General features: G+C 59.1%; 46 protein-coding genes and 4 tRNA genes (1 of these 50 cut by a window edge). 28 read left to right on the forward strand and 22 right to left on the reverse strand.

Features of this window, described 5'->3' with window-relative positions; all coding sequences use genetic code 11:
• The 5 genes from C7534_RS27630 to C7534_RS27650 all read left to right on the forward strand — a co-directional run.
• On the forward strand, positions 1 to 196 hold the final stretch of the coding sequence (locus tag C7534_RS27630; RefSeq protein ID WP_008146154.1) for an ureidoglycolate lyase. The gene continues 308 nt to the left of window position 1, outside the view; 196 of the gene's 504 nt are visible here — the last part of the coding sequence; its start codon lies beyond the left edge, outside the window; the stop codon is at positions 194 to 196.
• A 50-nt stretch (positions 197 to 246) separates the two neighbouring features.
• Positions 247 to 1,572, forward strand: coding sequence for a urate hydroxylase PuuD (locus C7534_RS27635; RefSeq protein WP_046027114.1), 1,326 nt, complete (start codon positions 247 to 249; stop codon positions 1,570 to 1,572).
• A gap of 138 nt (positions 1,573 to 1,710) precedes the next feature.
• Complete coding sequence (locus C7534_RS27640; protein ID WP_109787708.1) at positions 1,711 to 3,069, forward strand: nucleobase:cation symporter-2 family protein; 1,359 nt, start codon at positions 1,711 to 1,713, stop codon at positions 3,067 to 3,069.
• Between the two features lie 88 nt (positions 3,070 to 3,157).
• The gene (locus C7534_RS27645; RefSeq protein WP_109787709.1) at positions 3,158 to 3,943 is read left to right on the forward strand and encodes an outer membrane protein OmpK; all 786 of its coding nucleotides are present in this window, start codon (positions 3,158 to 3,160) and stop codon (positions 3,941 to 3,943) included.
• A gap of 376 nt (positions 3,944 to 4,319) precedes the next feature.
• Positions 4,320 to 5,105: an outer membrane protein OmpK gene (locus C7534_RS27650; RefSeq protein ID WP_046027117.1), complete on the forward strand. Its 786-nt coding sequence runs from the start codon at positions 4,320 to 4,322 to the stop codon at positions 5,103 to 5,105.
• A gap of 140 nt (positions 5,106 to 5,245) precedes the next feature.
• Here the strand turns inward: C7534_RS27650 and C7534_RS27655 are convergent, their stop codons facing one another.
• Complete coding sequence (locus tag C7534_RS27655) at positions 5,246 to 6,418, reverse strand: patatin-like phospholipase family protein (RefSeq protein WP_109787710.1); 1,173 nt, start codon at positions 6,416 to 6,418, stop codon at positions 5,246 to 5,248.
• Between the two features lie 35 nt (positions 6,419 to 6,453).
• The gene (locus C7534_RS27660; RefSeq protein WP_046027119.1) at positions 6,454 to 7,386 is read right to left on the reverse strand and encodes a lipid A biosynthesis lauroyl acyltransferase; all 933 of its coding nucleotides are present in this window, start codon (positions 7,384 to 7,386) and stop codon (positions 6,454 to 6,456) included.
• A gap of 118 nt (positions 7,387 to 7,504) precedes the next feature.
• On the opposite strand from C7534_RS27660, the gene minC reads away from it, so the two are divergent.
• The 7 genes from minC to C7534_RS27690 all read left to right on the forward strand — a co-directional run bounded on the left by minC (position 7,505) and on the right by C7534_RS27690 (position 14,402).
• Positions 7,505 to 8,242 (forward strand): septum site-determining protein MinC, encoded by a 738-nt coding sequence (gene minC, locus C7534_RS27665; RefSeq protein ID WP_046027154.1) that lies wholly within the window; start codon positions 7,505 to 7,507, stop codon positions 8,240 to 8,242.
• Positions 8,243 to 8,443: 201 nt separating this feature from the next.
• Entirely contained in the window at positions 8,444 to 9,256 is an 813-nt protein-coding gene (gene minD, locus C7534_RS27670) for a septum site-determining protein MinD (protein WP_046027120.1), read from the forward strand.
• The gene (gene minE / locus C7534_RS27675; RefSeq protein ID WP_007944431.1) at positions 9,256 to 9,510 is read left to right on the forward strand and encodes a cell division topological specificity factor MinE; all 255 of its coding nucleotides are present in this window, start codon (positions 9,256 to 9,258) and stop codon (positions 9,508 to 9,510) included. Before minD ends, minE begins: the two co-directional genes overlap by 1 nt.
• A 181-nt stretch (positions 9,511 to 9,691) precedes the next feature.
• Positions 9,692 to 10,327 (forward strand): RluA family pseudouridine synthase, encoded by a 636-nt coding sequence (locus C7534_RS27680; protein ID WP_046027121.1) that lies wholly within the window; start codon positions 9,692 to 9,694, stop codon positions 10,325 to 10,327.
• A gap of 189 nt (positions 10,328 to 10,516) precedes the next feature.
• Complete coding sequence (locus C7534_RS27685) at positions 10,517 to 11,806, forward strand: M18 family aminopeptidase (protein ID WP_109787711.1); 1,290 nt, start codon at positions 10,517 to 10,519, stop codon at positions 11,804 to 11,806.
• Between the two features lie 159 nt (positions 11,807 to 11,965).
• The gene (locus C7534_RS32655; protein WP_175648953.1) at positions 11,966 to 12,142 is read left to right on the forward strand and encodes a hypothetical protein; all 177 of its coding nucleotides are present in this window, start codon (positions 11,966 to 11,968) and stop codon (positions 12,140 to 12,142) included.
• A gap of 76 nt (positions 12,143 to 12,218) precedes the next feature.
• Positions 12,219 to 14,402, forward strand: a complete 2,184-nt coding sequence (locus tag C7534_RS27690; protein ID WP_109787712.1) for a mechanosensitive ion channel family protein — start codon at positions 12,219 to 12,221, stop codon at positions 14,400 to 14,402.
• On the opposite strand, the gene C7534_RS27695 is transcribed toward C7534_RS27690, so the two are convergent.
• Positions 14,378 to 15,091: a UTRA domain-containing protein gene (locus tag C7534_RS27695; protein WP_046027124.1), complete on the reverse strand. Its 714-nt coding sequence runs from the start codon at positions 15,089 to 15,091 to the stop codon at positions 14,378 to 14,380. The two genes, C7534_RS27690 and C7534_RS27695, sit on opposite strands and share 25 nt — an antisense overlap.
• Positions 15,092 to 15,452: 361 nt before the next feature.
• Here C7534_RS27695 and C7534_RS27700 point away from each other — a divergent pair, with 361 nt between their 5' ends.
• From C7534_RS27700 to C7534_RS27725, 6 genes are all read left to right on the forward strand, one after another.
• A complete protein-coding gene (locus C7534_RS27700; protein ID WP_109787713.1) occupies positions 15,453 to 16,517 on the forward strand; it encodes an ABC transporter substrate-binding protein in 1,065 nt (354 codons plus the stop codon).
• 138 nt (positions 16,518 to 16,655) lie between these two features.
• On the forward strand, positions 16,656 to 17,462 hold the full coding sequence (locus C7534_RS27705) for an alkaline phosphatase family protein (protein ID WP_109787714.1): 807 nt from the start codon (positions 16,656 to 16,658) through the stop codon (positions 17,460 to 17,462).
• Positions 17,459 to 18,304 (forward strand): ABC transporter permease, encoded by an 846-nt coding sequence (locus C7534_RS27710; RefSeq protein ID WP_109787715.1) that lies wholly within the window; start codon positions 17,459 to 17,461, stop codon positions 18,302 to 18,304. Before C7534_RS27705 ends, C7534_RS27710 begins: the two co-directional genes overlap by 4 nt.
• On the forward strand, positions 18,291 to 19,091 hold the full coding sequence (locus tag C7534_RS27715; protein WP_046027128.1) for an ABC transporter permease: 801 nt from the start codon (positions 18,291 to 18,293) through the stop codon (positions 19,089 to 19,091). Before C7534_RS27710 ends, C7534_RS27715 begins: the two co-directional genes overlap by 14 nt.
• A complete protein-coding gene (locus C7534_RS27720; RefSeq protein ID WP_109787716.1) occupies positions 19,088 to 20,092 on the forward strand; it encodes an ABC transporter ATP-binding protein in 1,005 nt (334 codons plus the stop codon). Before C7534_RS27715 ends, C7534_RS27720 begins: the two co-directional genes overlap by 4 nt.
• Before the next feature lie 34 nt (positions 20,093 to 20,126).
• A complete protein-coding gene (locus tag C7534_RS27725) occupies positions 20,127 to 20,780 on the forward strand; it encodes an HAD family hydrolase (RefSeq protein ID WP_109787717.1) in 654 nt (217 codons plus the stop codon).
• 109 nt (positions 20,781 to 20,889) lie between these two features.
• Here C7534_RS27725 and C7534_RS27730 read toward each other — a convergent pair whose 3' ends face one another.
• On the reverse strand, positions 20,890 to 21,852 hold the full coding sequence (locus C7534_RS27730) for a zinc-binding dehydrogenase (protein ID WP_046027131.1): 963 nt from the start codon (positions 21,850 to 21,852) through the stop codon (positions 20,890 to 20,892).
• Positions 21,853 to 21,991: 139 nt separating this feature from the next.
• On the opposite strand from C7534_RS27730, the gene C7534_RS27735 reads away from it, so the two are divergent.
• The gene (locus C7534_RS27735; protein ID WP_175649011.1) at positions 21,992 to 24,073 is read left to right on the forward strand and encodes a carboxy terminal-processing peptidase; all 2,082 of its coding nucleotides are present in this window, start codon (positions 21,992 to 21,994) and stop codon (positions 24,071 to 24,073) included.
• A 146-nt stretch (positions 24,074 to 24,219) separates the two neighbouring features.
• A complete protein-coding gene (locus C7534_RS27740; RefSeq protein ID WP_109787718.1) occupies positions 24,220 to 26,010 on the forward strand; it encodes a bifunctional diguanylate cyclase/phosphodiesterase in 1,791 nt (596 codons plus the stop codon).
• Between the two features lie 165 nt (positions 26,011 to 26,175).
• Here C7534_RS27740 and C7534_RS27745 read toward each other — a convergent pair whose 3' ends face one another.
• The 8 genes from C7534_RS27745 to C7534_RS27780 form a co-directional block, all read right to left on the reverse strand.
• Positions 26,176 to 26,493 carry a hypothetical protein gene (locus C7534_RS27745; RefSeq protein ID WP_109787719.1) on the reverse strand — a complete coding sequence of 106 codons (318 nt, stop codon included), beginning with the start codon at positions 26,491 to 26,493 and terminating at the stop codon, positions 26,176 to 26,178.
• A gap of 357 nt (positions 26,494 to 26,850) precedes the next feature.
• Complete coding sequence (locus C7534_RS27750; protein WP_109787720.1) at positions 26,851 to 27,267, reverse strand: hypothetical protein; 417 nt, start codon at positions 27,265 to 27,267, stop codon at positions 26,851 to 26,853.
• A gap of 9 nt (positions 27,268 to 27,276) precedes the next feature.
• Positions 27,277 to 32,085, reverse strand: a complete 4,809-nt coding sequence (locus C7534_RS27755; RefSeq protein WP_109787721.1) for an RHS repeat-associated core domain-containing protein — start codon at positions 32,083 to 32,085, stop codon at positions 27,277 to 27,279.
• Between the two features lie 194 nt (positions 32,086 to 32,279).
• Positions 32,280 to 32,687: a sel1 repeat family protein gene (locus tag C7534_RS27760; protein ID WP_109787722.1), complete on the reverse strand. Its 408-nt coding sequence runs from the start codon at positions 32,685 to 32,687 to the stop codon at positions 32,280 to 32,282.
• Positions 32,688 to 33,059, reverse strand: coding sequence for a hypothetical protein (locus C7534_RS27765; protein ID WP_007898892.1), 372 nt, complete (start codon positions 33,057 to 33,059; stop codon positions 32,688 to 32,690). It abuts the gene before it with no gap.
• Positions 33,056 to 33,397, reverse strand: coding sequence for a helix-turn-helix domain-containing protein (locus tag C7534_RS27770; RefSeq protein WP_109787736.1), 342 nt, complete (start codon positions 33,395 to 33,397; stop codon positions 33,056 to 33,058). Before C7534_RS27770 ends, C7534_RS27765 begins: the two co-directional genes overlap by 4 nt.
• Positions 33,398 to 33,511: 114 nt before the next feature.
• Positions 33,512 to 33,967, reverse strand: a complete 456-nt coding sequence (locus C7534_RS27775; protein ID WP_046032937.1) for a YkvA family protein — start codon at positions 33,965 to 33,967, stop codon at positions 33,512 to 33,514.
• 294 nt (positions 33,968 to 34,261) lie between these two features.
• The gene (locus tag C7534_RS27780; RefSeq protein ID WP_008060887.1) at positions 34,262 to 34,975 is read right to left on the reverse strand and encodes an FKBP-type peptidyl-prolyl cis-trans isomerase; all 714 of its coding nucleotides are present in this window, start codon (positions 34,973 to 34,975) and stop codon (positions 34,262 to 34,264) included.
• A gap of 267 nt (positions 34,976 to 35,242) precedes the next feature.
• Here C7534_RS27780 and C7534_RS27785 point away from each other — a divergent pair, with 267 nt between their 5' ends.
• Together C7534_RS27785 and C7534_RS27790 are read left to right on the forward strand one after the other, a co-directional pair.
• A complete protein-coding gene (locus tag C7534_RS27785; protein WP_109787723.1) occupies positions 35,243 to 37,051 on the forward strand; it encodes a di-heme-cytochrome C peroxidase in 1,809 nt (602 codons plus the stop codon).
• Entirely contained in the window at positions 37,048 to 38,181 is a 1,134-nt protein-coding gene (locus tag C7534_RS27790; RefSeq protein WP_109787724.1) for a catalase family protein, read from the forward strand. Before C7534_RS27785 ends, C7534_RS27790 begins: the two co-directional genes overlap by 4 nt.
• A gap of 144 nt (positions 38,182 to 38,325) precedes the next feature.
• On the opposite strand, the gene C7534_RS27795 is transcribed toward C7534_RS27790, so the two are convergent.
• The 4 genes from C7534_RS27795 to C7534_RS27810 form a co-directional block, all read right to left on the reverse strand.
• Positions 38,326 to 38,402 (reverse strand) — tRNA-Asp (locus C7534_RS27795).
• A gap of 15 nt (positions 38,403 to 38,417) precedes the next feature.
• A tRNA-Val gene (locus tag C7534_RS27800) sits at positions 38,418 to 38,493 on the reverse strand.
• A gap of 199 nt (positions 38,494 to 38,692) precedes the next feature.
• A tRNA-Asp gene (locus C7534_RS27805) sits at positions 38,693 to 38,769 on the reverse strand.
• A gap of 19 nt (positions 38,770 to 38,788) precedes the next feature.
• A tRNA-Val gene (locus C7534_RS27810) sits at positions 38,789 to 38,864 on the reverse strand.
• Between the two features lie 161 nt (positions 38,865 to 39,025).
• On the opposite strand from C7534_RS27810, the gene rdgC reads away from it, so the two are divergent.
• From rdgC to sugE, 3 genes are all read left to right on the forward strand, one after another.
• Positions 39,026 to 39,946, forward strand: coding sequence for a recombination-associated protein RdgC (gene rdgC / locus C7534_RS27815; RefSeq protein WP_109787725.1), 921 nt, complete (start codon positions 39,026 to 39,028; stop codon positions 39,944 to 39,946).
• A gap of 175 nt (positions 39,947 to 40,121) precedes the next feature.
• Positions 40,122 to 41,087 carry a bile acid:sodium symporter family protein gene (locus tag C7534_RS27820; RefSeq protein WP_109787726.1) on the forward strand — a complete coding sequence of 322 codons (966 nt, stop codon included), beginning with the start codon at positions 40,122 to 40,124 and terminating at the stop codon, positions 41,085 to 41,087.
• A gap of 118 nt (positions 41,088 to 41,205) precedes the next feature.
• A complete protein-coding gene (gene sugE, locus C7534_RS27825) occupies positions 41,206 to 41,520 on the forward strand; it encodes a quaternary ammonium compound efflux SMR transporter SugE (protein WP_010456757.1) in 315 nt (104 codons plus the stop codon).
• 122 nt (positions 41,521 to 41,642) lie between these two features.
• Here sugE and C7534_RS27830 read toward each other — a convergent pair whose 3' ends face one another.
• From C7534_RS27830 to C7534_RS27845, 4 genes are all read right to left on the reverse strand, one after another.
• Positions 41,643 to 43,517, reverse strand: coding sequence for an MFS transporter (locus C7534_RS27830; RefSeq protein WP_109787727.1), 1,875 nt, complete (start codon positions 43,515 to 43,517; stop codon positions 41,643 to 41,645).
• A 98-nt stretch (positions 43,518 to 43,615) separates the two neighbouring features.
• On the reverse strand, positions 43,616 to 44,767 hold the full coding sequence (locus tag C7534_RS27835) for a TDT family transporter (RefSeq protein WP_109787728.1): 1,152 nt from the start codon (positions 44,765 to 44,767) through the stop codon (positions 43,616 to 43,618).
• 105 nt (positions 44,768 to 44,872) lie between these two features.
• Positions 44,873 to 45,184 (reverse strand): cupin, encoded by a 312-nt coding sequence (locus tag C7534_RS27840; protein ID WP_109787729.1) that lies wholly within the window; start codon positions 45,182 to 45,184, stop codon positions 44,873 to 44,875.
• A gap of 42 nt (positions 45,185 to 45,226) precedes the next feature.
• Complete coding sequence (locus C7534_RS27845) at positions 45,227 to 46,420, reverse strand: MFS transporter (protein WP_046032929.1); 1,194 nt, start codon at positions 46,418 to 46,420, stop codon at positions 45,227 to 45,229.
• A 152-nt stretch (positions 46,421 to 46,572) separates the two neighbouring features.
• On the opposite strand from C7534_RS27845, the gene C7534_RS27850 reads away from it, so the two are divergent.
• Both C7534_RS27850 and C7534_RS27855 read left to right on the forward strand, forming a co-directional pair.
• Complete coding sequence (locus C7534_RS27850) at positions 46,573 to 47,109, forward strand: TetR/AcrR family transcriptional regulator (protein WP_046032928.1); 537 nt, start codon at positions 46,573 to 46,575, stop codon at positions 47,107 to 47,109.
• Between the two features lie 153 nt (positions 47,110 to 47,262).
• A complete protein-coding gene (locus C7534_RS27855) occupies positions 47,263 to 50,733 on the forward strand; it encodes a hybrid sensor histidine kinase/response regulator (protein ID WP_109787730.1) in 3,471 nt (1,156 codons plus the stop codon).
• Between the two features lie 28 nt (positions 50,734 to 50,761).
• Here the strand turns inward: C7534_RS27855 and rmuC are convergent, their stop codons facing one another.
• Entirely contained in the window at positions 50,762 to 52,126 is a 1,365-nt protein-coding gene (gene rmuC, locus C7534_RS27860) for a DNA recombination protein RmuC (protein WP_177412296.1), read from the reverse strand.
• Positions 52,127 to 52,301: 175 nt separating this feature from the next.
• Complete coding sequence (locus C7534_RS27865; protein WP_077432170.1) at positions 52,302 to 52,625, reverse strand: sel1 repeat family protein; 324 nt, start codon at positions 52,623 to 52,625, stop codon at positions 52,302 to 52,304.
• 952 nt (positions 52,626 to 53,577) lie between these two features.
• On the opposite strand from C7534_RS27865, the gene C7534_RS27875 reads away from it, so the two are divergent.
• Positions 53,578 to 53,802 (forward strand): hypothetical protein, encoded by a 225-nt coding sequence (locus tag C7534_RS27875; RefSeq protein ID WP_019407963.1) that lies wholly within the window; start codon positions 53,578 to 53,580, stop codon positions 53,800 to 53,802.
• Positions 53,803 to 53,940 lie beyond the last annotated feature (138 nt).

Here is a 53,940-nt window from a genome sequence, read left to right on the forward strand (position 1 = left end):
ATCAGGCTTGGTCCGCGCCTTCGTCACCAACGGCAGGCAGGGCATTAATTACCATCGCGGCGTCTGGCACCACCCGGTGCTGACGATCGAAAAGCGGGATGACTTCCTGGTGGTTGATCGCAGTGGCACAGGCAATAACTGCGATGAGCATTTTTTCAAAGAGGATGAGCGTTTGATCCTCGCCCCCCACCAATAAGAGAAGGTCTGATCACTCGACAACAGAGTGACAGGCGAGAGGTAAAGACTGTGGAAGCACATCTGTTGGAATGGCTGAACCTCAGCGTGCGCTGGGTTCATATGATTACTGGCGTGGCCTGGATCGGTGCGTCGTTCTATTTCGTCTGGCTGGAAAACAACCTCAATCGGGTCAACCCGAAAAGTGGGCTGGCTGGCGATTTGTGGGCAATCCACGGTGGCGGTATCTACCACCTGGAAAAATACAAACTGGCTCCACCGACCATGCCGGACAACCTGCACTGGTTCAAATGGGAAGCCTACTTCACCTGGATGTCGGGGATCGCGCTGCTGTGCGTGGTGTTCTACTCCAACCCGACGCTCTACCTGCTGGCACCGGGCAGCGCCCTGAGCGGTCCTGAAGGCGTACTGTTGGGCATCGGCTCGCTGTTCGTCGGCTGGTTCGTCTACTCCTTCCTGTGTGACTCGGCCCTGGGCAAGCGCCCTGCCCTGCTCGGGTTCATCCTGTTCGTACTGATCATTGGCGCGGCCTACGGCTTCAGCAAAGTGTTCAGCGGACGCGGTGCTTACCTGCACGTCGGCGCGATCATCGGCACCATCATGGTCGGTAACGTGTTCCGCATCATCATGCCGGCGCAGCGCGCACTGGTGGCGGCGATTGCCGAGAACCGCACGCCCGATCCGGCCCTGCCGGCCAAAGGCCTGCTGCGTTCGCGTCACAACAACTACTTCACCTTGCCGGTGCTGTTCATCATGATCAGCAACCACTTCCCGAGCACTTACGGCAGCCAGTACAACTGGCTGATCCTGGCCGGGATCGCGGTGTTGGCGGTGTTGGTGCGTCACTACTTCAACACCCGTCACGACAGCCACAAGTTCGCCTGGACATTGCCAGTCGCGGCAGTTGGCATGATCAGCCTGGCTTACGTCACCGGTCCCGCACCGATGACCAGCCCGGACGTGGCCAAGGCTCCGGCAAAAATCGAATACCAGCCGCTGCCGGAAACGGCGCTGGGTGGTGGTTTGAAACCTGCTGAAATCAAGCCCGCCGAAGCACCCGCCACCGCACCGGCCGCCGCACCGGCCGCCGCACCGGCGCAAGCGTCCAACGCAGGCCCCGGTTTCGACAAGGTGCACAGTGTGATTCAGGAGCGTTGCGCGGTTTGCCATTCGGCCAAACCAACCAGCCCGCTGTTCAGTGCCGCCCCGGCCGGCGTGATGTTCGACACCCCCGAGCAAATCCGCCAGAACGCGGCGCGGATCCAGGCTCAAGCCGTCACCAGCCAGATCATGCCACTGGGCAACATCACTCAGATGACCCAGCAGGAACGTGACCTGATCGGTGCCTGGATTGTTCAGGGAGCACCGACCAACTAAGTAGCAAAAGCATCGCGAGCAAGCTCGCTCCCACAGGTTTTGCATTGTCTGTGTGGGAGCTGGCTTGCCTGCGATTGGCCGCAACGCGGTCTACCTGATGCACAAAATCACAAGAATAAAAAAGATCCGAGGTGTTGCATGTCCGAGCTATCCGCAGCGCGCATCCCCGACGCACCCGCCATTCAGCGTTTGCCCCTTTTGCAACTGATCCTGGTCGGTCTGCAACATGTTCTGCTGATGTACGGTGGCGCCATCGCGGTGCCGCTGATCATCGGACAGGCCGCTGGCCTGAGTCATGAAGAAATCGCCTTCCTGATCAACGCCGACCTGCTGGTCGCCGGCATCGCCACCATCGTTCAGTCGCTGGGCATCGGCCCCATGGGCATTCGCATGCCGGTGATGATGGGCGCCAGTTTCGCTGCGGTCGGCAGCATGGTCGCCATGGCCGGCATGCCCGGAATCGGTCTGCAAGGGATCTTCGGCGCAACCATCGCCGCCGGGTTCTTCGGCATGCTCATCGCGCCGTTCATGTCCAAAGTCGTACGCTTCTTCCCGCCGCTGGTGACGGGCACGGTCATCACCTCGATCGGTTTGTCGCTGTTCCCCGTGGCCGTGAACTGGGCCGGCGGCGGTGCGAGCGCCGCTCAGTTCGGTTCACCGATTTACCTGGCCATCGCCGCACTGGTGCTGGGCACCATTTTGCTGGTGCACCGTTTCATGCGCGGTTTCTGGGTCAATATTTCCGTGCTGATCGGCATGTGCCTGGGCTACGTGATCTGCGGCGTGATCGGCATGGTCGACCTCAGCGGCATGGCCAGCGCACCGTGGGTTCAGTTCGTCACCCCGCTGCATTTCGGCATGCCGAAGTTCGAACTCGCGCCGATCCTGTCGATGTGCCTGGTGGTGGTGATCATCTTCGTCGAGTCCACCGGGATGTTCCTCGCCCTGGGCAAAATCACCGGCCAGGAAGTCTGCCCGCGGATGCTGCGTCGCGGCTTGCTGTGTGATGCCGGCGCCTCGTTTTTCGCCGGGTTCTTCAACACCTTCACCCACTCCTCCTTTGCGCAAAACATCGGCCTGGTGCAAATGACCGGTGTGCGTTGCCGCTCGGTCACCATCGTTGCCGGCGGTTTGCTGATTGTGCTGAGCCTGCTGCCCAAGGCCGCGTTTCTGGTCGCATCGATTCCGCCAGCAGTACTGGGCGGCGCGGCGATTGCGATGTTCGGCATGGTCGCGGCGACCGGAATAAAGATTCTCCAGGAAGCTGACATCGGTGACCGTCGCAATCAGTTGCTGGTGGCGGTGAGCATCGGCATGGGGCTGATCCCGGTGGTACGCCCGGAGTTTTTCGCCCACCTGCCCGTGTGGATGAGCCCGATCACCCACAGCGGCATCGCGATGGCCACCCTCAGCGCGCTGACGCTGAACCTGCTGTTCAACATCCTGGGTGGCGCCGAACGCGCAGCCATCAACGACTGCCACGCACACACCCATTGATCTGACGAACAACCAAGGGGGTCCGCCTGTGGTCAGCCCCCTGGCCACAACCTGCGCCTCGAACAATAAAAACAAGAGGGAGCAACAGATGATTCGGACACAAACCAACGTGCTGTTGAGTGGTGGCCTGCTGGCCGCGAGTCAGGCCATGGCTGGCGATTTACTGCTGTGGCAAACCAACAGCCTGAGCTACCTGTACGGCAAGGATTTCGTGGTCAACCCGGCGATCCAGCAGACGATAACCTTCGAACACGCCGACCGCTGGAAGTACGGCGACAACTTCCTGTTCGTCGACAGCACCTGGTACAACGGCGAGAAAGACCGGAACAAAGGCGCCCACGCCTATTACGGCGAGTTCAGCCCGCGCCTCTCCTTCGGCAAAATCCTCGATCGCCGTTTCGAATTTGGCCCGATCAAAGACGTGCTGCTGGCCATGACCTACGAAAGTGGCGAAGACGACACCGAGGCCTACCTGATCGGCCCCGGCTTCGACCTCGCTGTCCCGGGCTTCAACTTTTTCACCTTGAACTTCTATTACCGTCAGACCGAAGGCTCGCGCCCCGGCGACGATGTCTGGCAAGTCACCCCGGCCTGGTCCTACACCCTGCCATTGGGCAACTCGAACGTGTTGATCGACGGCTACATCGATTGGGTGGTGGACAACGACCAGAACTCACACGGCACCTATCACGCCAACCTGCACTTCAACCCGCAGATCAAATATGACCTGGGCAAAGCCCTGGGCTGGCGTGAGAAACAGGTGTACGTCGGCGCCGAATACAGCTACTGGAAAGACAAATACGGCATCGAGAACACCTCTAACTTCGACACCAATGAAAACACCACCAGCCTGCTGGTGAAGGTGCATTTCTAAGATGACCGGCAACCGTGCCCCAAACCTGTCGTCGGTGCGCTGTTGCGGGGCACTTGAGACCTGGCCAAGGAGTCAGTATTCTCCGCGGCCGCCTGAATCCGCTTTAAAAAAAAGCCCGGATTTAATTCCTGACCAGAAGGCCAACTTATCCCGGCTCTGGACGGTACCAAGGCATTCCACCCCCCCTCTCAATCGACTGTTCTTGAGCAGCCGAGCGGGAGTTTTTTTGCTTTTTGAAAGCCTTGGCGCAGCTCTTGCTAACAGCATTAAAGCTGACCGATTGGATGATTTTTTACCGCTACAGAAACAGGCGCCACACCAGAGCGCCGACCTTAAAAAAATAACGTGGAACCACCTACTTTTTGGGAGCAACCGAATGAAACGTACGTGCACTAGCCTGATGTTGGCGGGATCGATGCTGGCCGGGGGCCAGGCCATGGCCGGCGACTTGCTGCAATGGCAGACCAACAGCCTGACTTACCTCTACGGTAAAGAATTCAAGGTCAACCCTGCCATTCAGCAGACCGTGACGTTCGAACACGCCGATGGCTGGAAATACGGCGACAACTTCTTCTTTATCGACAAGATCTTCTACAACGGCAAGGAAGACGCCTTTGCGGGCAAGAACACTCATTACGGTGAGCTCAGCCCGCGCTTGTCGTTCAACAAGATTTTCGACCAGAAATTCGAACTCGGCCCGATCAAAGATGTACTGCTGGCCATGACCTACGAGTTTGGTGAGGACGATACCGAGTCCTACCTGATCGGCCCGGGTTTCGACCTGGCTATTCCGGGCTTCGACTACTTCCAGTTGAACTTCTACAACCGTCACACCGAAGGCGATCGCCCAGGCGACAACGTCTGGCAAATCACCCCGGTCTGGTCTTACACCATTCCAGTGGGCAGTTCGAGTGTGCTGATCGACGGTTACATGGACTGGGTCGTCGACAACGACGTCAACAGCCGAGGCGAATACCACGCCAACCTGCACTTCAACCCACAGGTCAAATATGACTTGGGCAAGGCGCTGAATTTCGGTGCGAAGCAGCTGTATGTCGGTGTTGAATACGACTACTGGAAAAACAAATACGGGATCGAAGATTCCGGTGCCTTTACGACCAATCAGAACGTGACGAGCCTCTTGGTGAAGTTCCACTTCTGATCCGGCTGTAAGTGGCGTCTGCGAGGACGCCATCGCGGGCAAGCCACGCTCCCACAGGGTTTCAGGTCGTTCTCAAATTGTTTAAACGACACAAAACCCTGTGGGAGCGTGGCTTGCCCGCGATGGCCGCACCACAAGTCTCAAGCCGGGACCACAGACTCCACCAATCCCAGAAACCGGCAAAGCTCCCCACGCTTGGCCAACGCATCGCGTCGCCCCAGCTCAATCAATTCGCTGCAATACCCCGCCTCGAACAGCAAATAGCTCAACACCCCCGCCCCGCTCGTCTTCGTAGCCCCAGGCCCACGCAGAAACAGGCGCAACGCTGCCGGTAATTCCTGCCGATGCCGCGCCGCAATCTCGTCGATCGGCTGACTCGGCGAAATCACCAGCACGTCTACCGGCGCCACGCCCAGCGCACGGGTCGGCGTACCATCGGGCATCAAGTGTCTGAACTGATTCAGACGCTGCAACAGCTCGATGTCGCTTTCCAGGCTATCAATGAACGTACTGTTGAGCATGTGCCCGCCGATCTGCGCCAGCGTCGGCTGTTGCCCGGTGTAGGTGCGTTGCAGCGGTTGCTGCGGGTCGACGCCACGCGGGTTGCCGCTGACACCCACCACCAGCACGCGGCTGGCGCCCAGGTGCAGCGCCGGGCTGATCGGGGCGGATTGGCGCACGGCGCCGTCGCCGAAGTACTCGTCGCCGATTTTCACCGGGGCGAACAACAGCGGAATGGCGGAGCTGGCCAGCAAATGCTCGACACTCAATGCAGTCGGAACGCCGATGCGCCGATGACGCAACCACGAATCGATGGTGCCGCCGCCCTGATAGAAGGTGACGGCCTGACCGGACTCATAGCCAAACGCAGTCACCGCCACCGCCTGCAATTGCTTTTGCGCAATCGCTTCGGCGATGCCGGCCATGTTCAGTTTGTCATTGAGCAAACCGCGCAGTGGCGAACTGTTCAGCAATGCCACCGGCACCTGAGCGCCGATGCCCAACAGGCTGTGACTGACAAAGCGACTGGCCTGGCTGATCACGCCGGGCCAATCGCTGCGCAGCACCAGATGGCTGCGAAAGCCCTGCCAGAACGCCGTCAGTTTTTCGATCGCGCCGCGAAAATCCATCGCCCCGCTGGCCAGGCTGACCGCGTTGATCGCCCCGGCCGAGGTGCCGACGATCACCGGAAACGGGTTGCTTGCGCCCACCGGCAATAGCTCGGCAATCGCCGCCAACACCCCCACTTGATACGCCGCCCGAGCCCCACCGCCGGAAAGAATCAACCCTGTAACCGGTTCAGCAGGACTCATCGCAACACTCCATGGCGCTTAAAGGGATCGGTCACTCAACCGCGTTTTTTGTACAGCTTCGGCTCGCCCGGTGGACGGCTCTTGAAGCGGCGGTGAGCCCAGAGGTATTGCTCCGGGCATTCGCGCAAGGCGCCTTCGACCCACTGATTGATGCGGATGCAATCGGCCTCTTCGGTTTCGCCGGGGAACCCTTCGAGTGGCGCATGAATCACCAGTCGATAGCCGCTACCGTCCGCCAGGCGCTCCTGTGTGAACGGCACCACCAACGCCTTGCCCAACCGGGCAAACTTGCTGGTGGCGGTGACCGTCGCGGCCTGAATGCCGAACAGCGGCACGAAAATACTTTGTTTGGCGCCGTAATCCTGGTCCGGCGCGTACCAGATCGCCCTGCCCGCGCGCAGCAATTTGAGCATGCCGCGCACATCGTCGCGCTCTACCGCCAGCGAATCGAGGTTGTGCCGCTCGCGACCACGGCGCTGGATGTAGTCGAACAACGGATTTTTGTGTTCGCGGTACATGCCGTCGATGGTGTGCTGCTGCCCCAACAGCGCCGCGCCGATTTCCAGCGTGGTGAAATGCACCGCCATCAGGATCACGCCCTTGCCCTCGAGCTGAGCCTTTTTCAGGTGCTCCAGCCCTTCGACATGGGCCAGTTTGGCCAGGCGCTGACGCGACCACCACCAACTCATCGCCATTTCGAAGAAGGCGATACCGGTGGAGGCAAAGTTTTCCTTGAGCAGCCGCTTGCGCTCGGCGGGCGATTTTTCAGGGAAACACAGTTCGAGATTGCGTTTGGCAATGCGCCGTCGGTCGCCGGCCAGGCGATACATCACGGCCCCCAAGAGGCGACCGATAAACAGCAACGCCGGATACGGCAACTGCACAACCAGCCACAACAGCCCCAAGCCACACCACAGCGGCCAGAAACGCGGAGAAAGAAATGCTGTTCGAAAACGCGGGCGATCCATTAAAGGTTCCGGAAAGACAATGGCCGGGCATTCTACATCGTTCGACCCGGCTTGCGGCTTGCGGGCGTTCTCGTTATAAGTCTCGGCACTTTTAGTGACAAGCCGTTGTATGCCGACCATGAGCCAAACCGAACTGCAAGACCAGGATCCCGTGTTCCAGTTGAAGGGCAGCATGCTTGCCATTACGGTGCTGGAACTGGCCCGCAACGACCTCGAGAACCTTGATCGGCAACTGGCCGCCAAGGTCGCACAGGCACCCAACTTTTTCAGCAACGCCCCGCTGGTGCTGGCCCTGGACAAGCTCCCGGCCAGCGAAGGCGCGGTGGACTTGCCGGCCCTGATGCGTGTCTGCCGTCAACACGGCCTGCGTACCCTGGCCATCCGCGCCAGCCGCATCGAAGACATCGCTGCCGCCATTGCGGTCGATCTGCCGGTGCTGCCGCCGTCCGGTGCCCGTGAGCGCCCGCTTGATCCGCTCGAAGGCCAGGTGAAGAAAAAACCGGAAAAACCACCGGAACCGACTATCAAACCGACGAAAATCATCACTTCGCCCGTACGCGGCGGTCAGCAGATTTATGCACAAGGCTGCGATCTGGTGGTGATTTCCTCGGTCAGCCCGGGTGCGGAACTTCTCGCCGATGGGAACATCCATGTATACGGCCCTATGCGCGGCCGGGTATTGGCCGGCGTCAAAGGTGACACGAAAGCCAGGATTTTTTGTCAGCAAATGAGCGCTGAACTGGTGTCCATCGCAGGCCACTACAAGGTTTCCGAGGATCTGCGTCGAGATCCCTTGTGGGGTGCGGGCGTACAGGTCAGCCTGTCCGGCGACGTGTTGAACATCATTCGGCTTTAACGGATACTGCCGCATTTTCCAAGCATCTCTAAAACGTAGCGAAAACGGCTCAAACGAAGTAGGAAAACGGCCAAAGGCAGTGTTTACCGGAGGTAAACCCCGCCCAGGACCGTATTCCAGCCAAGGCTGTCCGACTGCAGTAGTTTTTCAAGAGATGTTTTTCAGGGGCTAAAAGTCCTTTTTCCTTAGGGGTGAAACACCTTGGCCAAGATTCTCGTGGTTACATCCGGCAAGGGTGGTGTGGGTAAGACCACCACCAGCGCCGCTATCGGTACCGGCCTCGCTCTGCGTGGTCACAAAACAGTTATCGTCGACTTCGACGTCGGCCTGCGTAACCTCGACCTGATCATGGGTTGCGAACGTCGCGTCGTGTATGACTTCGTCAACGTGGTCAATGGCGAAGCCAACCTGCAACAGGCGCTGATCAAAGACAAACGCCTGGAAAACCTTTACGTACTGGCCGCCAGCCAGACTCGGGACAAAGACGCGCTGACCACTGAAGGCGTGGAAAAAGTCCTGATGGCGTTGAAAGAAGACTTCGAATTCGTGGTCTGCGACTCTCCGGCGGGCATCGAGAAAGGCGCCCACCTGGCCATGTATTTCGCTGATGAAGCGATTGTCGTGACCAACCCGGAAGTGTCCTCGGTACGTGACTCGGACCGCATGCTCGGCCTGCTGGCCAGCAAGTCCCGTCGTGCCGAACGTGGTGAAGAGCAGATCAAGGAACACCTGCTGATTACCCGCTACCACCCGGAACGTGTCGAAAAAGGCGAAATGCTCAGCGTCGAAGACGTCAAGGAAATCCTTTCGATCAAATTGCTCGGCGTGATTCCGGAATCCCAGGCGGTGCTCAAGGCTTCCAACCAGGGCGTGCCAGTGATTCTTGACGACCAGAGCGATGCAGGTCAGGCCTACAGCGACACGGTTGATCGCCTCTTGGGCAAAGAAAAGGAACATCGTTTTCTCGATGTAACGAAGAAGGGATTCTTCGAGCGCCTGTTTGGAGGTAGGTAATGAACATTTTTGACTTCTTTCGTGCCAACAAGAAGCCAAGTACCGCATCGGTAGCGAAAGAGCGTCTACAGATTATCGTGGCGCATGAACGCGGCCAGCGCAGTACCCCGGACTACCTGCCAGCCTTGCAGAAGGAATTGGTCGAAGTGATCCGCAAGTACGTCAACATCGGGTCCGATGACGTGCACGTCGCTCTGGAAAACCAGGGCAGTTGCTCGATTCTGGAACTCAACATCACCCTGCCGGATCGTTAATCGATCCAGCGGTAGCCACGGCGGCTCAGGCTTGCGCCCCTGTAGGAGCCGAGCTTGCTCGCGATGACGGTTTTACATTCAACGACGATGTTGAATGAACCACCGCTATCGCGAGCAAGCTCGGCTCCTACAGGGTGCGAGGTTCTGAGCCGCCGTTGGCGTTTGTTACGAGGCTGTTTTAATGCCGTTGTCCAACGTTCACATCATCCATCAGGACGCCGCCGTACTGGTGGTGAACAAACCGACCCTGTTGCTCTCCGTGCCCGGCCGGGCCGATGACAACAAGGACTGCCTGATTACCCGCCTGCAGGAAAACGGCTACCCGGAAGCGCGAATCGTCCATCGTCTGGACTGGGAAACCTCCGGCATCATTCTGCTGGCCCGTGACCCGGACACCCATCGCGAGTTGTCTCGGCAATTTCACGATCGCGAAACCGAAAAGGCCTACACCGCCCTGTGCTGGGGTCAACCGGAACTGGACAGCGGCAGCATCGACTTGCCACTGCGCTACGATCCGCCGACCAAGCCTCGTCATGTGGTCGACCACGAATTCGGTAAAAACGCCCTGACATTCTGGCGTGTGCTGGAGCGCTGCGGCGACTGGTGCCGCGTCGAACTGACGCCGATCACCGGCCGCTCGCACCAACTGCGCGTGCACATGCTTTCCATTGGCCACCCGCTGTTGGGTGACGGGCTCTACGCCCATGAGCAAGCCCTGGCCGCCTGGCCGCGCCTGTGCCTGCACGCCAGCATGCTGAGCTTTACTCATCCGCAAACCGGCGAACGTTTGCGCTTCGAGTGCCCGGCACCGTTCTGACAGCCGATGATTAATCTGTAGGAGCTGAGCTTGCTCGCGATAGCGGTCTGTCAGCCGACATCCACGTGGAATGTGGCATCGTCTTCGCGAGCAAGTTCGGCTCCTACAAGTGATTTTCCACACCCGCAGCCCACCGCCAATTCTCTGACCAATACGTTAAACTGGCGCCACTGCTGTCTGGAGCTTCTTATGCGCGAAGAGTTGAACCAAGGCCTGATCGACTTCCTCAAGGCCTCCCCTACCCCGTTCCATGCCACCGCCAGCCTTGTTCAGCGGCTGGAAGCGGCGGGCTATCAACGCCTCGACGAACGCGAGCCATGGACCACCGAAGCCAACGGTCGCTACTACGTCACCCGTAACGACTCCTCGATTGTCGCGTTCAAGATGGGCCGTCATTCGCCACTGCATGGCGGTATTCGCCTGGTGGGCGCGCACACCGACAGCCCATGCCTGCGGGTCAAGCCCCAGCCGGAGCTGCAACGCCAGGGTTTCTGGCAATTGGGCGTCGAAGTCTATGGCGGTGCGTTGCTGGCGCCGTGGTTCGACCGTGACCTGTCCCTTGCCGGCCGCGTGACCTTCCGCCGTGATGGCAAGGTCGAAAGCCAGTTGATCGATTTCAAGGCGCCCATCGCCACCATCCCCAATCTGGCCATTCACCTCAACCGTGAAGCCAACATGGGCTGGGCGATCAACGCGCAAACCGAACTGCCGCCGATCCTTGCGCAATTCGCCGGTGACGAGCGCGTGGACTTCCGCGCCGTACTGACCAATCAGTTGGCGCTCGAGCATGGTTTGAACGCCGATGTCGTTCTTGACTACGAGTTGAGTTTCTACGACACCCAAAGCGCTGCGGTCATCGGTCTGCATGGTGACTTCATCGCCGGGGCGCGCCTGGATAACCTGCTGTCGTGCTACGCCGGCCTGCAAGCTTTGCTGACCGCCGAAACGGACGAAACCTGTGTGCTGGTCTGCAACGATCACGAAGAAGTCGGTTCCTGCTCGGCCTGCGGCGCCGATGGCCCGATGCTCGAGCAGACGTTGCGTCGCCTGTTGCCTGAAGGTGACGAGTTCGTACGCACCATCCAGAAATCCCTGCTGGTGTCGGCGGACAATGCCCACGGCGTGCACCCGAACTACGCCGATAAGCACGACGCCAACCACGGCCCGAAACTCAACGCCGGCCCGGTGATCAAGGTCAACAGCAACCAGCGCTACGCTACCAACAGCGAAACCGCCGGCTTCTTCCGCCACCTGTGCATGGCCGAAGAAGTACCGGTGCAAAGCTTTGTGGTGCGCAGCGACATGGGCTGTGGCTCGACCATCGGCCCGATCACCGCAAGCCACCTGGGCGTGCGCACTGTCGACATCGGCCTGCCGACGTTCGCCATGCACTCGATCCGCGAACTGTGCGGCAGCCACGACCTGGCGCACCTGGTCAAAGTCCTGAGCGCGTTCTATGCCTGCCAGGAATTGCCGTAGCCGCTGAAAGGCTTCGCGAGCAGGCTCGCTCCCACAGGTTGATACGAATCATGTGGGAGCGAGCGCTCTGCTCAGACCGGCTCATTTCTGATACACATCACCCTCGGTCACCCAAAAGCCACCTAGACTTAAATTATCCCTCCTGACAAGGCTGTCTCCATGATCTCGTTGTCTTCGTTTCACGCCATGCTGATTCCGATCCTCGCCGGGATGATCCTGCTGGCCCTCGGCTTCAACTTTCGTGACAAAAACGCCGGCGTGTTTGCCATGTGGATCGGCATGATGACGATCCTCGCCACCGTGGTGATTAAAATCCTCGCCAAACTCAACGAATAAATCCTCCCCTGACTCGCATTGATTTAGACGGGCTCGTACACTCGGCCAATCCGTTCATCCCGAGGTTGACCGCCTAGTGCTCGCTCGTCTTTTCGCCCTGCCGTGTTTCTTCCTTGCCTGCCTCTTGGTGCTGCTGCCGATGGCACCTGCCCAGGCGGTCGGTTTGCCGAGCTTGCTCGGCGGTTCGACGAAAGCCCAGCCAGAGGCGCAAGTCCCGTTGGGGCAATCGCTCGACGAAGTCATCAAGTCGCTGGAAAACGATCAGCAGCGCACCAAGCTGCTCGCGGACCTGAAGAAGCTGCGCGACGCCACCAAAAAAGCCCAACCCGCCGCCGAAGAAGGCGTACTGGGCTTGATCGGCGGCACGTTGGCCACGTTTGAAAAACAATTCTCCGGGGCCGACAGCCCACTCAATCGCTGGTCTGAAGAGTTTGGCCTGGCTCGCGATGAGCTGTCTGCGTTGCTGCTTCCCGCCAGCGAATGGCTGCCGATCATCTTCGCCTTCGCCATGATCCTGATGGTCTGGAGCCTGTTGGCAGCAGCCCTGATCTGGGTCAGTCATCGGGTGCGGATGCGCTTCGGCCTGACCGAAGAATTGCCGCAACACCCCAAGGCGCTGGACATGTTGCGCTTCGCCCTGCGCAAGCTCGGGCCATGGATGATCGCGTTGGTGATCACCGTCTACATGAGTTACGCCCTGCCCTCATCGCTGGGCAAAAGCCTGGCCATGGTGCTGGCTTATGCGCTGGTGGTCGGCACCTGTTTCTCGGCAATCTGCGTGATCGCGTTCTCCCTGCTCGACGGCCCGCACCGCCACCGCGCCTTGTACATCCTGCGTCACCAGGCGTTCCGGCCGTTATGGCTGATCGGCAGTTTCGCCGCGTTCGGTGAAGCGCTGAACGATCCCAGACTGGTCGCCGGCCTTGGCAGTCATCTGGCCCACACGGCCGCGACGGCCGCCAACGTCCTGGCGGCGTTGTCCACCGGGCTGTTCATCATGCGGTTCCGCCGGCCGATCGCGCATTTGATCCGCAATCAGCCGCTGTCCCGACGCCTGACCCGGCGCGCCCTGAGCGATACCATCGAGATCCTCGGCACCTACTGGTATGTCCCGGCACTGGTGCTGGTGGGCGTCTCGCTGTTCGCCACGTTCGTCTCGGCCGGCGACACCAGCACCGCCTTGCGTCAGTCGCTGATCTGTACCGTGCTGCTGGTGTTGTGCATGGTCATCAACGGGCTGGTGCGGCGCCATGCCCTCAAACCGCAACGCGGTGTGAAGCGCCACGCGCTGTATTCGGAACGGCTGAAAAACTTCTTCTATACCCTCGCCCACTTGCTGGTGTGGCTGGCGTTCATCGAACTCGGCCTGCGGGTCTGGGGCATGTCGTTGATCTCGTTCACCGAAGGTGAAGGCCATGAGGTCAGCGTCAAACTGTTCAGCCTTGCCGGCACGCTGATTTTCGCCTGGCTGATCTGGATCCTCAGCGACACCGCCGTGCACCACGCGCTCACCCGTTCACGCAAAGGCCTGGCCAATGCCCGCGCGCAGACGATGATGCCGCTGATCCGCAACGTGTTGTTCGTGGCGATTTTCATTGTCGCGCTGATCGTCGCGCTGGCGAACATGGGCATGAACGTCACGCCATTGCTGGCCGGTGCCGGTGTCATCGGCCTGGCCATCGGTTTCGGCGCGCAGTCTCTGGTGGCAGACCTGATCACCGGACTGTTCATCATCATCGAAGACTCCTTGGCCATCGACGACTACGTGGACGTCGGCGGTCACCTGGGCACCGTCGAAGGGTTGACCATCCGCACCGTGCGCCTGCGGGACATCGACGGCATCGTCCACACCATTCCGTTCAGCGAAATCAAAAGCATCAAGAACTACTCCCGAGAATTCGGCTACGCCATTTTCCGCGTGGCCGTGCCCGCCAGTATGAACATCGATGAGGCCATCAAGTTGATGCGCGAAGTCGGCCAAAAAATGCGCACCGACCCGCTGCAACGGCGCAACATCTGGTCGCCGCTGGAGTTCCAGGGGGTTGAAAGCTTCGAGTCCGGCAACGCGATTCTTCGCGCCCGGTTCAAAACCGCGCCGATCAAACAGTGGGAAGTTTCACGGGCATTCAACCTGTCGCTCAAGCGTCATCTGGACGACGCAGGGATGGACCTGGCGATGCCGCGCATGAGCGTGCAGGTGGTGACCGCTGGCGGCGGACCGCAGACCGAAAACGATCAGACCACATCCACCCCGACGTGAATCGCATCATGGCGCCAAAACTCCAGGTCACAATCGATCAGCCGCTCATGCTGATCGTAGTTGACCCGGGCGATGCGCAGTCCCGGGCTGCCCACTGACACCCGTAGCGCGGCGGCCGCATCCGCCGAGAGCGACGTTGGCACAATTTCGAAACGCACCCGCCCGTAGTGCAAATCGTAATGCCGTGCGTACAACTCGGTGATCGACTGATTCAAATCAAATTCAAGAATCCCCGGAAAATACTGCGGGTTCAGATAGTGCTCCACGTACAACACCAGCCGCTCATCAATGCGTCGCGCGCGGCAAATCTGGATCACGCTCGACAGCGCCGGCAATTGCAACCAGGCGCACACCGCCGCTGACGCCGGCTGCAACCGCGCCGAAATCACCTCGGTGGACGGCACCCGCCCCTGCGCACTGACCATCGCGTGAAAGTGACTGCGCTGCATCAGGTTATAGGCCAGGCGCGGTGGTGAAACGAACCAGCCGCGACGCTCCTCGCGATAAATCTGCCCCTGCGCCTCCAACTGCAACAGCGCCTCACGCACGGTAATCCGCGTGGTCCCGAACAACTCACTGAGCTTGCGCTCGGCCGGTAGCTTGTTGCCGGGCGCCAACAGACCGTGGTCGAGCTGTTCCTGCAGGACCTGACCTATGGCTGTCACCGCTTTTGTTGCCTCATCACGCATCAACGTTACCTATCTGGACTAGACCAGCACAGTTTCGGGGCAGAACCGCACTGTAACCCCGGCTCATTTTCATCCTGCAAGCGTAGGCAGTGCAGATGACTGATCGATGACAAAGCTACCCAACGGTCATGCCCACGGTCGCTTCAAGCCCAGCAATACATCGGCCAAGTCCCTTGCTCACCGGGCCTTTGCCCATGGTCTACGCTTATCTGGCACCTGCCAATACCGGGCAAATAATTGTGCTGCCGGGCGACGACCGACATGAAAGTGTCATCGAGCCCACCTAAATTGGCTCAGGTATTGCTGACCTAGACCAACACAACCGCAATCGCAGCGTTGAAAACGCCCAAAGGAGCTTCGGATGAAAAAGCTTTTCCTGGCATCACTGTTAGGCTCGACCATTGCCATGTGCACCGCCGCCATGGCGGCTGATGATTTGAAAACCCTCGAAGCCGCTGCGAAAGCGGAAGGCGCCGTCAACAGCGTCGGCATGCCCGATGACTGGGCCAACTGGAAAGGCACCTGGGAAGACCTGGCCAAAACCTACGGCCTCAAGCACATCGACACCGACATGAGCTCGGCACAGGAAATCGCCAAGTTCGCCGCTGAAAAAGACAACGCCAGCGCTGACATCGGTGACGTGGGCGCAGCGTTCGGCCCGATCGCGGTCAAGCAAGGCGTGGTTCAACCGTACAAGCCGACGACCTGGGATCAGGTTCCCGCCTGGGCCAAGGACAAGGACGGCAACTGGGCTCTGGCCTACACCGGCTCCATCGCGTTTATCGTCAACAAGAAGCTGCTGCACGGTTCCGAAGCACCGACCAAGTGGGCTGACCTCAAGGGCGGTAAATACAAGGTTTCCATCGGCGACGTGAGTACCGCGGCCCAAGCGGCCAACGGTGTATTGGCAGCGGCATTGGCCAATGGCGGTAACGAGGCAAACCTTGAACCGGCCCTGAAACTGTTCGCCGAAATCGCCAAGCAGGGTCGCCTGTCCATGGCCAACCCGACGATTGCCACCATGGAGAAGGGTGAAATCGAAGTCGGCGTGGTCTGGGACTTCAACGGCCTGAGCTACAGGGCCAAGATGGCCAACCCGGATGACTACGTAGTGCTGATTCCATCCGATGGTTCGGTGATCTCCGGCTACACCACCATCATCAACAAATACGCAAAAAACCCGAACGCCGCCAAGCTGGCCCGCGAATACATCTTCAGCGACGCCGGCCAGATCAATCTGGCAAAAGGCAACGCGCGTCCGATCCGTGCCGAGCACATCACATTGCCGGCCGACGTGAAGTCCAAGCTGCTGCCTAACGAGCAGTACAAAAACGTGACGCCGATCAAAGACGCAGACGCATGGGAAAAGACCTCCAAAGCCCTGCCTCAGAAGTGGAACGAAGAAGTCATCGTAGAAATGAAGTAATGCTTCATCCGTAAGAGCAAAGCTTGCTCGCGATAGGGGAAACCCCGGTCTATCCAAAGAACGGGGTAACTCCATCGCGGGCAAGCCTTGCTCCTACAGGATTTGAGAATATTCAATGTTCGTGGAGTTTTTGCCCCTATGAAGCACAACGTCATCCTTGTCGTGCTCGACGGCCTCAATTACGAGGTCGCGCGCCACACCATGGGGCACCTGCAGGCCTACGTCGGCGCAGGACGCGCAGCGCTCTACAAACTGGAGTGCGAACTGCCGGCCCTGTCTCGCCCCTTGTACGAATGCATTCTCACCGGCGTCCCGCCGATCGAGAGCGGCATCGTTCACAACAATGTCTCGCGCCTGTCCAACCAGCGCAGCATCTATCACTACGCCACCAACGCCGGCCTGAAAACCGCTGCGGCGGCTTATCACTGGGTCAGTGAGCTGTACAATCGTTCGCCGTTTATTGCCGCACGGGACCGTCACACCGACGACGAGAACCTGCCAATCCAGCACGGTCACTTTTACTGGAACGACCACTACCCGGATTCGCACCTGTTCGCCGACGCCGAAAGCCTGCGCGTGCGTCATGCGCCGAACTTTCTATTGATCCACCCCATGAACATCGACGACGCCGGGCACAAGCACGGCCTCGATACCCCGCAATACCGCAACAGCGCCCGTTCGGCCGACATCATCCTGGCCGACTACCTGCGCACCTGGCTCGATGCCGGTTATCAAGTACTGGTGACGGCCGACCACGGCATGAACAACGACCGATCCCACAACGGCCTGTTGCCGGAAGAACGCGAAGTGCCACTGTTTGTCCTCGGCGATGCGTTCAGCTTGAACACCAGCGCTATGCCGAAACAGACTGAAATCTGCGGCACCGTCTGCGAACTGCTGGGCGTGGCCCACGACAAACCTGTGTGCCGGGAGCTGCTCAAGTGAATGCCAATACCCGTGGCAAGTGGCTGGCGGCGTTGTGTCTTGTGCCCTTTGTACTGTTCTTTATCGTGTTCGAAATCGCCCCGCTGATCTGGGTGATGATCAACAGCCTGGAATCGGAAGAGTTTGGCTGGGGCCTGGCCAACTTCACCAAGATCTTCAATTCAAAGTTCTATTTGCAGGCGATCCAGTACAGCCTTGAGATCAGTTTCTGGTCCAGCGTATTCGGGATCATCATCGCGGTGCTTGGCGCCTACTCCCTGCGTCGGGTCGACTCGAAACTGCGCAACTTCGTCAACGCCTTCGCCAACATGACCAGTAACTTCGCCGGCGTGCCACTGGCCTTCGCGTTCATCATTCTGCTGGGCTTCAACGGCAGCTTCACCATCATGCTCAAGCAGGCCGGGATCATTCAGGACTTCAACCTGTACTCGAAAACCGGGCTGATCATTCTCTACACCTACTTCCAGATTCCACTCGGCGTGTTGCTGCTCTACCCGGCGTTCGATGCCTTGCGCGAAGACTGGCGCGAGTCCGCCGAACTGCTCGGCGCCAGCGGCTGGCAGTTCTGGCGGCACATCGGTTTGCCGGTGCTGACGCCAGCGCTGCTCGGCACATTCGTGATCCTGCTGGCCAACGCCCTCGGCGCCTACGCGACGGTGTATGCACTGACCACCGGCAATTTCAACGTGATGACCATCCGCATCGCGGCAATGGTGTCCGGTGACATTTCCCTCGATCCGAATCTGGCCAGTGCCCTGGCGGTGGTGTTGGTGGCGTTGATGACCCTGGTGACCATCGTGCATCAGCTGCTGTTGAAGAGGAGTTACCATGTCTCGCGCTGAACTGGGCCCCGTGGGCGTTTACCACCGCGTCGTGGTGTACCTGCTGTTTGCCATTCTGTTGTTGCCGCTGCTCGGCACGTTCATCTATTCGATCTCCAGCAGTTGGTCGGCCACTATCCTGCCCAGCGGCTTCAGCATCAAATGGTACGTGCAGCTGTGGAGCGATCCGCGCTTTCTGAACGCTTTCGGTCAATCGCTACTGGTCTGCGTCGGTGCGCTGATCCTGTCGGTGGTGCTGATTCTGCCGCTGCTGTTTGTGGTGCATTACCATTTCCCGAAACTCGACGCATTGATGAACATTCTGATCCTGCTGCCCTTCGCGGTGCCGCCGGTGGTGTCTTCGGTGGGGCTGTTGCAACTCTACGGGTCGGGGCCTTTCGCGATGGTCGGCACGCCGTGGATTCTGATTGGCTGCTATTTCACGATTGCCCTGCCGTTCATGTACCGGGCCATCACCAACAACTTGCAAGCGATCAACCTGAGCGACTTGATGGACGCCGCCCAACTGCTCGGCGCCAGCACCTGGCAAGCGGCCTTCCTGGTGGTGCTGCCGAACCTGCGCAAAGGCTTGATGGTGGCGTTGCTGCTGTCGTTCTCGTTCCTGTTCGGCGAGTTCGTGTTCGCCAACATCCTCGTCGGCACCCGCTACGAAACCCTGCAGGTCTACCTCAACAACATGCGCAACAGCAGCGGCCACTTCACCAGCGCACTGGTGATTTCCTACTTCCTCTTTGTGCTGGTTCTGACCTGGGCGGCCAATATCTTGAACAAGGACAAAAGCGAATGAGCTATGTGAGCGTCCAACATCTTCAAAAGAGCTACTCATCATCAAGGCAGGCCGGCACCACAGTATTCAGCGACATCAACTGCGAAATCCAGAAAGGTGAATTCGTTACCCTGCTCGGCCCGTCCGGTTGCGGCAAGTCCACGCTGCTGCGCTGCATCGCCGGCCTGACCTCGGTCGATGGTGGCAAGATCCTGCTCGATGGCCAGGACCTCGTTCCCCTGAGCCCGCAGAAACGCGGAATCGGCATGGTGTTCCAGAGCTATGCGCTGTTTCCGACCATGACGGTGGAACAAAACGTCGCCTTCGGCCTGCGGATGCAGAAGGTCAACGCCGACGACAGCCAGAAGCGCGTCGCCGAAGTGCTCAGTTTGGTGGAGTTGAACGACTTCGCCGCTCGATATCCGCATCAACTGTCCGGCGGCCAATGCCAGCGCGTCGCCCTCGCCCGTTCACTGGTGACCCGGCCACGCTTGTTGTTGCTGGACGAACCGCTGTCAGCCCTCGATGCACGGATTCGCAAGCACCTGCGCGAACAGATCCGTCAGATCCAGCGTGAACTGGGCCTGACCACGATCTTTGTCACACACGATCAGGAAGAAGCGCTGACCATGTCAGACCGGATTTTCCTGATGAATCAGGGAAAGATCGTACAAAGCGGCGACGCCGAAACCCTGTACACCGCCCCGGTGGATGTCTTTGCCGCCGGTTTCATCGGCAACTACAACCTGCTGGATGCCGACAGCGCCTCGAAGCTGCTGCAACGGCCAATCAGCCACCGCATCGCCATTCGCCCGGAAGCCATCGAGCTGAGCCTGAACGGCCAACTGGATGCCCAGGTGCGCAGCCACAGTTTGCTGGGCAACGTGATTCGGTACCGGGTCGAAGCCCGTGGTGTGGAATTGGTGGTAGATGTGCTCAACCGCTCGGCGGCCGACCTGCATCCCGATGGTCAGCGCCTGGCGCTTTCCATCGATCCGACGGCCCTGTGTGAGGTAGCCTGATGACCTTGCTGATGTTGAAGAGAGAACTGCACTAATGGCCCTGGCAATTTTTGATCTGGATGAAACCTTGATCCACGGCGACTGCGCCACCCTCTGGAGCGAGCAAATGGGTCGACTGGGCTGGGTCGATCCCGAGTCGTTCATGCGTCAGAACAACGAACTGATGGACGCCTACAGCCACGGCAAGTTGCGAATGGAGGACTACATGACCTTCAGCCTGGAACCGATGATCGGCCGCACGCCGGAAGAGGTTGAGCACTTGGTCGGGCCTTGGGTGGAGGACTTCATCGAGCCGATTATCTTCAGCGACGCTACCAAGGCCATCGCCGCCCACCGCAAGGCCGGCGACCGGATTCTGGTGATCTCGGCGTCCGGCACGCACCTGGTGAAGCCGATTGCCAATCGCCTGGGCATCGACGAGATTCTCGGCATCGAACTGGAAGTGGCGCATGGCGTGTACAGCGGCCACACCGTGGGCACGTTGACCTACCGCGAAGGCAAGATCATCCGATTGCTGGAATGGCTGGATGCGGAAGAGGAAAACCTCGAAGGCGCGAGTTTCTACTCGGACTCACGCAATGATTTACCGCTGTTGCTGAAAGTGGATTTTCCCCACGTGGTGAATCCGGATCCGGTGCTGCTTGAGCATGCCGAAAAGGCCGGCTGGCCGATCCACCTCTGGAAGTAACAGGTAGCCCCTGTAGGAGCATGGCTTGCCAGCGATTCAGGCGACGCGGTGTGTCTGTCAAAACACGCCAACGTTCATCGCGGGCAAGCCATGCTCCTACAGGAGAGAGTCAAACCAAGCTTTCGTCGATCACCAGCACCAGCTTCCCCGCCACCGTGTTGGTCGCCAATTCGGCAAACGCCGCTTCGGCATCCTTGATCGGGAACGTCCTGGCCAACTGCGGGCTCAGTCGCCCCTCGGCAAACAGTGGCCAGACGTGCTGGCTCAAATCGCTGAACAAGTCCGCCTTGAACTGATCGTCGCGACTGCGCAAGGTCGACCCCAGCAGTTGCACACGCTTGGCCAGCACTTGCGCCAGGTCCAGCTGCGCCTCACGGCCGCCCATCAGGCCGATCAGCACCCAACGTCCATCTCGGGCCAGCAGCTTGAGGTTCAGCGCCGCGTAATGACCGCCAACCGGGTCGAGGATCACATCGAATGGCCCCAGGTCATTCAAACTGTCCAGGCCACCCTTGCGCACCACCCCGCCCTGCGCCCCCAGCGCCTCACAGTAAGCCAGACGCTCGGCAGAGCCGACGCTGACCCAGCACGGGTTGCCAAACGCCTTGCACAGCTGAATGGCGGCTGAACCAATTCCACTTGCTCCGGCGTGCAGAAGAACTTTCTCACCCGGTTTAAGCGCCGCGAGTTGATACAAATTCAGCCAGACGGTTGCATACACTTCGGGCAGTGCTGCCGCCTCGACCAGTGACAAACCGTCTGGCACTGGCAACACATGCCGTCCGTCGACAACTACCTCTTCGGCCATCCCGCCCCCGGCCAGCAAGGCGCAAACCCGATCTCCGACCTGCCAGGAAGACCCCGGGCCGACCTCGCTGATCACCCCTGAACACTCAAGACCCAGTACTTGACTGGCCCCGGGCGGCGGCGGATACAGACCCGCTTTCTGTAACAAATCGGCGCGATTGAGACCCGCAGCCGCCACGCGAATGCGAACTTGTCCTACATCGCATGTAGGACTGGGCTCTTCAAGCCACTCCACTTGACCGTCAACGCCTTGCAATGCTTTCACAGTGCCTCCATAGTGAGTCTGGACTGAGCCCGTAGCTGTAGCCTCGGGCTTTCTTGCATTATGCGACCGGCCCTTGTGGATCCGGCGACTTCAAAGACGGCCTAATATGCGTGATCAATTGTCCCCGCGTCGAATCAGCATGAAGCATTTTTTTCCTGGCACCGCCCTAGCCCTATTCATCGGTATCGGCCTGTTGCCGCTATCGACCAATACGTTTGCAGCCAATAGCTGGGACAAGCTTCAGCCTGATCGTGACGAAGTAATCGCCAGTCTGAACGTCGTCGAATTGCTCAAGCGCCATCACTACAGCAAGCCGCCGCTCGATGACGCGCGCTCCGTGATCATCTACGACAGCTACCTCAAGCTGCTGGACCCGTCGCGCAGCTACTTCATGGCCAGCGACATCGCGGAATTCGACAAATGGAAAACCCAGTTTGACGACTTCCTCAAAAGCGGCGACCTGAACGCCGGGTTCACCATCTACAAGCGCTACCTGGACCGCGTCAAGGCGCGTCTGGACTTCGCCCTTGCCGAGTTGAACAAAGGCGTCGACAAGATCGATTTCACCACCAAGGAAACCTTGCTGATCGACCGCAAGGACGCGCCTTGGCTCAAGTCCACCGCCGAACTCGACGACCTGTGGCGCAAACGCGTCAAGGACGAAGTGCTGCGCCAGAAGATCGCAGGCAAGGACTCCAAGCAAATCCAGGAAACCCTGACCAAGCGCTACAAGAACCAGTTGGCGCGCCTGGACCAGACCCGCGCGGAAGACATCTTCCAGGCGTACATCAACACCTTCGCCATGTCCTACGACCCGCACACCAACTATCTGTCGCCGGATAACGCGGAGAACTTCGACATCAACATGAGCCTGTCCCTGGAGGGCATCGGCGCTGTGTTGCAGAGCGATAACGACCAGGTGAAAGTCGTGCGTCTGGTGCCGGCAGGCCCGGCCGACAAAACCAAACTGGTTGCTCCGGCCGACAAGATCATTGGTGTTGCCCAAGGCAACAAAGAGATGGTCGACGTGGTCGGCTGGCGTCTCGACGAAGTGGTCAAGCTGATCCGCGGCCCGAAAGGCACCGTGGTGCGCCTGGAAGTCATTCCGGCCAGCAATGCGCCTAACGACCAGACTTCCAAGATCGTGCCGATCACCCGCGAAGCGGTGAAGCTTGAAGACCAGGCCGTGAAGAAGTCCGTGCTGAACCTGAAACAGGACGGCAAGGACTACAAGCTCGGCGTCATCGAGATTCCGGCCTTCTACCTCGACTTCAAAGCCTTCCGTGCCGGTGATCCGGACTACAAGAGCACCACGCGCGACGTCAAGAAACTGCTGACCGAGCTGCAGAAGGAAAAAGTCGACGGCGTGGTCATTGACCTGCGTAACAACGGCGGCGGTTCCCTGCAGGAAGCCACCGAACTGACCAGCCTGTTCATCGACAAGGGCCCTACTGTTCTGGTGCGTAATGCCGACGGCCGTGTCGACGTGCTGGAAGACGAAAACCCGGGCGCGTTCTACAAAGGCCCGATGGCGTTGCTGGTCAACCGCTTGTCCGCCTCGGCTTCGGAGATTTTTGCCGGCGCCATGCAGGACTACCACCGCGCGTTGATCATCGGCGGCCAGACCTTCGGCAAAGGCACCGTGCAGACCATTCAGCCGCTGAACCACGGCGAACTGAAACTGACCCTGGCCAAGTTCTACCGGGTTTCCGGCCAGAGCACCCAGCATCAGGGCGTACTGCCGGACATCGATTACCCGTCGATTATCGACACCAAGGAAATCGGCGAAAGCGCCCTGCCGGAAGCCATGCCGTGGGACACCATCCATGCGGCCATCAAGCCTGCGGTCGACCCGTTCAAACCGTACCTCTCGCAACTCAAGTCCGAGCATGACGTGCGTTCGGCCAAAGACGCGGAGTTCGTGTTTATCCGCGACAAACTGGCCCTGGCGCAGAAACTGATGGCAGAAAAAACCGTCAGCCTCAATGAAGCGGATCGTCGTGCACAACACACCGATATCGAAGCCAAACAACTGGCCATGGAAAACATCCGTCGCAAGGCCAAGGGCGAAGAGCCGCTCAAAGAGCTGAAGAAAGAAGACGAAGACGCCATCGCGGCCGAGCCGGACAAGACCAAGCCAGAAGACGACGCCTACTTGAGCGAGACCGGTCGGATCCTGCTGGACTACCTGAAACTCAACAGCGCGGTCGCCAAGCACTAAGTTGTTACAATCACGATGATGGCAATTTAATGCTGACGCTCCCCGGAGCGTCATCAAACAGTCATCATTCTGTCGTGAAATAAGGGACTGGGAGCACCTCTGACAAGAGGCTGCTCCCAGTCCTTTTTTATCGCCCCGAGATTGCCATGACCATGACAGAACAGCTGAGTGCCTTGAGTTCCATACTGGCTCAAAGCGGCTTGCACAGCCTGTTCCAACCGATCATTTCCCTCTCCGAGCGACGCATTGTCGGCTATGAAGCCCTTACTCGCGGCCCTTCGAACAGCCCGCTGCACTCCCCCATCGCCTTGTTCTCCGTGGCGCGCCAGGCCGGTCGCTTGAGCGAGCTGGAAATCGCTTGCCGTGAAAGTGCTTGCCGACGTTTCAACGAACAGCAACTGCCAGGCAAGCTGTTTCTCAATGTCTCTCCGGAATCCCTGCTCGAAGCCGCCCACCAGCCTGGGCGCACGCTGCAACTGCTGCAGGATTTCGGTATTCCACCGAGTCAGGTGGTCATCGAACTCACTGAACAGACCCCGACCGACGATTTCCAGTTGCTGCAAAACGCGCTGCATCACTATCGGGCGATGGGCTTTTCCATCGCACTGGATGATCTGGGGGCGGGGTATTCAAGCTTGCGATTGTGGTCCGAGCTGCGTCCGGATTACGTGAAGATTGATCGCCATTTCATCGACGGGATTCACCAGGACGCGCTCAAACGCGAATTTGTCGGCTCGATCCTGCAAATCGCCAAAGCCTCGCGGGCCCAAGTGATTGCCGAAGGTATCGAATTGCCGGAAGAGCTCGCGGTGTTGACCGAGATGGGCGTCGACCTGGTCCAGGGCTATTTGCTGTGCCGTCCTCAGGAGCACCCGCCCCGGGATGCACGTAACCTGATGCCCAAACACGACAGCACCGCCGTCGCGCTTAACGACGAAGGCAGCGACCTCAGTGCCCTGCTCAACGACCAACCGGCCGTGTCGCGCGATACGCCGACCGCCACCGTGCTGGAAGCGTTCCGCCGCCAGGCCAACCTGAACTCCCTGGCGGTGCTCGACGAGCAAGGCCACCCCTGCGGCATCGTTCACCGGCATTCGCTCTCAGACGCGCTACTCAAGCCGTTTGCCACCGACCTGTTCGCGCGCAAACCGATCAGCCGCTTGATGAACGACGACTTTCTGGCCGTCGAAATGAGCCAGTCGCTGCAACAGGTCAGCCGCCTGATCACCAGCCGCGCCCGCCAGCGCATCGAAGAAGATTTCATCATCACCCTCAACGGCAGCTACCTGGGACTGGGTCGGGTCATTGATGTACTCAAACTGATTACCGAACTAAAAATCCAGCAAGCCCGCTACGCCAACCCGCTGACCCTGTTGCCCGGCAACGTACCGATCCAGCAATGCCTGACACGGTTGCTGCAACAGGAGCGCGAGTCGATCATCTGCTACGTCGACATCGACAGCTTCAAACCCTTCAACGACATCTACGGCTACGGACGTGGCGACGAAGTCCTGTTGTGCCTGGCGCAATGCCTGAACGATCGCGTCGACCCTTCCCGCGACTTCGTCGGCCATATCGGCGGCGACGACTTCCTGCTGGTGCTCGGCCCGGAAGACTGGCGAAAACGCTTGAACCAACTGCTGGACGACTTCCACAGCCAATGCCGACGCTTCTACCGCAGCGAACACCTGGAAGCCGGCTGCTTCATCGCCCCCAATCGTCAGGGAGTGCGCCAGGAATTTGCGCTGCTGTCACTGTCGATTGGCGTAGTGCACCTGCATCCGCGGGCCTGTGGACAACTCGATGCGAGCCAACTGGCGGAGATGGCATCGCAGGCTAAACACCATGCGAAGAATGTGCAGGGGTATAGCGTGCATGTGATTGATAGTTTGGCGGTGCCAGCAGCCGAAGAAACGCTAATGGCCGGACACCGCTAACCCGATCATTCCCACGCTCCCGCGTGGGAATGCCTCCAGGGACGCTCCGCGTTCCAGTCACGCCACCGGTGTCGAGCCGGGCACCCGATTGACGCAGAGCGTCATGGGCTGCATTCCCACGCAGAGCGCGGGAACGATCATTCAAAAAGCAGTGAGTCGAGACGCCTATGGCGTTGCCCGCAACCGCCGCCCGATCACATCCAGCACATCACAGCCATCGCGCAACGGGATGGCGCACAGCAAGGCAAAATCGCTGAGGATGAAGGACTCGCACTCGACCGAACCGCGCATCGACATGTTCTCCAGCACCTGCGTGACGGCGCGAATTCGATAGCTGGCAGCGTCATACAAAACATCGAGCGGCGCGTGGGTATCGACGAACAGCGTGGGCATGTCGGTGCAGTTGCCGGTGAGGGCCATGAAGCGGTTTTTGGGGTGGGGGATTGGTTTTTCGTAGGGTGGATCGGGGTGAAGATTTTTCATTATTGAAGCCTCTGGTAGTGAACGGTCGCTACCATCGGCCTTCCTACAGGCTTGGGTGGCAGCTATGCACGGGGTAGGAATATCGAGACCAGAGAACTCGACCACACCGAAGCGTGCCCGCGCACAGCCGCCGCAACTGATCTTACGGACGCATGTTGACGGCCGCAATTCAGGTGTCGACGCCGGAGCGTCCTCTCTAGTCTTGAAGGGTTCCTACACCCCGCCACTGAATGTTCAGTGACCACCAGAGACTATCGATGGAAAACATTTCACACCAGTTCATGGAAACCGCCGCGACTTGAAGGAAACTTCCGACGGTCTTGCCCAGAAATTTCGCGTCCGTCTCAAAAACGCCGACTACCAAGTGGATTGGTCTTCAAGACTGGCTTTTTTAAGGTCTTCTTTCCACTCTTCTCTTGCGTATTTATATACATCTTCAAAGAAGCCTCGAGGATCGACTATCTCCGTCTCATCCCAAGCCATAGACGTATTTGCCTCATAATCACTTTCAAACTGTGTAGAAAAATCAAAATCCGACTGTGCTAGAGCATCCTCAAGAATCTTAAACATCAAAAATCGATGCCTATATGGCAAATACTCAAGCTTACCTAACAGAAACACCCTAATAATTTTTTCTCTATCAGCACTATCATTCGGGTTATATACCCACAATGCCTCACCAAGTGTTTCCTCACGATCAAAAATAGAGATACCTCCCAACCAGTACAAAAGCGTTGGCTCAAAAGGAAGGTCATACAAAGGCCACTTCAACATTTCATTATCCTAATCCGGGAACGCAGTATAGGGTTTGACAAGACCACCCTGACGAAACCTGACCTCTGAGTAATTCAACTCATCTACATACTGCGGATTATCTAGATCTTTTTTATTTGGTTTATAGCCTCTACCACCTGCCGCCATTTCCTTCCTTACAACGGGATCCCCTGTTTGGGTAAAACCCGTGGGAGCAGGTGGATTTCGACTCATCCTAGAAACCGCATCATTTATCGCATTCATCTGGAGTAACCAGCTTCTGAACTGGGAACTTGGATTAATTCTCTCCTTTTTTCCTTTTTTTGTTGGATGACTCCCATCAATCGATCTCTGCTTTAGCGCCGCGTCTGGAATTTCGGGATTATGCTTCGCGACAGTATGCATGTCGTAATCTTCCTCCCATTCCAAAACTCGCCGCTTCGCATTTGCCTCTGCCAACTCATCAATCCGCACCCTCCGCTGATTTCCCCTCAGCTTTGGCAGCGGCGGCTCACCTTCATCAACCCTAGCGCCAGTCGTATCATCCGGCGCCTCACACCCAGATTTATTCGGTGGCGGGCAGTTCCCGCTCAACCCCAACGGATCAACCCATCCCGTCGGATTCGGCGTGTACTGGTACTGGTTCAGCCCACCCGCCAACTTGATCGGGTCCGGCGTCAGGTACCGTCCAACATCCGGATCATAGTACCGATGCCGGTTGTAGTGCAGGCCGCTCTCGGCGTCGAAGTATTGCCCCTGAAACCGTAGCGGCTGCTCAAGCTGCTCGCCTCCGCCGAACGCCAGGCGCGTGACTTTGCCGTAGGCGTTGTACTTCGCCGACCAGACGATTTCGCCGCCAAAATCGGTCAGTTCCTGCGGCGTGCCGAGGTGGTCGAGTTGGTAGTAGAACGGGCAGGCCTTGTGTGGGCCTTTGCCGTCGAGCATCGCCAGCGGGCGGAAGCTGCCGGGTTCGTAGACGTAGCTGCGGTAGTGTTCGCGGCTGCTTTCGGCGATGAGGTTATCGCCTTGCCAGAAGAATTCGGTGGTGTGGCCGTCGACGGTTTTGGCGATGCGGCGGCCGAAGGCGTCATAGCGGTAGCTGGCGGTGCGACGGTCCGGGGTGGTGACGCCGATCAAGCGGTGTTGGCAGTCGTAGCGGTAGTCCGTGACGAGTTTTTGCCCGCTGCCGCGGCGTTCGCGGATCAGGTTGCCGAAGGCGTCGTAATCGTAGTGGCGGTCGCCTTGCAGGAGCAGGCGATTGCCCTGCACTTTGGCGGCGCCGGGGCGGTCCTGCATCAGCAGGTTGCCGGCCGGGTCGTGGGCGAAGCTTTCCGGTGGGTCGTCGCGGGTGTGGCGCACGCCCGTCAGGCGGTTGAGCGGGTCGTATTGGTAATTGCGCTGGCCGTGGCGGGTGTCGGCAATGCTGTCGAGATTGCCGTTGGCGCTGTAGGCAAAATCGCGTCGATACAGCGATTTCTGCCGTTGGCTGACAGCGTGAGCCTGCAAACGACCCTGATCGTCGTAGGCATATTCGCTGAGCAACTGGCCTTGCTGGCGACGCTGCTCGCGACCGAAGGCAAACTGATGGCTGGTGAGCCGCGTGTCGTTGAGGTCGACGGCGGTCAGCGTACCGCCCTTGGCGTGGTGGTAGTCGAGTTTGCTGTTGTCCGGCAGGCGCAGGCGCGTGAGCAGGCCGCAGGCGTCGTAGGCATAACGCAGCGTGCCCCAGCCCTGATGTTCGGTGATCAGCCGGTCCTGTCGGTCGTACTCGAATTCCAGCGGGTGGTCGTGGCCGTCGTCGACGCTAATCAGCCGACCGAGTCGGTCGTAGCGGTACTCGACCCGGATGCCGTCAGGCAGCGTTTTGACCAGCAAGCGCCCGGCCGCATCCCGTTCATAGGCGGTAACGAGCTGCGAACCATCAGCACCGAACTCGGTTTTCTCCAGCAGATGCCCGTTGAGGTCGTAGGCATAGGCGGTGCGTTGGCCATCGAAGCCGGTTTCCTGTCGGATCAGGCCGCTTGGCGTGTAGTCCAGTTGATATTTTTCGCCGGATTCGTTTTCGATTTCCGTGAGCAACAGCTGCGCGTTGTCGTAGCGATATTTCAGCTGAGTGCCATCGGCGTTGAGACGGCGGCTGACCAGGTGCAGATCGTCGACGTACTCGTAACGCGTGACGCGCCCCAGTTCGTCGCGTTCGGCGGTGATTTTTCCGTAGGCGTTGTAGCTATAGGCGCGACTGGCGCCTGTCGGCAGGTTCGTCTGGATCAGTCGACCGACGGCGTCCCATTGGTACTTCGTGACGGCGCCATGTTCGTCCTGACGGGTAAGCTGCCGCCCCAAGGCATCGTAGGAAAAGCGCCGTTGACCACCGTCCGGCAAGGTCTCTTCGAGCAATTGCCCCAAGGCATTCCAGACGAATACATGGCGGCTGGTGTCCGGGTAGCGGATCGACAGCAAACGTCCTTGGGCATCGCAGTGGTAATGGGTGGTTTGGCCATCGGGGTCGGTCGCTTCAGTGACGTCGCCCTGAGCGTTACGGTGGTACTTCCAAATGGCTTGGCCGCGATAGCGCGCATGCAGGAAACCGTTGCGGTACTCGTAGGCCGTTGGCTCGTCTTCTGGCGGAATCAGCGCCACCAGGCGTCCGACTTCGTCATAGCGGTATTCGGTGACGGCGCCGAGCGCATCCTGCTCGGCGATCAGCCGCCCTTGCTCGTCGTAGGCCTTGAGCTGTTCGCCACCGTCCAGGTCGACCTTGCGCACCAGCCGCGCACGCTCGTCGTGGACGTAAACTTCTTCGCTGCCATCGATGTTGTGGACGGTGACGCTACCGGCGTCATCCCAGACATAGCGCGCGTCCATCTGCGCGAACGAGGCCCAGTGGCGGATGCAGCGTGCCGCCTTGCCGGAGCGCTCCCACTCCCAGAAAAAACTCGCCCCGCCGGCCAGTTGCCGCTGGAGGATGACGTGCTGGTCGTCGTAGTCGTAGCGCTCGCTTTCGTCGGCGGCGTTGGTCGCTTCGATAAGCTGTGCGCGTTCGTCGTAGGTGTAACTGACCAATGTTTGCTCGGTCTGCCAGGACGCTTCGAGGGTCTGCGTCGGGGCAAATACCTGATAGTCGACGGCGACCAGATGATTGCGTTCATAACGCAACAGCAAGGCGCGACCGGCACCGTTGTCGAGGCGCTGAATGCGCGCCTGGCGGTCGCGGGTGATGCGCAAGCGGTTGGCGTAGGCGTCACTGATCGCCGTGAGTTGGCCGTGGTGAAAATGGTAAAAGCGCGTGTCGTCGCCGGCCTGGGCGAGGATCAGTTCTTGCGGTTCAGTACCGAGGTAAATCTCCGCACGCGACAGGCTGTTGTGGATGGCCGGACGCTCGCTGCTCGGCAGTGGGAAAGCGCTGCGACGGTTTTCGTGGTCAATCCAGATGACGCTGTCGCCATCGATTTCCAGTCGATGGGATAAGGAATGACTCCAGCCGAAACCGAGGCCGCTATCGAGCTCGGCAGCGCTGGTGCGGTAGAGCCGGGTGAAGTCGAACGGCAGGAGGCCGTCCAGCGTACCGTCAGTGAGGGTCAGCAGTTCTTCGCCGGTGACCATCGACACCGGGCATTTGTTGGTGGCGGTGTTGGCAGCGGAATCGGCACTGTCGCCGTTGGGGTTGGTGGCTTGTTTTGAGGCGTCGTCGTGGAGTTCGTTTTGCTTGAGGGTGGTGTTGCGTTTGGGCTCCCAGCGCAGCTGCATCCGGCCCTTTTTCAGGCCGGCCGCGCCGCCGCGGGCGGCGACGGTTTTGTAGTGGTCGACGTACTTCATGAAGCGGTTGAGGATGTTGAAGGTGGCCTCGACAAAACGTATCGCGAGACCGGCCAGAACCTTTCCGTAATGAAGTCCGCGGGAGGTTAAATAGGCTTTGGCGACGGGTATTCCGACTCGCGTGGACACCAGCGCAGAAGCGATCAACAGGTCGATCAGTAATGAGGCAATCACATGGCTGGTGATCTTTGTCGATTCACCCGCAACCACACTCGGCGGCAGCATCTCCAACCACAAGCTGGCTGTGCGCAGCAGCAAACACAGCGCCGCTTCGTCGCTGGCCAGCAACTGAACCTTCTCCATCGTGGCCGGAAATTGTTCAGCCAGTTCGACCAAGTGATCGGCACCACTGCCCAACCGCTCAGCGAACTTGCGAGGATCCTTAAGAATGTCCGACAGCAGGCTGATGCTGTCCCACACCCCGACCACCGCCGCCCAACTCCCGGCGAGCATGCCGTTGCCCGCCGCAGCAAAAGCCGATTGCGACCACTGCGGTTTGAACCCTTGCCACTCGCTGCGCAGCCACCCGTCCAGCTCTTTGCTCAGGCCGTCATAGGAGGCAAAAAGCTCATCAATTTGCTCAGGCGTGACCTCGCTCTGAACATGCACGCGGTAGAACTTGCCGGGTATCCCTTCGAACTGCCCTTTACCGTTTTCATCGAGCTTGACCGATTTAATCTCGCCGCCATCCTTGGCAATCACATCCACCGAAATATTCCCCAACGGGATGTCATAAACCGACTCGAACTTGCTCTCGATCTGCAGAATGCCGCCTGCCGGACACTGCGCCACACTGGACAGAAAATCCGCATCGCCACTGCTCACCGCCGTCGTGGTATTGCCCAGTTTGATCAGCCGTTCCATACCCATCAGCGCAGGCATATCCACGGCGTGACTGGCCGTGTCCGCCGTTCGGTTAAACCAGCGCTTGAGCTGCTCGCGGTATAGCGAAAGCGTGTCTGGAAAACTGTCGAGTTCCTGCTCGATGCGGGCGATGTGCGGGTGAACAATCGGGTCAATCATGGGCAATCCCTCGCGCAGAAAATGGGCGCGCGAGACTTTGCCGGGGATCAAACCGGAAAGAAGTCAGGGAAGTAGGCAATGGCCGTAGGGCAAATCTCTAATTCGCCCTCACAAAACGCCAGACAGGCACAAACAAAAACGTGGCGTGAGGTTGCCCTCACGCCACGTTCATTTATCAAACAATTTTTTGGGAGTTACTGTGTAGGACCGCGAGACGCCAGCTCTTTCAATTTGAGCTCGGCCAATGGATGCCCGGCCTTGGCGGCCATGCCCCACCAGCGCGCGGCTTCAAGTGGGTCCGGCGCCTTGCTCGGCGTGCCGGCCAGGCTGATCACACCGACCTGGTAGGCGGCCTTGCCGTCACCCGCCAACGCCGCCAGGCGCAGCAGTCGAACGCCCTCTTCACGAGCACCCATCCCGACACCGCGAAAAGTCAAAATGTGGCCATAGAAGCTCTGAGCGCCAACGTCACCCAGGTTCGCCATGCGTGCGAACTGGCCTTCGAGCCAGTGCCAGCCCCGCGGCTGGCGCACAAACCATGACCAATGAAACAAACGGCGAGCCAGCCAGTAACCAGCCCGCGCCTTGAGCTTTAAAAACACTCAGGCCTCTGCCGATTCGGGGTATTCGTATTCGAACACTCGCACCACTTCCGATGCATGCCAGGACGCGGCGGCGACACCGTCAGACGGCCCGGAAAAACGCCCCAGACGCTCGACACATTCGAAGAAGCCGGTGCGCGGCAGACGGCTGGCACCCTGGCTGATTACCAGCGAACTGCGCAACGGCTGTTCGGCCCTGGCATCCAGTGCGGCCAGATGTTCAAGGGCTGCCGTCAGGGTTTGCATGGCCGGCGTGGGCAATTGCAAGCGCTCCAGCAACGCTCGATACGTCAAGAGATGGCGCTGACGTCGCGCCTGATCCAGCTCCCCAAGCAATCCGTCCCAATGTTGACGACTGATGCGTACGCTCACGATTCATCCCTCCACCCTGGCACCGTCAATTCCCAGGCCAGGCTGCGGCGAATCGCAGCGTCGGGTTGACGCTCGCCACTTTCGATCAAGGCCAGATAAGACGGGCTGATGCCTACCGTGCGGGCCAACGCTTCAATGGCGATGCCCTTCCCTTCGCGCAAACTGCGTAGTTGATCCAGACCGGGAAGAATCGGGTCTGGTGTTGCCACGTGAGGCACTGGCGCTTCGCGTGGCGGTTGCTCGTTGATGCCTGCTGCTTTCAGTAGAGCCTGATATTGAGCCCACGGTAAAACTGCATACTCGGGCTCGCCTTCGCGTGTGATTATCTGAATATCCATGACTTCCCCGTAGGACAACGACACTTAGCGAGTCGGCACTTTTCCCTAGAAGTGTAATCCTAACAGCGGCCAAGGTCGCGCGGGGGTATGAATAAAGGGGGATTCTCAATCAGTTCAGTGTTTTCTCGGGCCCTGAAGCTGAAGTTTTTCCGGGGTGTCAGGCAGACGCTCGACCACCGCCAGCTTTTCCGGCACCTGACGTTTGCGCCAGAGGCGGAAGGCGTTGAGTTCGTCGTCGAGCACTTTCATCAGCCAGGCCAGCACTGCGATGTCATCGAGCATGCCGAACACGGGAAGGAAATCCGGAATGGCATCCACCGGACTGAGGAAATACATCAGGCCTGCGACCACCGAGATCAGCGCCTTCGGGCTGATGGCACGGTACTCCCCACGCCAGTAGGCCAGGCACAGTGCCTGCAACAAGCGCAAATCGTCTTTGACCTTGCCCAGGCGATTACCCTGGCTGGCACCTTTGCTGGCGACAGCGAACAGCAGCGTCGGCAAACGTCCGCGTGCGAGCAGGCGCCCGGCGAGTGGCAAGAATCGAGCGAAACTCCAGGGTGCTTTCATCATTCCTCCCACTGAAATGTTATCCACACAAATTGTGGATAACCTTGTGAACAGAGCTGCATTTCACGGCTGAAACCCCCGTTTCATAAGGGTCTCGCTCAGATCGGGCGTTTTTTACTCACATAAAAAAACCCAAGATTTCATTGACTTGGAGCGCCGGCACCGCTAGCACGGGCCTCTTCAATGGCTATGACTCCAGCGTACAGCAACCGTTCGCTTTGTTTACCTTCGCTAAACGCCAGATGCAACAACGCCCCGCATTAAGCGAGGCGTTGTTGTCAAAGCAGACGCAGATTACTTGGCGGCGTCTTCTTTGGCTGGATCTTTGATCGCCAGCAGTTCCAGGTCAAATACCAGCACCGAGTTGGCTGGAATTGCCGGGCTTGGGCTTTGGGCGCCGTAAGCCAGTTCGCTAGGGATGTACAGTTTGTACTTCTCGCCAACGTGCATCAGTTGCAGGCCTTCGACCCAACCCGGGATCACACCGCTGACCGGCAGATCGATCGGGCTACCGCGCTCGACGGAGCTGTCGAAAACGGTGCCGTTGGTCAGCTTGCCGGTGTAGTGAACGGTCACTACATCAGTCGGCTTAGGCTGTGCGCCATCGGCTTTCTTTTCCACTTCGTATTGCAAGCCCGAAGCGGTGGTCACTACGCCGGCCTTCTTGGCGTTTTCTTCGAGGAACTTCTTGCCGGCAGCGGCCGACTCTTCGCTCATCTTGGCCATACGCTCTTCAGCACGCTTTTGCAGCGCGGCGAAGGCTTCGACCAGCTCCTCGTCTTTGAGTTTCTGCTCTTTCTTGCCGACGGCATCTTCGATGCCCTGGGCTACGGCCTTGGAATCCAGGTCATCCATGCCTTCCTGAGCCAGGCTTTTGCCCATGTTCAGGCCAATGCCGTAGGAAGCTTTTTGCGCCGGAGTTTTCAGCTCTACGCTGGTCTGCGAATCACAACCCGCGAGTACCAGGCTAACCAGGGCTACCGCCGCCGCCAACCGATGCTGTTTCATGCTATTTCCTTGTTCATGCGCCTAAAGGGCAATCGAGTAAAGCCGCGAGCTTATCAGGCGGCCACGACCAATGGCTACCGGCATGAGAGCGGGAAACTTCTGATAAGTTCAGGTGTTTTAACCCATTTGAGCAATGGGATGATGAAGCTTCTGTCATCTGACTCCTACAGACACTGATCCCGGATCCCATAACATGGCGTAATGGCCACTTGCCGCACCTCAGACACTGAGGCATAAGAGAGCTACAACTCGACAAGGAAGTTCATCTTGCGCCTCTTATCTCGCCTCTTAATGCTGGTCGCTGTATTGCTGGGTCTTGGCCTGACCGTAGCGTTGTACTACGTCGCCAACCCCAAGTTACCGAGCTGGTCGCCCGCTCAACAGGTGCATTACCTGGAGCAATGGAGCGCAGAGGACCGCCAGACTTACTATTTCACCCCTCAAGGCACTCAGGTCAAAGGCTTGCACTATGACTGGTTCAACGCCCTCGAGCTGCCCTTCTCGCAGCAACGATTCGCTTCGCCGGACTACCTCGCACGCTTTGGTTTCCTGATCGACCCTGGCCTGAAAGCCACACCCGACAACCCCGGCAATCTGCCCGTCGGGTTTGCCCGTCACAAAAACCCCGGCAGTCAGGACGAGTTTCTCGACATCACGTGCGCGGCCTGCCATACGGGCGAATTGCGCTTCAAAGGCCAGGCGATTCGCATTGACGGTGGCTCGGCACAGCATGTGTTGCCTTCCAGTGTGCCTACATTGAAAGGGGGCAGTTTCGGACAAGCGCTGGTCGCCAGTCTGACCTCGACTTACCTCAACCCCTGGAAATTCGAGCGCTTCGCCCGCAACGTGCTGGGCGAGGACTACGACGCCCGACATCAACAGCTGCGCAATGACTTCAGGGCGTCTCTCCTGACCTTCGTCAAAGTTGCCTGGAACGACACCCACCGTGGGCTCTACCCCACCGAGGAAGGACCGGGCCGCACCGACGCCTTCGGGCGCATCGCCAATGCGGCCTTCGGCGATGCGATTTCCGCCGACAACTACCGCGTGGCTAACGCCCCGGTGGACTACCCGCAGCTGTGGGACATGTGGACGTTCAATTGGGTGCAATGGAACGGTTCGGCGCAACAACCCATGGCCCGCAACATCGGCGAATCGTTGGGCGTGGGCGCCACCCTGAGCTTCTTCGATGCCAGCGGCCAGCCGCTTAAAGGCGATGAGCGCTACCCGTCGAGTGTCCGACTGCACGACCTGCACCAGATCGAACAAACCCTGCAACGACTCAAACCACCGGCCTGGCCTGAAGCATTGCTCGGTGCTGTCGACAAGCCGCTGGCCGCCAAGGGTCGCGAGTTGTTCAGTGAAAATTGCGCCGGTTGCCATATACCGCGCTCGGTCGAAAGTGACGGACGCTGGGTGCAGCATCTGAAAATGCTGCCGGTGGATGTCATTGGCACAGACCCGGGGGCCGCCAACAACATTGCCGACCATCGTTTTGACTTGAGCGCCTTGCAATGGGATGTGACTGAGCTGAAACAACTGGACGTTCACCTACAGCCGACACCCACTGAACCGCTGGACTTGAGCAAGCTGTCGTCGGCCAAAGGGTTGGCCTACATCACCGCTTTCGTTGGCAACCGCGCCTACCGCGACGCGAAAACTCCCACGGCGGAACAACCTGCCATGAATGGTTTCGGCCTGCCGATTGGTGTGCGGGAATTGCGCGCCTACAAGGCACGACCGTTGGCGGGTGTCTGGGCGACGGCGCCCTTTCTGCACAACGGCTCAGTACCGAGCATTTATCAATTGCTCTCGCCTCAGGATGAACGCGCCACCACCTTCTATAAAGGTACGTTCGAGTACGACCCCCAACACCTTGGTTATCGCACCGAGGCTTTTACCGATGGCTTTGTGTTCGACACACGCATCACCGGCAATCACAACAGCGGCCACGAGTTCCGTGCCGGCCAGCGCGGCAATGGCGTGATTGGTCGTCTGCTGCTGCCAGAGGAACGCTGGGCGCTGCTGGAATACCTGAAAGTATTGGGCGGCCCGCTGGAGACACAATTGCCATGAGCACACTTTGGATGCGCTTGGGCGCTTTTCTCGGCAAAACCCTTCTGTGGCTGCTGGGTCTTGGCGTGCTCGCCTGGGCGCTGGCCACGGCGTGGTTTGCCTGGCAGCACAGTGGCCCGGTTTCGGCAGATGAATTGATTCCGGAAGGCGAAGCCGCGATGACCCAGGACGTGATTCAGACGGCCGTGCGCATTGTCGATCAACACCGCGAGCCCACCCGCTACCTGCGCGACGCCCATGCCAAGGCCCATGGCTGCGTGAAAGCCGAAGTTCAGGTGTTGCCGGACCTGGCTGGAGAGATGCGCCAAGGTGTGTTCAGCGAGCCCGGCAAAACCTGGCAAGCGACGATGCGCTTGTCCAACGGCAATGCGTATCCGCAGTTCGACAGTATTCGCGATGCCCGGGGCATGGCGATCAAATTGCTTGATGTGCCTGGTAAACAGCTGCTCGCCGACCAACAGCGTCGCGCCGAACAGGACTTCGTGATGTTCAGTCACCCGAATTTTTTCGTCAGCGATGTCGCCGAGTATCGTCAGAATGTGGCGGCTCAGGCTGACGGCAAGAAGCTGATGGCGTTTTTTCCGGGGTGGGACCCGCGCAGTTGGCAGGTTCGCCATCTGTTTATCGCGTTGGCGACCTTGTCGCCTGCTCCGGAAAGTCCAACCCGGACCACCTACTTTTCGGTGTCGCCCTACAAGTTTGGTGAAGCCAATGCCAAGTTCCGGGTGATACCGGACCCGGATAGCTGCCCGGCCTACACCCTGCCCGCGCAAAACCAGAAATTGCCGAACTTTCTGCGCAACGCGCTGAACCAGCAATTATCTACGGATCGGGTGCCGGCCTGTTTCGTCTTGCAGATTCAGCGCCAGGACCCAAGCCACTACATGCCCATCGAAGACACCAGCATCGAATGGAGTGAAAACGAGGCGCCGTTCCAGACCGTGGCGCGGATCAAAGTCCCCGCGCAGGACTTCGACACGCCAGCGCTGAACCTGCAATGCGACAACCAGTCGTTCAATCCGTGGTTTGGCCTAGAGGCTCATCGGCCGATTGGCGGCATCAACCGTCTGCGTAAGGCGGTGTATGAAGCCGTGAGCGACTACCGGCACAGTCGCAACGCTGAGCAATAAGCCGATAGAAACGAAAAAGCGACCCGGACAGGTCGCTTTTTTTGTGGAGGCCCGGCAATTGCCAAACCCCGGACAGCAAAAAGCCCGCATTAAGCGGGCTTTCTGTGTGGTGACCTGGCGTTCAGTGTTCCAGGTTACCGAATATGGCGCAGCGGACGGGACTCGAACCCGCGACCCCCGGCGTGACAGGCCGGTATTCTAACCGACTGAACTACCGCTGCGCGTAGCGTTGAAAGTGGTGGGTGATGACGGGATCGAACCGCCGACATTCTGCTTGTAAGGCAGACGCTCTCCCAGCTGAGCTAATCACCCTTTACCTTCGTTGCGGGGCACATTATGCCACAGGTTTTCGTAAAGTGTTGATTTAATTGAATAATTTTTCAAATAAATCTGAAAACCAGTGAAACGACGCAACCCACAGGAACAACATGCAAACTTCAGACAGAAAAAAACCCGCGTTAGCGGGCTTTTCCGTGGTGACCTGGCGTTCAGCGTTCCAGGTTACCAAATATGGCGCAGCGGACGGGACTCGAACCCGCGACCCCCGGCGTGACAGGCCGGTATTCTAACCGACTGAACTACCGCTGCGCGTAACACTGAATGCGAATGGTGGGTGATGACGGGATCGAACCGCCGACATTCTGCTTGTAAGGCAGACGCTCTCCCAGCTGAGCTAATCACCCTTCACGTTCGGTGTGGCGCGCATTCTACGGAGCGACCTCACCTCTGGCAAGCACTTTTTTAAATAATTTTCTCAGGCCTTCCAAAGGCTTAGCGAAGGGTTGGCCTATGGCGCCGCTAAGAGAATAATGCCCACCTTTGTATATAAGGAGAGACTTACCCCATGTGGTTCAAAAACCTGCTTATCTATCGCCTGACCCAAGATCTGCCTGTTGATGCCGAGGCGTTGGAAACTGCACTGGCCACCAAACTGGCGCGTCCATGTGCAAGCCAGGAGTTGACCACCTACGGTTTCGTCGCGCCATTCGGTAAAGGCGAAGATGTGCCGCTGGTTCACGTCAGCGGCGACTTCCTGCTGGTCTCGGCGCGTAAAGAAGAACGCATTTTGCCGGGCAGCGTCGTGCGCGACGCTGTGAAGGAAAAGGTCGACGAGATCGAAGCCGAGCAAATGCGCAAGGTCTACAAAAAAGAACGCGACCAGATCAAGGATGAAATCATCCAGGCTTTCCTGCCTCGTGCCTTTATTCGCCGCTCCTCGACGTTCGCCGCCATTGCACCGAAGCAGGGCCTGATCCTCGTCAACTCGGCCAGCCCGAAACGTGCCGAAGACCTGCTGTCCACCCTGCGCGAAGTGATCGGCACCCTGCCAGTACGTCCACTGACCGTAAAAATGTCGCCGACCGCCACCATGACCGAATGGGTCACCACGCAGAAAGCGGCGGACGATTTCTTCGTGCTGGACGAATGCGAGCTGCGTGATACCCACGAAGACGGCGGCATCGTGCGCTGCAAGCGTCAAGACCTGACCAGCGAAGAAATCCAGCTGCACCTGAGCACCGGCAAAGTGGTCACTCAGTTGTCGCTGGCCTGGCAGGACAAACTGTCTTTCGTGCTCGACGACAAGATGGTGGTCAAGCGCCTGAAGTTCGAAGACCTGCTGCAAGACCAGGCCGAACAGGACGGCGGCGAAGAGGCCCTGGGTCAACTGGACGCCAGTTTCACGTTGATGATGCTGACTTTCGGTGACTTCCTGCCGGCACTGGTAGAAGCGCTGGGCGGCGAAGAGACGCCGCAGGGGATCTGATAACAACCGGTTTCTACTAATGAAACCGAACTAATTGTGGGAGCCGGGCTTGCCCGCGATGGCGATCAGTCAGCTATCAATCGGCTGACTGATACACCGCTATCGCGGGCAAGCCCGGCTCCCACAATGATTGAATTCCACCCTGGGATTGCTACTGAATAATAAGGATCAAGCCATGCGCGCACTGGCTGCATTGAGTCGTTTTGTCGGCAACACTTTTGCTTACTGGGTACTGATTTTTGCAGTCGTGGCGTTCCTGCAACCGGCCTGGTTCATCGGCCTCAAAGGCGCGATCGTGCCGCTGCTGGGGTTGGTGATGTTCGGCATGGGCCTGACCCTCAAACTTGAAGACTTCGCCGAAGTCGCCCGCCATCCGTGGCGCGTGGCCTTGGGCGTGGTTGCCCATTTCGTGATCATGCCCGGTGTGGCGTGGTTGCTCTGCCAGGCGTTCCACCTGCCACCGGATATCGCCGTCGGCGTTATCCTGGTCGGTTGCTGCCCAAGCGGTACCTCGTCGAACGTGATGACCTGGCTGGCGCGCGGCGATCTGGCGCTGTCGGTGGCCATCGCCGCCGTCACCACCCTCCTCGCCCCACTGCTGACCCCGGCACTGATCTGGCTGCTGGCGTCGGCCTGGTTGCCGGTGTCCTTCATGGAGCTGTTCTGGTCGATTCTGCAAGTGGTGCTGTTGCCGATCATTCTTGGCGTGGTGGCTCAACGCGTGCTCGGCGCCAAGGTGCGTCATGCCGAGGAAGTCTTGCCGCTGATTTCGGTGGTGAGCATCGTGATCATCGTCACCGCCGTGGTGGCCGCCAGCCAGGCGAAGATCGCCGAGTCCGGCCTGCTGATCATGGCGGTGGTGATGCTGCACAACAGCTTCGGGTATCTGCTGGGTTACTTCACCGGGCGCCTGTTCAAGCTACCACTGGCGCAACGCAAATCCCTCGCGCTGGAAGTCGGCATGCAAAACTCCGGTTTGGGCGCTGCGTTGGCCAGTGCCCACTTCTCCCCGCTGGCGGCGGTGCCGAGCGCTTTGTTCAGCGTGTGGCACAACATTTCCGGGGCGCTGCTCTCAACGTATTTCCGTCGCATGAGCGAGAAAGAAGATCGAAAACTGGCGGCACGGCCCGTCGCCGACTGAGCCACAACTTGATCCCCGGATTAATGATTGGCACTCTATGGCGCATTGCGAGGACGACCTCGCGGCTCGATCGAGTCATTAATCTGGGGACGACCCCGTCAATCGATGGAGGTCTTTCATGTCCTGGATCATCCTGTTTTTCGCCGGCCTGTTCGAAGTCGGCTGGGCCGTCGGCCTGAAGTACACCGACGGTTTCAGCCGTCCCCTGCCCACCGCTTTGACCGTTGCAGCCATGGCCATCAGCCTTGGTTTGCTGGGCCTTGCCATGAAGGAATTGCCGCTGGGTACGGCCTATGCGATCTGGACGGGCGTGGGTGCCGTGGGCACGGTGATCGCGGGGATCATTCTGTTTGGTGAGTCGATGGCGTTGTTTCGGCTGGCCAGTGTGGCGTTGATCATTGCCGGGTTGATCGGCCTAAAGGTTAGCGCTTAGGCCACTGACGCCATCGCGGGCAAGCCCGGCTCCTACAGGGTCCTTGGAGCGCCTAAAATCTGGCACAACACAAAACCTGTGGGAGCCGGGCTTGCCCGCGAAGAGTCCGGTACATTCACCCACTATCTAACGGTGCCGCGCAACTCGCCGACCATCGCCTGCAACGCCGCCGGCTGCGCCGCCTCAACGGCCACCGCCGGCCCCGCCACCAACGTCACCCGCGACCACAACCGGTGAAACACGCCTTTGCCCGGATCACGGCTGAAGAAACTCCCCCACAAGCCCTGCAACGCCAGCGGAATCACCGGCACCGGTGTCTCTTCGAGAATCCGCGCCAACCCGCCCTTGAATTCGTTGATCTCCCCATCCGCAGTCAATTTGCCTTCCGGGAAGATGCACACCAACTCGCCATCCTTCAGATACTGCGCTATCCGCTTGAAGGCTCTTTCGTAGATTTGAATGTCTTCCTGACGACCCGCTATGGGAATTGTCCCGGCCGTGCGGAAGATAAAGTTCAGCACCGGCAAGTTGTAGATTTTGTAATACATCACAAAGCGAATCGGCCGACGCACTGCGCCGCCAATCAGAAGTGCATCGACAAAGGACACGTGATTGCACACCAGCAACGCCGCGCCCTCATCGGGAATCAGATCAAGATTGCGATGCTCCACGCGGTACATGGAGTGACTGAGCAACCAGATCATGAAACGCATGCTGAATTCAGGGACGATTTTGAAGATGTAGGCGTTGACGCCGATGTTCAGCAGCGACACCACCAGGAACAGCTGCGGAATCGACAGTTTGACCATGCTCAACAACACGATCGAGACAATCGCCGACACCACCATAAACAGCGCGTTGAGAATGTTGTTGGCGGCAATCACTCGTGCCCGTTCATTCTCGGCGGTGCGCGACTGGATCAGCGCATACAGCGGCACGATGTAGAAACCGCCAAAGATCCCCAGACCCAGGATGTCGATCAGCACCAGCCAGGTGTGGCCAAACCCGAGGATTTCGACCCAGCCATGGCCCGTCACGCTGTCCGCAATTCCACCGGAATGCCACCACAGCAGCAGGCCAAACACGGTCAGGCCAAACGAGCCGAACGGCACCAGGCCTATCTCGACTTTGCGCCCGGAGAGCTTTTCGCACAGCATCGAGCCGAGCGCGATACCGACCGAAAACACCGTCAGAATCAGGGTCACCACGGTTTCGTCGCCGTGCATCCATTCCTTGGCATAGGCCGGAATTTGCGTCAGATAAATCGCCCCGACAAACCAGAACCACGAGTTGCCGACGATCGAACGCGACACTGCCGGGGTCTGCCCCAGGCCCAGTTTCAAGGTGGCCCAGGATTGACTGAAGATGTTCCAGTTCAGGCGCATTTGCGGTGAAGCCGCCGCCGCCCGTGGAATGCTGCGACTGGCCAGGTAACCGAGCACCGCAACGCCAATGATCGCGCTGGAGACGATCGGCGCGTAGTGACTGGACGACATCATGATGCCGGCGCCGATGGTCCCGGCGAGAATGGCCAGGAAGGTCCCCATTTCCACCAGCCCGTTACCGCCGACCAGTTCTTCTTCGCGCAGGGCCTGGGGCAAGATCGAGTATTTCACCGGCCCGAACAGCGCCGAGTGGGTGCCCATGGCAAACAGCGCGACCAGCATCAATGACAGATGATCGAAGAGAAAACCGACTGCACCGACCGCCATGATGACGATTTCGCCGAGCTTGATCAGACGGATCAAACGGTCCTTGGCGAACTTCTCGCCGAACTGCCCGGCCAGCGCCGAAAACAGAAAAAACGGAAGGATGAACAACAGCGCACAGAGGTTGACGTAGATCGAGCGGTCACCGTCGATGGTCAGTTTGTACAAAATGGCCAGGATCAACGACTGCTTGAAGATATTGTCGTTGAACGCCCCGAGGGACTGCGTCACGAAAAACGGCAGGAAACGCCGGGTGCGGAGCAAGGTGAACTGTGAGGGGTGACTCATCTTCCATGTGTCCCTGATGTTAGGTAGCGAGTGGCGTGGATACGGTTATTGGAATGTCGAACGTCGATCCAGGCCACACATTACCTAATCTTTGCAGGTTATTTCTTTAATCCTGCAATGCATGGCGAGACAAACAGCTCACCGCGCCAGGCGCCTTTCAGCGTGCGTTGGGCAACGATCATCCACATCACCACCAGCAGGGCCACCAGCACGCAGCCAAAGACACTGAAGAACGTCAGGTTCAAGGTGCTGGCCAGTTTCAACGTCGTCAGCGAGTAAACACCCAACGGGAAAGTAAACCCCCACCAGCCGAGGTTGAACGGAATGCCGTCGCGCAGGTAGCGCACGGTGATCAGCACCGCGATCAGCATCCACCACAAGCCAAGCCCCCACAGCGTGATCCCGGCCACCAGCCCCAGGCCGGCGGCGACTTCCCCTATGCCCGGCAGACCGTTGGCGGCGAAGATTGCCGGTGCGTCGGCCCCCAGCAGCAACATACCCAGTGCCCCGGTACCAATCGGGCCCAGCGCCAGCCAGCTCGAAGCAGCCATGTTTTCGTGGGGCAGTTTATGCAGCGCCATGCGCAACAACAGGATCGTCAGAATGCTGAACGCGACCGGCAAGGAAAAGGCCCACAGCACGTAGCTCGTCACCAGCACCACCAGTTGCGAATGAGCGTCCGCCAAGTGCGGCGCCAGCAAACCACCGCTGGCCGCAGCGACTTCTGCGGCCACCACCGGCAACAGCCAAACGGCGGTCATCTGGTCGATGCTGTGTTCCTGACGAGTGAACATCATGTAAGGAATCAGTACGCCGCACGCGAGCGACATCGCCACATCCAGCCACCAGAGCATTTCGGCGACATGAATCACACCGTCGCCCCAGCGCGGCAGGCCAAACACCAGGAAGCCATTGATGATGGTCGCGAGGCCCATCGGGATGGTGCCGAAAAACATCGACACGGTGGAGTGGCCGAAAATGCGCCGGGCTTCGTCGAAGAACAGTACCCAGCGGGCCGCGTACATGACGCTGAACAACACGAACAACAAAATATTGAACAGCCACAGGCCTTCGGCGAGCGCGCGCAAGCCGGGTATGGCGACGGGCAATTGCGCCAGCGCCAACGCGAGCACGCCGGTGCCCATGGTCGCGGCAAACCAGTTGGGTGTGAACTGACGGATGACTTCACGCGGGTGCTGCAAATGGCTTAAGGGTTTGAAACCGGTTTTGACGCTATTGGGGCATGTCATGGCGAACTCCTGTCCTCTGATGAGGTAGAGCCCATGGTAGAACCGAATAGAATATCTATATAACGGGTAATATCTCTAACTGTTATCTGTTTTGCAGATATAGAGTCAAATACTGCCTTCTGATTCGATCACCAATATCCGTGCCACGCCCTGCGGATGGGCCACATGCTCGGTGCCGACGGACGCATAAAAAATGTCGCCGACGTCGAGCAGCGCTGCCTTCTCGATGCCCTCTTCGCGGTAACGCATCTGCACCTGCCCATCCAGCACCACGAACACTTCCTGGCCATCGTTGACGTGCCATTTATAAGGCTGATCGGTCCAGTGCAAACGCGTGGTGATGCCGTTCATGTTGGCGATGTCCAGCGCCCCCCAGGCACGGTCAGCGGTGAAGGATTTGCTGCGGATGATTTTCATCGGGGCGGTCCGTCGAATGAGTGGCGAGGCCTAGGCTAACGATCAACGCACATCAGCGCCACAGACTTTCAATGAGCGCTGAAGCATCAAGGCCAGTAACGCGCCAACGGACAACACAATCAAAATCAGGCCATACCCATCGGTTGTTGCGACCAACCCGAAGGCTCGGATCAGATTCCCCGCCAGCAACGATGGCAAACAGAACGCCAGGTAACTGAGCACATAAAACGCCGACATCAACCCTGCGCGCTCATGGGGTAAAGCCAACGGCACCAGACTGCGCACGGCCCCCAGAAAACCGGCACCGAAGCCACATCCAGCGACAAGCGTACCCAGGAAAAACAGCGACAGGCTGGCGCTGTGCACGCCCAGTAACACCAGGACAATGCCCATCGGCAGCAGACTCGCCCCCAACCGTAGCGCCAGGGCGGCAGGTCGATTGCGCAGGGTGAAAATCATCAATGCCCCGGTGAGTGTCAGCGCGGCAACGGTCGAGCCGGCAATCAGGTTCGAGGTGGAACCGGTGGCCGCGCGTACCAACGAAGGCGCCAGGGACGCATAAAAACCACCGAGCGCCCACGTCGCGGTGTTGAGCGGCAACACCCGCCACAAGGTGGGGCGCGCCTGAACCGGCACATGCAGGGTCGGTCGCAATGACGCCCATGCCCCGGCCTGTCGCGAGACACTTTCCGGTAAACGCCAGCTGTACAACGCCTGCAACGCAAACAGAACCAGCAGCAGCCAGTAGGTCAAGTGCAGCGGCGCCGGGGCAAATTCTGCCAGTAAGCCGCAGCCCATACCGCCGAGGGCCATGCCGATCAACGGCGCAACGCTATTGATCAACGGCCCTTGCTGGCGGTCAGTGTCCAGCAGCGTGGCACTGAGCACCGCGGTTGCCATGCCGGTGGCAAACCCTTGCAGCACCCGCGCGCTGATCAGCCACGTGACGCTGTCAGCGTAGATAAACAGCAACATCGCCAGAGCATTCAGCACGACAGCGGTGAAAATCACCGGTTTGCGCCCAAGGTAATCCGACAGCGACCCGACCGTCAGCAGCGCGGCCAGCAGGCTCAAGGCATAGACGCCGAAAATCAGGGTCAGGGTGGCCGCCGAAAAATGCATCTGCTCCTGGTACAAGCGATACAACGGCGTCGGCGCCGTGGAAGCCGCCAGAAAACTGAGTAAAGTGATCGCCAGGAACCACAGGCTGGCACGGTTTGAATGGGAACTGGACATCAGCACACTCCGCAAAAGCTAATTTTTTGCTTTTGCGGAGTGTGCTACCGATCAAGGCTTAAAGCAAATTTTTTGTGTTAAGGTCCGCTGCATGGCTTTTACCACCGATGCCCAGCTAGTCAGCGGGTTGCGGCGAGAACAGGAAACACGCAATGACAGGCCCCACTTTACGTCCCGGCGGCCGAAGCGCCCGGGTGCAGGAATCAATTCACAAAGCCGTGCACGCACTGCTCGAAGAGCAGGACCGCGCCAGCGTGACCGTGCCGCAAATCGCAGCGCGCGCAGGGGTTACGCCGTCCACCATCTATCGACGCTGGGGGGATTTGTCAGCGCTGCTGGCGGACGTCGCGCTCGCCCGAATGCAACCGGAAACCGAGTCGGCCAATACCGGCAGCCTCTCGGGTGATGTGCAGGCCTGGGCGGAACAGTATCTGGACGAGATGAGCTCCGAACCCGGTCGCAACATGCTGCGCGACGTGCAATCAAGCCTCAAACCCAGTTATTGCGCGACGATCATTGGCGGACAGTTACAGCTGATTCTGGATCGCTACCCGAATGAACCCAAACCGGATGTCGATCGGCTGATCAACATGGTGGCGGCGCCCATTGTGTTTCGTATCCTGTTTGCGCAGGCGCCGCTGGAGGTTGAGGAGCTGCATCGGTTGATCGCGATTGCGTTGAACCAGTAAGGGCTTGCTCGCAAAGGGCCCCGAAAAGACACCCTTGATCCCCCTGCGCCCCCGCGCCAAGTCTCGACCTTGGTCGACACTGACTAACCGGGGCGGTCGTGCGAGACTGTCTGACCGGGCGGGAGTCCCGGCTGTCTTTTGTCTGGAGTTCCCATGTCGCTGTCCAGCGGGCTGATCGCCGCCGTCGCCCTGGCCTATATGGCCATCATGTTCGCCATCGCCTTTTACGGTGACCGTCGCAGCACACCGTTGCCGCCGCGAGTGCGCGCCTGGGTGTACAGCCTGTCGCTGGCCGTTTATTGCACCAGTTGGACCTTCTTTGGCGCCGTGGGCCAGGCCGCGGAACAGCTCTGGTCGTTCCTGCCGATTTACCTCGGGCCGATCCTGCTGTTAGTGGGCGCGCCCTGGGTCCTGCAAAAAATGGTGATGATCAGCAAGCAGGAAAACATCACCTCCATCGCCGACTTTATCGCCGCCCGTTACGGCAAATCTCAGTCGTTGGCGGTGGTGGTGGCGCTGATTTGCCTGGTGGGCGTGCTGCCCTACATCGCACTGCAGCTCAAGGGCATCGTGCTTGGCGTGAACCTGCTGATTGGCGCGGGCGCCGACGCCATGGGGGTTCGCGCTCAGGACACGGCGCTGATTGTGTCGCTGGTGCTGGCGCTGTTCACCATTGTCTTCGGTACCCGCAACCTCGATGCCACGGAACACCACCGTGGCATGGTGCTGGCGATTGCATTTGAATCACTGGTCAAGCTGTTCGCCTTTCTTGCCGTCGGCGCTTTTGTCACGTTTGGTCTGTACGACGGTTTCGACGATCTGTTCAACCAGGCCATGCTCGCACCGCGCCTGGAGCAATACTGGAAGGAAACCGTCAATTGGCCCTCGATGGTGGTGCAGACCGGCGTGGCGATGATGGCGATCATCTGCCTGCCCCGGCAGTTCCATGTGACGGTGGTGGAAAACATTGATCCTCAGGATCTGCGCCTGGCCAAATGGGTGTTCCCGGCCTACCTGGCGTTGGCGGCATTGTTTGTAGTACCCATCGCCCTCGCCGGCCAGATGCTGCTGCCCAGCTCGGTGTTGCCGGACTCCTTCGTCATCAGCCTGCCCCTGGCGCAGGCTCACCCCGCCCTTGCCTTGCTGGCGTTTATCGGTGGCGCTTCGGCGGCAACCGGCATGGTGATCGTCGCCAGCGTGGCACTGTCGACCATGGTGTCCAACGACATGCTGTTGCCATGGTTGCTGCGACGCAATAATGCCGAGCGGCCGTTCGAAGTGTTCCGCCAGTGGATGCTCTCGGTGCGCCGCGTGAGCATCGTGGTGATTTTGCTCCTGGCCTACGTCAGTTATCGCCTGCTGGGTTCGACCGCCAGCCTGGCAACCATCGGCCAGATTGCCTTTGCTGCCGTGACACAACTGGCACCGGCCATGCTCGGCGCGCTGTACTGGAAACAGGCCAACCGCCGCGGTGTATTTGCCGGCCTCGCTGCCGGGACATTCCTGTGGTTTTACACGCTGATCTTGCCGATTGCGGCCCGTGGCCTCGGCTGGCCGCTGGAGAGCTTTCCGGGCTTGGCCTGGTTGCACAGCAACCCGATGAACCTGCCGATCACCCCGCTAACCCAAGGCGTGGTGCTGTCGCTGGCCGGTAATTTCACGTTATTTGCCTGGGTGTCGGTGTTGTCGCGTACACGGGTGTCGGAGCACTGGCAGGCCGGTCGTTTCATCGGCCAGGAAATCAGCGCACGCCCCAGCGCCCGTTCGATGCTGGCGGTGCAGATCGACGATTTGCTGCAACTGGCGGCGCGTTTCGTCGGCGAAGAACGGGCGCGCCAGAGCTTCATCCGATTCGCCTACCGTCAGGGCAAAGGCTTCAACCCGAATCAAAACGCCGACAGTGAATGGATCGCCCACACCGAACGTTTGCTGGCGGGTGTACTCGGTGCCTCCTCGACACGCGCAGTGGTAAAAGCCGCCATCGAAGGTCGGGAAATGCAGCTTGAGGACGTCGTGCGGATCGCCGACGAGGCGTCGGAAGTGCTGCAGTTCAACCGCGCCCTGCTGCAAGGCGCCATCGAAAACATTACCCAGGGCATCAGCGTGGTCGATCAGTCGCTGAAACTGGTGGCCTGGAACCGGCGCTATCTGGAGCTGTTCAATTACCCGGATGGACTGATCAGCGTCGGCCGGCCGATTGCCGACATCATTCGCTACAACGCCGAGCGCGGTTTATGCGGCCCCGGCGAAGCCGAGGTGCACGTTGCCCGCCGTCTGCACTGGATGCGCCAGGGGCGCGCCCATACCTCTGAACGACTGTTCCCCAACGGGCGGGTAATCGAGCTGATCGGCAACCCGATGCCCGGTGGTGGTTTCGTCATGAGTTTCACCGACATCACCGCGTTCCGCGAAGCCGAACAGGCGCTGACCGAAGCCAATGAAGGCCTGGAGCAGCGGGTGACCGAGCGCACCCACGAACTGTCGCAACTCAACGTCGCGTTGACCGAAGCCAAGGGCACCGCCGAGTCCGCCAACCAATCGAAAACCCGTTTTCTCGCAGCCGTCAGCCACGACTTGATGCAACCACTGAACGCCGCGCGCCTGTTCTCCGCCGCCCTGTCCCACCAGGACGATGGCTTGTCCGCTGAGGCACAGAAGCTGGTCCATCACCTGGACAGCTCATTGCGCTCTGCCGAAGATTTGATCAGTGACCTGCTGGACATTTCCCGTCTGGAAAACGGCAAGATCAACCCTGACATCAAGCCATTCGCGCTCAACGAACTGTTCGACACGCTCGGCGCCGAGTTCAAGGCGCAGGCTCAGGAACAGGGGCTGACGTTCAACGTTCGCAGTAGCACATTGCGGGTCGACAGCGACATCAAACTGCTGCGACGAATTCTGCAAAACTTCCTGACGAATGCATTTCGCTACGCCAAAGGGCCCGTGCTGCTCGGCGTTCGCCGGCGCAAGGGCGAGTTGTGCCTGGAGGTCTGGGATCGGGGACCGGGCATTGCGCCAGACAAACTGCAGGTGATTTTCGAAGAATTCAAACGTCTCGACAGTCACCAGACTCGCGCGGAGAAAGGCCTGGGGTTGGGTCTGGCGATTGCCGATGGTCTGTGTCGCGTGCTGGGTCACACGCTGCGCGTTCGCTCCTGGCTGGGGCGTGGCAGTGTGTTCAGCGTCAGCGTGCCGCTGGCCCGGGCGCAAACCGTCGTGGCGACGCCGACCGCTGAACTCAACGGCCATGTGTTGAGCGGCGCGCAGGTGCTGTGCATCGACAATGAAGACAGCATCCTGATCGGCATGAACAGCCTGCTGACGCGCTGGGGTTGCCAGGTCTGGACCGCGCGCAATCGGGATGAATGCGCAGCGCTGCTCGAAGACGGCGTGCGCCCGCAACTGGCACTGGTGGATTACCACCTCGATCATGGCGACACCGGGACGGAGCTGATGGCGTGGCTGCGCACCCAAATGGGAGAGCCGGTGCCTGGCGTGGTGATCAGTGCCGATGGCCGGCCGGAGATGGTGGCGCAAGTGCATGCGGCGGGGCTGGATTACTTGGCCAAACCGGTGAAACCGGCGGCATTACGGGCGCTGCTGAGTCGGCATTTGCCGTTGTAGCGCGGCAGGCCGCGCCCTAACTGAAAATTTACTCGGGCAACTCGACCAGGCCATCCACATCGGTCATCGCCCGCTCCAGCAAATCGGCCGGCAAACTCTTGCTGGCTCGCGCGCCGAGCAACTTCAATTGTTCGCTGCGACTAACCAGGTTACCGCGCCCCTCTGTCAGCTTGTTGCGCGCAGAGCTGTAGGCTTTGTCCAGTTGCTGCAAGCGATTGCCGACTTCGTCCAGGTCCTGGATGAACAACACGAACTTGTCGTACAGCCACCCCGCTCGCTCGGCGATTTCACGGGCGTTCTGACTTTGCCGTTCCTGCTTCCACAGGCTGTCGATGACCCGCAGCGTGGCCAACAACGTGGTGGGACTGACGATCACAATGTTGCGGTCGAAGGCTTCCTGGAACAGTGTCGGCTCGGCCTGCAAGGCGGCGGAGAATGCGGCTTCGATCGGTACGAAGAGCAAAACGAAATCCAGGCTGTGCAAGCCGTCGAGCCGTTTGTAATCCTTGCCGGCCAGGCCTTTGACGTGATTGCGCAGCGACAGGACATGCTGCTTGATGGCGATCTGGCCGATGGCGTCATCTTCAGCCGCCACGTATTGCTGATAGGCCGTAAGGCTGACCTTGGAGTCGACCACCACCTGCTTGTCGCCCGGAAGGTAAATAATCACATCCGGCTGGAAACGCTCCCCGTCCGGGCCCTTGAGGTTGACCTGGGTCTGGTACTCACGGCCCTTCTCCAGGCCCGCGTGTTCCAGCACTCGCTCGAGAATCAGCTCGCCCCAGTTGCCTTGGGTTTTCTGCCCTTTGAGCGCACGAGTGAGGTTGGTGGCTTCGTCGCTCAGGCGCAGGTTCAGCTGCTGCAGGCGCTCCAGCTCCTTGGCGAGCGAGAAACGCTCGCGGGCTTCGGCCTGATAACTTTCCTCGACGCGTTTTTCGAAGGACTGAATGCGTTCCTTCAGAGGATCAAGCAACTGTCCCAATCGCTGCTGGCTGGTTTCGGCAAAGCGTTGCTCGCGCTCGTCGAAAATCTTGCCCGCCAGTTCTGCAAACTGCGCCCGCAGCTCATCTCGCGAACCTTGCAGGTCACTGAGGCGCTGCTGATGGCTTTCCTGCTGCTCACGCAACTCGGCCTTGAGGGACGCCGCCTGGGTGTCCAGGCGACGCAACTCAGCCTCTTTGCCGGAGCGCTCAATGTTCCAGGCATGGGCCGCATCTCGGGCGTCGTCGCGCTCGATTTGCAGCAGTTCGACTTCACGGCGCGCGGCGGCGAGGTCTGCTTGTCTGGCGGCGTTAGCCTGGCTCAGATCAGCGACTTCATCGCGACACGCATCGAGTTGGGCGTTCAAGCCGTCCTGCGCCAGTTGGGCCATGGCCAGCCGTTCTTCCAGCAGTGCAACCTCGGCCTGTGAGGAGCTCGCACGGCGCTGAATTTGCCAGGCCAGTACCAGCAATGGCAGGCCAGCGCCCGCCAGACCGAGTAATAGGCTGGTCAAGTCCATAGCCATAGAGATTCCTGCTGATGAGATAAAGCTTGAAGGTTAACCAAGGCAACCGGACTTGGACAGCTCAGTCTTCGATCAGGCCCAGTTCCTGTAGGGCGCGTGTATCTCCTGCTCGCGCGGCTTGGCGCAACAGGTCCTGGCCGATGCGGCGATCACGGGCATTGCCGCATTCGCGGCACATCAATTGCCCGAGACGGCTTTGCGCGGCCACGACGCCTTCACGGGCAGGCTGTTTAAGCAAACGCCCGGCGAAGTGCTTGATGTTGGGGTTATCCCCAAGGCGTGGACTGTCCAGCAACCACTCTGCCACGCGCATTGAAAAGCGCTTGGGCGGGGTAACACTTGAGGGCGTTGAGGTAGCAGGGTTTGATACTGAGCGAAACTTCATAAAGCACTGTAGGGCAAATCCGAAGGCGCGCAACTCTACTCTTTTTTTCTTACAGGTAAAGCCCAAAAAAACCCGGCACGCCCGTGCTAGAGCAAGCGCTCGGGACAATCCACAGAAGCTGTGGATAACTCAGTGGACAACCGCCCTTGAACTCGCGCAAAGCCCTGTGGAATGGGGCTCGCAGTCAAACTGACGATTTTTTCACCAGTAAAAAAAAGCGATGTTTTTCATTGACTTAAATTTTCAACACAGGCACCCACTGCGACTGAGGCGTGGATGACAGTGGGGTTACAGTCTGCGCAACTTATGTGCACAAGTACCTACGAGGCGGTTATATCGCTGCCCTCTTTCGGCGCATATTTGCCTGGCTTCTGGGGATAAACCGGGAAAACCCTTGATCCAGGCAGATCGCGGCCCGATGAACGACCGCCACCACCGGTCGGAATGTGGACGATTGCGGGGCACATCGTCCGACCTCACGAATTCTTTTTGCTAACACACTTCCTTTCTGAAATTCAATCCGTTAGTATCCGCGGCGTTAGTACCAAGCTGAAAGTCAATTCTGGTCGAACAAATCCTCACGGTCAGCCTTCCCTCAAGAGAAGCCTCCACCGACAAAACAGGATCGACCACCTCGATGGTTTCCAGGTAAACCTTGCGCCAACACAGCCTTCGAACAAAAGCGAAGGGTGTTGCGAAGCTCACTTACTCTGACCGAACCAGCCTGCAAATTGATCAGGATCTTCACCCCGGGCCCAGAACCTTTGCCCTTGATGTGTTGCCTGCCCTCCTAAGTACCTACCTGCCAGCCCAAGCGCGCCAATTATCAGCGCTTCAAACTGGCTGCTTTGTTCCAGTCGGGTTCTTCGTTCGACCAACGGTGGTCGTCGTCACTGGAACGTTTTAATTTTGCACGGCTCTTATCCGTGTCGCTTGTAGGAACACCAACACTATGTCTACTCAAATCCACACTCAGGATGCCATCCGCACCCTAACCAACGCTTTTGCACCAATGAACTGCCTGATCATGGCCGCTCGCAAAGGCTGCTTCAGTTTCACCCTGGTCAACGAACACGGCATCGCTCGTCACAGCGAACGCCTGTACCCCGATCAATACTCCAGCGCAGAGCCGCTGCAGGCCGTGATCGAGCGTACCCGCCAGGCATTGATCGCCTGAGACGCCAGAAAGACTGAAAAACCGAAAAGCCCTGCTCAAAAAGCGTAATGCTGTTCACTTAAGCGGAGCAGCCTTACGGTCCACCGGAAACCGGGTTTTTGAAATCTTCACCGTCCTTGGCCTTGAAGGCCTTGGGCG

It is taken from the genome of Pseudomonas sp. OV226 (genome assembly GCF_003148705.1).
Lineage (GTDB): Bacteria > Pseudomonadota > Gammaproteobacteria > Pseudomonadales > Pseudomonadaceae > Aquipseudomonas.

What these genes read in the sequence shown, in the direction of transcription:
- C7534_RS27755 (WP_109787721.1), bottom strand. Translation starts at nt 32,085, where the DNA reads ATGATTGACCCGATTGTTCACCCGCACATCGCCCGCATCGAGCAGGAA.
- C7534_RS27850 (WP_046032928.1), top strand. Translation starts at nt 46,573, where the DNA reads ATGACAGGCCCCACTTTACGTCCCGGCGGCCGAAGCGCCCGGGTGCAG.
- C7534_RS27775 (WP_046032937.1), bottom strand. Translation starts at nt 33,967, where the DNA reads ATGAAAGCACCCTGGAGTTTCGCTCGATTCTTGCCACTCGCCGGGCGC.
- minE (WP_007944431.1), top strand. Translation starts at nt 9,256, where the DNA reads ATGAACATTTTTGACTTCTTTCGTGCCAACAAGAAGCCAAGTACCGCA.
- minC (WP_046027154.1), top strand. Translation starts at nt 7,505, where the DNA reads ATGAGCCAAACCGAACTGCAAGACCAGGATCCCGTGTTCCAGTTGAAG.
- C7534_RS27835 (WP_109787728.1), bottom strand. Translation starts at nt 44,767, where the DNA reads ATGACATGCCCCAATAGCGTCAAAACCGGTTTCAAACCCTTAAGCCAT.
- C7534_RS27855 (WP_109787730.1), top strand. Translation starts at nt 47,263, where the DNA reads ATGTCGCTGTCCAGCGGGCTGATCGCCGCCGTCGCCCTGGCCTATATG.
- C7534_RS27745 (WP_109787719.1), bottom strand. Translation starts at nt 26,493, where the DNA reads ATGAAAAATCTTCACCCCGATCCACCCTACGAAAAACCAATCCCCCAC.
- C7534_RS27865 (WP_077432170.1), bottom strand. Translation starts at nt 52,625, where the DNA reads ATGAAGTTTCGCTCAGTATCAAACCCTGCTACCTCAACGCCCTCAAGT.
- C7534_RS27830 (WP_109787727.1), bottom strand. Translation starts at nt 43,517, where the DNA reads ATGAGTCACCCCTCACAGTTCACCTTGCTCCGCACCCGGCGTTTCCTG.
- C7534_RS27750 (WP_109787720.1), bottom strand. Translation starts at nt 27,267, where the DNA reads ATGTTGAAGTGGCCTTTGTATGACCTTCCTTTTGAGCCAACGCTTTTG.
- C7534_RS27725 (WP_109787717.1), top strand. Translation starts at nt 20,127, where the DNA reads ATGGCCCTGGCAATTTTTGATCTGGATGAAACCTTGATCCACGGCGAC.
- C7534_RS27875 (WP_019407963.1), top strand. Translation starts at nt 53,578, where the DNA reads ATGTCTACTCAAATCCACACTCAGGATGCCATCCGCACCCTAACCAAC.
- sugE (WP_010456757.1), top strand. Translation starts at nt 41,206, where the DNA reads ATGTCCTGGATCATCCTGTTTTTCGCCGGCCTGTTCGAAGTCGGCTGG.
- C7534_RS27640 (WP_109787708.1), top strand. Translation starts at nt 1,711, where the DNA reads ATGTCCGAGCTATCCGCAGCGCGCATCCCCGACGCACCCGCCATTCAG.
- C7534_RS27685 (WP_109787711.1), top strand. Translation starts at nt 10,517, where the DNA reads ATGCGCGAAGAGTTGAACCAAGGCCTGATCGACTTCCTCAAGGCCTCC.
- C7534_RS27770 (WP_109787736.1), bottom strand. Translation starts at nt 33,397, where the DNA reads ATGGATATTCAGATAATCACACGCGAAGGCGAGCCCGAGTATGCAGTT.
- C7534_RS27695 (WP_046027124.1), bottom strand. Translation starts at nt 15,091, where the DNA reads ATGCGTGATGAGGCAACAAAAGCGGTGACAGCCATAGGTCAGGTCCTG.
- C7534_RS27790 (WP_109787724.1), top strand. Translation starts at nt 37,048, where the DNA reads ATGAGCACACTTTGGATGCGCTTGGGCGCTTTTCTCGGCAAAACCCTT.
- C7534_RS27660 (WP_046027119.1), bottom strand. Translation starts at nt 7,386, where the DNA reads ATGGATCGCCCGCGTTTTCGAACAGCATTTCTTTCTCCGCGTTTCTGG.
- C7534_RS27705 (WP_109787714.1), top strand. Translation starts at nt 16,656, where the DNA reads ATGAAGCACAACGTCATCCTTGTCGTGCTCGACGGCCTCAATTACGAG.
- C7534_RS27650 (WP_046027117.1), top strand. Translation starts at nt 4,320, where the DNA reads ATGAAACGTACGTGCACTAGCCTGATGTTGGCGGGATCGATGCTGGCC.
- rdgC (WP_109787725.1), top strand. Translation starts at nt 39,026, where the DNA reads ATGTGGTTCAAAAACCTGCTTATCTATCGCCTGACCCAAGATCTGCCT.
- C7534_RS27845 (WP_046032929.1), bottom strand. Translation starts at nt 46,420, where the DNA reads ATGTCCAGTTCCCATTCAAACCGTGCCAGCCTGTGGTTCCTGGCGATC.
- C7534_RS27655 (WP_109787710.1), bottom strand. Translation starts at nt 6,418, where the DNA reads ATGAGTCCTGCTGAACCGGTTACAGGGTTGATTCTTTCCGGCGGTGGG.
- C7534_RS27700 (WP_109787713.1), top strand. Translation starts at nt 15,453, where the DNA reads ATGAAAAAGCTTTTCCTGGCATCACTGTTAGGCTCGACCATTGCCATG.
- C7534_RS27780 (WP_008060887.1), bottom strand. Translation starts at nt 34,975, where the DNA reads ATGAAACAGCATCGGTTGGCGGCGGCGGTAGCCCTGGTTAGCCTGGTA.
- C7534_RS27735 (WP_175649011.1), top strand. Translation starts at nt 21,992, where the DNA reads ATGAAGCATTTTTTTCCTGGCACCGCCCTAGCCCTATTCATCGGTATC.
- C7534_RS27740 (WP_109787718.1), top strand. Translation starts at nt 24,220, where the DNA reads ATGACCATGACAGAACAGCTGAGTGCCTTGAGTTCCATACTGGCTCAA.
- C7534_RS27720 (WP_109787716.1), top strand. Translation starts at nt 19,088, where the DNA reads ATGAGCTATGTGAGCGTCCAACATCTTCAAAAGAGCTACTCATCATCA.
- C7534_RS27715 (WP_046027128.1), top strand. Translation starts at nt 18,291, where the DNA reads ATGTCTCGCGCTGAACTGGGCCCCGTGGGCGTTTACCACCGCGTCGTG.
- C7534_RS27820 (WP_109787726.1), top strand. Translation starts at nt 40,122, where the DNA reads ATGCGCGCACTGGCTGCATTGAGTCGTTTTGTCGGCAACACTTTTGCT.
- C7534_RS32655 (WP_175648953.1), top strand. Translation starts at nt 11,966, where the DNA reads ATGATCTCGTTGTCTTCGTTTCACGCCATGCTGATTCCGATCCTCGCC.
- C7534_RS27680 (WP_046027121.1), top strand. Translation starts at nt 9,692, where the DNA reads ATGCCGTTGTCCAACGTTCACATCATCCATCAGGACGCCGCCGTACTG.
- C7534_RS27840 (WP_109787729.1), bottom strand. Translation starts at nt 45,184, where the DNA reads ATGAAAATCATCCGCAGCAAATCCTTCACCGCTGACCGTGCCTGGGGG.
- C7534_RS27645 (WP_109787709.1), top strand. Translation starts at nt 3,158, where the DNA reads ATGATTCGGACACAAACCAACGTGCTGTTGAGTGGTGGCCTGCTGGCC.